This window comes from Roseovarius sp. 10, assembly GCF_033100315.1.
Taxonomy (GTDB): Bacteria; Pseudomonadota; Alphaproteobacteria; order Rhodobacterales; family Rhodobacteraceae; genus M30B80.
This window is the reverse complement of record NZ_JAWLVH010000004.1, coordinates 1-53,901: the sequence shown is the minus strand read 5'-3', so window position 1 is coordinate 53,901 and position 53,901 is coordinate 1. Positions and strand designations below refer to the sequence as shown.

General features: G+C 62.5%; 64 protein-coding genes (1 of these 64 only partly in view). 11 read left to right on the top strand and 53 right to left on the bottom strand.

Translation table 11 applies throughout. The features are described from left to right. From RYZ18_RS13330 to RYZ18_RS13320, 3 genes are all read right to left on the bottom strand, one after another. Positions 1-385, bottom strand: partial view of an ABC transporter substrate-binding protein gene (locus tag RYZ18_RS13330; protein ID WP_317657367.1) — the 5' portion only. The gene continues 803 nt to the left of window position 1, outside the view; the window shows 385 of its 1,188 coding nt (coding positions 1-385); its start codon is at positions 383-385; its stop codon lies off the left edge, out of view. Between the two features lie 67 nt (positions 386-452). After that, positions 453-1,070 carry a CDP-alcohol phosphatidyltransferase family protein gene (locus RYZ18_RS13325; RefSeq protein WP_317657366.1) on the bottom strand — a complete coding sequence of 206 codons (618 nt, stop codon included), beginning with the start codon at positions 1,068-1,070 and terminating at the stop codon, positions 453-455. Further along, entirely contained in the window at positions 1,067-3,217 is a 2,151-nt protein-coding gene (locus tag RYZ18_RS13320) for an FAD-dependent oxidoreductase (protein WP_317657365.1), read from the bottom strand. The genes RYZ18_RS13325 and RYZ18_RS13320 overlap by 4 nt, the downstream gene beginning before the upstream one ends. Positions 3,218-3,419: 202 nt before the next feature. Between RYZ18_RS13320 and RYZ18_RS13315 the strand changes: the two genes are divergently transcribed. Next, positions 3,420-3,980 (top strand): peroxidase-related enzyme, encoded by a 561-nt coding sequence (locus RYZ18_RS13315; RefSeq protein ID WP_317657364.1) that lies wholly within the window; start codon positions 3,420-3,422, stop codon positions 3,978-3,980. On the opposite strand, the gene RYZ18_RS13310 is transcribed toward RYZ18_RS13315, so the two are convergent. Next, a complete protein-coding gene (locus tag RYZ18_RS13310) occupies positions 3,977-4,603 on the bottom strand; it encodes a TetR/AcrR family transcriptional regulator (protein WP_317657363.1) in 627 nt (208 codons plus the stop codon). The two genes, RYZ18_RS13315 and RYZ18_RS13310, sit on opposite strands and share 4 nt — an antisense overlap. An 86-nt stretch (positions 4,604-4,689) precedes the next feature. On the opposite strand from RYZ18_RS13310, the gene RYZ18_RS13305 reads away from it, so the two are divergent. Then, the gene (locus tag RYZ18_RS13305) at positions 4,690-5,256 is read left to right on the top strand and encodes a carboxymuconolactone decarboxylase family protein (protein WP_317657362.1); all 567 of its coding nucleotides are present in this window, start codon (positions 4,690-4,692) and stop codon (positions 5,254-5,256) included. A gap of 20 nt (positions 5,257-5,276) precedes the next feature. On the opposite strand, the gene RYZ18_RS13300 is transcribed toward RYZ18_RS13305, so the two are convergent. From RYZ18_RS13300 to RYZ18_RS13115, 38 genes are all read right to left on the bottom strand, one after another. Further along, the gene (locus RYZ18_RS13300) at positions 5,277-5,804 is read right to left on the bottom strand and encodes a hypothetical protein (protein ID WP_317657361.1); all 528 of its coding nucleotides are present in this window, start codon (positions 5,802-5,804) and stop codon (positions 5,277-5,279) included. 6 nt (positions 5,805-5,810) lie between these two features. Then, positions 5,811-6,827 carry a DUF3179 domain-containing protein gene (locus RYZ18_RS13295; protein WP_317657360.1) on the bottom strand — a complete coding sequence of 339 codons (1,017 nt, stop codon included), beginning with the start codon at positions 6,825-6,827 and terminating at the stop codon, positions 5,811-5,813. Between the two features lie 99 nt (positions 6,828-6,926). Then, complete coding sequence (locus RYZ18_RS13290) at positions 6,927-8,576, bottom strand: ABC transporter ATP-binding protein (protein ID WP_317657359.1); 1,650 nt, start codon at positions 8,574-8,576, stop codon at positions 6,927-6,929. A gap of 53 nt (positions 8,577-8,629) precedes the next feature. Next, complete coding sequence (locus tag RYZ18_RS13285; protein WP_317657358.1) at positions 8,630-9,535, bottom strand: ABC transporter permease; 906 nt, start codon at positions 9,533-9,535, stop codon at positions 8,630-8,632. After that, positions 9,535-10,509, bottom strand: coding sequence for an ABC transporter permease (locus RYZ18_RS13280; RefSeq protein WP_317657357.1), 975 nt, complete (start codon positions 10,507-10,509; stop codon positions 9,535-9,537). The genes RYZ18_RS13285 and RYZ18_RS13280 overlap by 1 nt, the downstream gene beginning before the upstream one ends. A gap of 19 nt (positions 10,510-10,528) precedes the next feature. Continuing rightward, positions 10,529-12,103: an ABC transporter substrate-binding protein gene (locus RYZ18_RS13275; RefSeq protein ID WP_317657356.1), complete on the bottom strand. Its 1,575-nt coding sequence runs from the start codon at positions 12,101-12,103 to the stop codon at positions 10,529-10,531. Between the two features lie 79 nt (positions 12,104-12,182). Then, positions 12,183-13,403 carry a radical SAM/SPASM domain-containing protein gene (locus RYZ18_RS13270; RefSeq protein WP_317657355.1) on the bottom strand — a complete coding sequence of 407 codons (1,221 nt, stop codon included), beginning with the start codon at positions 13,401-13,403 and terminating at the stop codon, positions 12,183-12,185. Next, positions 13,403-14,038: a hypothetical protein gene (locus RYZ18_RS13265; RefSeq protein ID WP_317657354.1), complete on the bottom strand. Its 636-nt coding sequence runs from the start codon at positions 14,036-14,038 to the stop codon at positions 13,403-13,405. Before RYZ18_RS13265 ends, RYZ18_RS13270 begins: the two co-directional genes overlap by 1 nt. Then, positions 14,038-14,331, bottom strand: a complete 294-nt coding sequence (locus RYZ18_RS13260; RefSeq protein WP_317657353.1) for a hypothetical protein — start codon at positions 14,329-14,331, stop codon at positions 14,038-14,040. The genes RYZ18_RS13265 and RYZ18_RS13260 overlap by 1 nt, the downstream gene beginning before the upstream one ends. Next, positions 14,321-15,061, bottom strand: a complete 741-nt coding sequence (locus tag RYZ18_RS13255) for a hypothetical protein (protein WP_317657352.1) — start codon at positions 15,059-15,061, stop codon at positions 14,321-14,323. Before RYZ18_RS13255 ends, RYZ18_RS13260 begins: the two co-directional genes overlap by 11 nt. Beyond that, complete coding sequence (locus RYZ18_RS13250; RefSeq protein WP_317657351.1) at positions 15,061-15,966, bottom strand: hypothetical protein; 906 nt, start codon at positions 15,964-15,966, stop codon at positions 15,061-15,063. The genes RYZ18_RS13255 and RYZ18_RS13250 overlap by 1 nt, the downstream gene beginning before the upstream one ends. Further along, on the bottom strand, positions 15,963-16,355 hold the full coding sequence (locus RYZ18_RS13245) for a tail fiber domain-containing protein (RefSeq protein WP_317657350.1): 393 nt from the start codon (positions 16,353-16,355) through the stop codon (positions 15,963-15,965). The genes RYZ18_RS13250 and RYZ18_RS13245 overlap by 4 nt, the downstream gene beginning before the upstream one ends. Positions 16,356-17,152: 797 nt before the next feature. Continuing rightward, positions 17,153-18,397, bottom strand: a complete 1,245-nt coding sequence (locus RYZ18_RS13240) for a head decoration protein (RefSeq protein WP_317657349.1) — start codon at positions 18,395-18,397, stop codon at positions 17,153-17,155. Beyond that, positions 18,397-18,603, bottom strand: a complete 207-nt coding sequence (locus RYZ18_RS13235) for a hypothetical protein (protein WP_089888665.1) — start codon at positions 18,601-18,603, stop codon at positions 18,397-18,399. Before RYZ18_RS13235 ends, RYZ18_RS13240 begins: the two co-directional genes overlap by 1 nt. After that, positions 18,600-18,953: a hypothetical protein gene (locus RYZ18_RS13230; protein ID WP_317657348.1), complete on the bottom strand. Its 354-nt coding sequence runs from the start codon at positions 18,951-18,953 to the stop codon at positions 18,600-18,602. The genes RYZ18_RS13235 and RYZ18_RS13230 overlap by 4 nt, the downstream gene beginning before the upstream one ends. Before the next feature lie 135 nt (positions 18,954-19,088). Next, positions 19,089-19,346: a hypothetical protein gene (locus RYZ18_RS13225; RefSeq protein WP_317657347.1), complete on the bottom strand. Its 258-nt coding sequence runs from the start codon at positions 19,344-19,346 to the stop codon at positions 19,089-19,091. Then, positions 19,343-19,561: a hypothetical protein gene (locus RYZ18_RS13220; RefSeq protein WP_317657346.1), complete on the bottom strand. Its 219-nt coding sequence runs from the start codon at positions 19,559-19,561 to the stop codon at positions 19,343-19,345. The genes RYZ18_RS13225 and RYZ18_RS13220 overlap by 4 nt, the downstream gene beginning before the upstream one ends. Beyond that, positions 19,558-20,490, bottom strand: coding sequence for a TIGR02594 family protein (locus tag RYZ18_RS13215; RefSeq protein ID WP_317657345.1), 933 nt, complete (start codon positions 20,488-20,490; stop codon positions 19,558-19,560). The genes RYZ18_RS13220 and RYZ18_RS13215 overlap by 4 nt, the downstream gene beginning before the upstream one ends. A 73-nt stretch (positions 20,491-20,563) precedes the next feature. Then, positions 20,564-20,875 (bottom strand): phage holin family protein, encoded by a 312-nt coding sequence (locus RYZ18_RS13210; protein ID WP_048599768.1) that lies wholly within the window; start codon positions 20,873-20,875, stop codon positions 20,564-20,566. Beyond that, positions 20,872-21,528, bottom strand: a complete 657-nt coding sequence (locus RYZ18_RS13205) for a tail fiber domain-containing protein (protein ID WP_317657344.1) — start codon at positions 21,526-21,528, stop codon at positions 20,872-20,874. Before RYZ18_RS13205 ends, RYZ18_RS13210 begins: the two co-directional genes overlap by 4 nt. After that, positions 21,528-24,074, bottom strand: coding sequence for a phage tail protein (locus RYZ18_RS13200; protein ID WP_292264658.1), 2,547 nt, complete (start codon positions 24,072-24,074; stop codon positions 21,528-21,530). Before RYZ18_RS13200 ends, RYZ18_RS13205 begins: the two co-directional genes overlap by 1 nt. Before the next feature lie 15 nt (positions 24,075-24,089). Beyond that, entirely contained in the window at positions 24,090-24,497 is a 408-nt protein-coding gene (locus RYZ18_RS13195; RefSeq protein ID WP_317657343.1) for a DUF6950 family protein, read from the bottom strand. A gap of 2 nt (positions 24,498-24,499) precedes the next feature. Next, positions 24,500-25,060, bottom strand: a complete 561-nt coding sequence (locus tag RYZ18_RS13190; RefSeq protein WP_317657342.1) for a hypothetical protein — start codon at positions 25,058-25,060, stop codon at positions 24,500-24,502. Continuing rightward, positions 25,060-25,647, bottom strand: coding sequence for a hypothetical protein (locus RYZ18_RS13185; RefSeq protein WP_317657341.1), 588 nt, complete (start codon positions 25,645-25,647; stop codon positions 25,060-25,062). Before RYZ18_RS13185 ends, RYZ18_RS13190 begins: the two co-directional genes overlap by 1 nt. A 1-nt stretch (position 25,648) precedes the next feature. Beyond that, on the bottom strand, positions 25,649-28,090 hold the full coding sequence (locus RYZ18_RS13180; RefSeq protein WP_317657340.1) for a phage tail tape measure C-terminal domain-containing protein: 2,442 nt from the start codon (positions 28,088-28,090) through the stop codon (positions 25,649-25,651). Between the two features lie 48 nt (positions 28,091-28,138). Further along, positions 28,139-28,345 (bottom strand): hypothetical protein, encoded by a 207-nt coding sequence (locus RYZ18_RS13175; RefSeq protein ID WP_317657339.1) that lies wholly within the window; start codon positions 28,343-28,345, stop codon positions 28,139-28,141. Positions 28,346-28,470: 125 nt separating this feature from the next. Further along, positions 28,471-28,842, bottom strand: a complete 372-nt coding sequence (locus RYZ18_RS13170; protein WP_317657338.1) for a hypothetical protein — start codon at positions 28,840-28,842, stop codon at positions 28,471-28,473. A gap of 2 nt (positions 28,843-28,844) precedes the next feature. Further along, complete coding sequence (locus RYZ18_RS13165; protein WP_317657337.1) at positions 28,845-29,786, bottom strand: phage tail tube protein; 942 nt, start codon at positions 29,784-29,786, stop codon at positions 28,845-28,847. 25 nt (positions 29,787-29,811) lie between these two features. Beyond that, positions 29,812-30,237, bottom strand: a complete 426-nt coding sequence (locus tag RYZ18_RS13160) for an acyl-CoA transferase (protein ID WP_317657336.1) — start codon at positions 30,235-30,237, stop codon at positions 29,812-29,814. 390 nt (positions 30,238-30,627) lie between these two features. Next, complete coding sequence (locus tag RYZ18_RS13155) at positions 30,628-31,260, bottom strand: DUF6441 family protein (protein ID WP_317657335.1); 633 nt, start codon at positions 31,258-31,260, stop codon at positions 30,628-30,630. Continuing rightward, positions 31,257-31,568, bottom strand: coding sequence for a hypothetical protein (locus RYZ18_RS13150; RefSeq protein ID WP_292068651.1), 312 nt, complete (start codon positions 31,566-31,568; stop codon positions 31,257-31,259). Before RYZ18_RS13150 ends, RYZ18_RS13155 begins: the two co-directional genes overlap by 4 nt. Positions 31,569-31,580: 12 nt before the next feature. Next, positions 31,581-32,603 (bottom strand): major capsid protein, encoded by a 1,023-nt coding sequence (locus RYZ18_RS13145; protein ID WP_317657334.1) that lies wholly within the window; start codon positions 32,601-32,603, stop codon positions 31,581-31,583. Positions 32,604-32,643: 40 nt separating this feature from the next. Beyond that, on the bottom strand, positions 32,644-33,024 hold the full coding sequence (locus RYZ18_RS13140) for a head decoration protein (protein ID WP_317657333.1): 381 nt from the start codon (positions 33,022-33,024) through the stop codon (positions 32,644-32,646). A gap of 97 nt (positions 33,025-33,121) precedes the next feature. Beyond that, positions 33,122-34,543, bottom strand: a complete 1,422-nt coding sequence (locus RYZ18_RS13135; protein ID WP_317657332.1) for a S49 family peptidase — start codon at positions 34,541-34,543, stop codon at positions 33,122-33,124. Further along, positions 34,543-36,039 (bottom strand): phage portal protein, encoded by a 1,497-nt coding sequence (locus tag RYZ18_RS13130; protein WP_317657331.1) that lies wholly within the window; start codon positions 36,037-36,039, stop codon positions 34,543-34,545. The genes RYZ18_RS13135 and RYZ18_RS13130 overlap by 1 nt, the downstream gene beginning before the upstream one ends. Then, positions 36,039-36,248: a phage head-tail joining protein gene (locus tag RYZ18_RS13125; RefSeq protein WP_058243550.1), complete on the bottom strand. Its 210-nt coding sequence runs from the start codon at positions 36,246-36,248 to the stop codon at positions 36,039-36,041. Before RYZ18_RS13125 ends, RYZ18_RS13130 begins: the two co-directional genes overlap by 1 nt. A 3-nt stretch (positions 36,249-36,251) precedes the next feature. Then, entirely contained in the window at positions 36,252-38,291 is a 2,040-nt protein-coding gene (locus tag RYZ18_RS13120; RefSeq protein WP_317657330.1) for a phage terminase large subunit family protein, read from the bottom strand. Further along, positions 38,239-38,793: a hypothetical protein gene (locus tag RYZ18_RS13115; protein ID WP_317657329.1), complete on the bottom strand. Its 555-nt coding sequence runs from the start codon at positions 38,791-38,793 to the stop codon at positions 38,239-38,241. Before RYZ18_RS13115 ends, RYZ18_RS13120 begins: the two co-directional genes overlap by 53 nt. Positions 38,794-38,914: 121 nt before the next feature. Between RYZ18_RS13115 and RYZ18_RS13110 the strand changes: the two genes are divergently transcribed. The 5 genes from RYZ18_RS13110 to RYZ18_RS13090 all read left to right on the top strand — a co-directional run bounded on the left by RYZ18_RS13110 (position 38,915) and on the right by RYZ18_RS13090 (position 40,898). After that, positions 38,915-39,097 carry a hypothetical protein gene (locus tag RYZ18_RS13110; protein ID WP_317657328.1) on the top strand — a complete coding sequence of 61 codons (183 nt, stop codon included), beginning with the start codon at positions 38,915-38,917 and terminating at the stop codon, positions 39,095-39,097. Positions 39,098-39,107: 10 nt separating this feature from the next. Beyond that, positions 39,108-39,383 carry a hypothetical protein gene (locus RYZ18_RS13105; protein ID WP_317657327.1) on the top strand — a complete coding sequence of 92 codons (276 nt, stop codon included), beginning with the start codon at positions 39,108-39,110 and terminating at the stop codon, positions 39,381-39,383. 111 nt (positions 39,384-39,494) lie between these two features. Next, the gene (locus RYZ18_RS13100) at positions 39,495-39,836 is read left to right on the top strand and encodes a hypothetical protein (RefSeq protein ID WP_317657326.1); all 342 of its coding nucleotides are present in this window, start codon (positions 39,495-39,497) and stop codon (positions 39,834-39,836) included. A 55-nt stretch (positions 39,837-39,891) separates the two neighbouring features. Continuing rightward, the gene (locus RYZ18_RS13095) at positions 39,892-40,293 is read left to right on the top strand and encodes a hypothetical protein (protein WP_317657325.1); all 402 of its coding nucleotides are present in this window, start codon (positions 39,892-39,894) and stop codon (positions 40,291-40,293) included. A 35-nt stretch (positions 40,294-40,328) separates the two neighbouring features. Then, positions 40,329-40,898, top strand: a complete 570-nt coding sequence (locus RYZ18_RS13090) for a DUF3489 domain-containing protein (protein WP_317657324.1) — start codon at positions 40,329-40,331, stop codon at positions 40,896-40,898. A 205-nt stretch (positions 40,899-41,103) separates the two neighbouring features. On the opposite strand, the gene RYZ18_RS13085 is transcribed toward RYZ18_RS13090, so the two are convergent. The 8 genes from RYZ18_RS13085 to RYZ18_RS13050 all read right to left on the bottom strand — a co-directional run bounded on the left by RYZ18_RS13085 (position 41,104) and on the right by RYZ18_RS13050 (position 46,973). Beyond that, positions 41,104-42,366, bottom strand: a complete 1,263-nt coding sequence (locus RYZ18_RS13085; RefSeq protein ID WP_317657323.1) for a site-specific DNA-methyltransferase — start codon at positions 42,364-42,366, stop codon at positions 41,104-41,106. Positions 42,367-42,798: 432 nt separating this feature from the next. Further along, the gene (locus RYZ18_RS13080) at positions 42,799-43,554 is read right to left on the bottom strand and encodes a DUF6602 domain-containing protein (protein ID WP_317657322.1); all 756 of its coding nucleotides are present in this window, start codon (positions 43,552-43,554) and stop codon (positions 42,799-42,801) included. Beyond that, on the bottom strand, positions 43,551-44,303 hold the full coding sequence (locus RYZ18_RS13075; RefSeq protein ID WP_317657321.1) for a hypothetical protein: 753 nt from the start codon (positions 44,301-44,303) through the stop codon (positions 43,551-43,553). The genes RYZ18_RS13080 and RYZ18_RS13075 overlap by 4 nt, the downstream gene beginning before the upstream one ends. 91 nt (positions 44,304-44,394) lie before the next feature. After that, positions 44,395-45,069 carry a hypothetical protein gene (locus RYZ18_RS13070; protein ID WP_317657320.1) on the bottom strand — a complete coding sequence of 225 codons (675 nt, stop codon included), beginning with the start codon at positions 45,067-45,069 and terminating at the stop codon, positions 44,395-44,397. Next, positions 45,066-46,076: a helix-turn-helix domain-containing protein gene (locus RYZ18_RS13065; RefSeq protein WP_317657319.1), complete on the bottom strand. Its 1,011-nt coding sequence runs from the start codon at positions 46,074-46,076 to the stop codon at positions 45,066-45,068. Before RYZ18_RS13065 ends, RYZ18_RS13070 begins: the two co-directional genes overlap by 4 nt. After that, on the bottom strand, positions 46,073-46,468 hold the full coding sequence (locus tag RYZ18_RS13060; protein WP_317657318.1) for a VRR-NUC domain-containing protein: 396 nt from the start codon (positions 46,466-46,468) through the stop codon (positions 46,073-46,075). Before RYZ18_RS13060 ends, RYZ18_RS13065 begins: the two co-directional genes overlap by 4 nt. Further along, on the bottom strand, positions 46,465-46,728 hold the full coding sequence (locus RYZ18_RS13055; RefSeq protein ID WP_317657317.1) for a hypothetical protein: 264 nt from the start codon (positions 46,726-46,728) through the stop codon (positions 46,465-46,467). The genes RYZ18_RS13060 and RYZ18_RS13055 overlap by 4 nt, the downstream gene beginning before the upstream one ends. Continuing rightward, positions 46,725-46,973: a transcriptional regulator gene (locus tag RYZ18_RS13050; RefSeq protein WP_292068683.1), complete on the bottom strand. Its 249-nt coding sequence runs from the start codon at positions 46,971-46,973 to the stop codon at positions 46,725-46,727. Before RYZ18_RS13050 ends, RYZ18_RS13055 begins: the two co-directional genes overlap by 4 nt. 591 nt (positions 46,974-47,564) lie before the next feature. On the opposite strand from RYZ18_RS13050, the gene RYZ18_RS13045 reads away from it, so the two are divergent. Beyond that, positions 47,565-48,830 (top strand): site-specific integrase, encoded by a 1,266-nt coding sequence (locus RYZ18_RS13045; protein ID WP_317657368.1) that lies wholly within the window; start codon positions 47,565-47,567, stop codon positions 48,828-48,830. 12 nt (positions 48,831-48,842) lie between these two features. On the opposite strand, the gene RYZ18_RS13040 is transcribed toward RYZ18_RS13045, so the two are convergent. Continuing rightward, a complete protein-coding gene (locus RYZ18_RS13040; RefSeq protein WP_317657316.1) occupies positions 48,843-49,439 on the bottom strand; it encodes a hypothetical protein in 597 nt (198 codons plus the stop codon). A gap of 237 nt (positions 49,440-49,676) precedes the next feature. Here RYZ18_RS13040 and RYZ18_RS13035 point away from each other — a divergent pair, with 237 nt between their 5' ends. Then, positions 49,677-50,669, top strand: a complete 993-nt coding sequence (locus RYZ18_RS13035) for a WYL domain-containing protein (RefSeq protein WP_317657315.1) — start codon at positions 49,677-49,679, stop codon at positions 50,667-50,669. Between the two features lie 432 nt (positions 50,670-51,101). On the opposite strand, the gene RYZ18_RS13030 is transcribed toward RYZ18_RS13035, so the two are convergent. Together RYZ18_RS13030 and RYZ18_RS13025 are read right to left on the bottom strand one after the other, a co-directional pair. Then, positions 51,102-51,803, bottom strand: a complete 702-nt coding sequence (locus tag RYZ18_RS13030) for a haloacid dehalogenase type II (RefSeq protein WP_090030684.1) — start codon at positions 51,801-51,803, stop codon at positions 51,102-51,104. Positions 51,804-52,128: 325 nt separating this feature from the next. Next, entirely contained in the window at positions 52,129-52,722 is a 594-nt protein-coding gene (locus RYZ18_RS13025; RefSeq protein WP_317657314.1) for a helix-turn-helix domain-containing protein, read from the bottom strand. Between the two features lie 116 nt (positions 52,723-52,838). On the opposite strand from RYZ18_RS13025, the gene RYZ18_RS13020 reads away from it, so the two are divergent. After that, complete coding sequence (locus tag RYZ18_RS13020) at positions 52,839-53,408, top strand: carboxymuconolactone decarboxylase family protein (protein ID WP_317657313.1); 570 nt, start codon at positions 52,839-52,841, stop codon at positions 53,406-53,408. Positions 53,409-53,611: 203 nt separating this feature from the next. Next, positions 53,612-53,887, top strand: a complete 276-nt coding sequence (locus tag RYZ18_RS13015) for a hypothetical protein (protein WP_317657312.1) — start codon at positions 53,612-53,614, stop codon at positions 53,885-53,887. Positions 53,888-53,901: the final 14 nt, after the last annotated feature.

Genomic DNA, 53,901 nt, shown 5'->3' with positions numbered 1-53,901 from the left:
TGAGGTCGAGGTATTGTGCGTTCGGCAGATCGGCAACGAAGGGGCCGAACAGCAGGCCCTGCTCCTTCATCGCAAGGAAGTTCGGGCCGTTGATCCAGATAAGATCGACGGAACCATCCGTATCCCGGCCCGCCGCCCGCTCCGAGATCACCCGCGTCACGGCCTCTGCCGTATCGCTGAGGCGCACATGCTCGACACTGACGCCATAGAGGTCTTCGGTCTGTTCCCCGACCCATGCGACGAAGGCGTTGGTCCGATCGTCACCGCCCCAAGCGTTCCAGTAGACGGTCTGGCCACGGGCTGCGTCGAGCGTGTCCTGCCAGTCGGCAAGGGCGGGCGTGGATAGAAAGGCTGCAAGGGCAGACAAAATCAGTCGAAATCGCATCAAGTTTCCTCGTGGAGCATGGTTCTGTAAATGGACACTTGGCGGACCCTGTTGTTACAGGGTCTTGTTAATATTTCTCACGCCCCAGCATGACCCATCCCTGGTACCAGCGCGTGGCCGTCGTCACCGCGCAGGCCGCCGAAAACCCGTAGGCCAGGATTGGGAAAAAGTGAGGCATCAGGCACATCGCCGCGAACAGGGCGATCGTTTCCGCACCCTCTGTCAATCCGCCCAGGTAGTAGATGCCTTTCGATGGGTAGGCGTCAGTGGACAGGCCGCGCCTCGAGGCCACGGCGGCAAACGCCAGAAAAGAAGATCCGGTGCCCACGAAAGCCGCGATCAGGATCGCTGCCGGGAGGGCGTTCTGCTGTGGGTCGGACAGCGCGAATCCGACGGGCACGAGAGCGTAGAAGACGAAATCGAGCGCAATGTCGAGAAACGCGCCGCGATCCGTCGGGCCGGCGAGCCTGGCTACCGCACCATCGAGCCCGTCCATCACGCGGTTGAGTCCGATCAACACCAGCGCAAGCCCGAAATGGCCGACCGCGAGAGCGGGAATGCACAGGACACCGATCAGAAAACCCGCCAGCGTCACATGATCTGCTTTGACACCAAGCGCCATCAGGCGCTGTGCCGGCGTCAGCAGCAACATGCGCTGCAAGGGCAGGTTACGGGCGTCGATCATCCGCGCCGCCATGCATGGAAACGCGCGAGCAACGACAGCGCGCGTGGGCTGACATGGGCGCGCCGCCATTCGCCGGCCGCATATTTGTTCGCCTCCGCCAATGTCGGGTAGATGTGGATGGTCCCGAGTATCTTGTTCAACCCAAGGCCATGTTTCATCGCCAGGACGAACTCCGCGATCAGGTCGCCCGCGTGTTCCCCGACGATGGTGACCCCAAGAATCCGGTCCTTGCCGGGCACTGTCAGTACCTTGACGAAGCCATGCGCGGATCCATCGGCGATTGCCCGATCCAGATCGTCGATGCCGTAGCGCGTGACCTCATGCGGCACGTTCTTTTCCTTCGCCTCGGCTTCCGAGAGGCCGACGCGGGCAACTTCCGGATCAGTGAAGGTCGCCCAGGGGATCACACGGTAATCAGCCTTGAACCGTTTGAAGTCGCCGAAGAGCGCGTTGACGGCGGCGAACCAGGCCTGATGCCCGGCTGTATGGGTGAATTGATAGGGACCCGCTACATCCCCCGCCGCAAGAATGTTGGGATAAAGCGTTTCGAGATATTCGTTGGTCTCGACCACGCGACCGGTCTTGATGCCCAACTCCTCCAGCCCAAAGCCCTTGAGCCGTGGCGCGCGGCCCACGGCGGCGATCATTTCGTCAAAGCCAATCCGGTGCTTTTCGCCTTCGTGTTCCACCTCGATCCACTTCTCGCCGTCGGTGACGCCGCAGGACAGCGCCTTGTGCCCGGTCAGGACCTTGACGCCATCCGCCTCGAGCGAAGTCTTCACCAGGGCGGACACGTCCTCGTCCTCGCGGATCATGATTCGGGGTGCCATCTCGATCTGCGTGACTGAGGAGCTGAGCCGGGCGAAGCTTTGCGCCAGTTCCGAACCTATCGGCCCGCCGCCAAGCACTACCAGCCGCTTCGGCGCGGTGTCGCGGTCCTTGAGTCGGTCCCAGAGCGTGTCCGAGGTCAGGTAGCCCACCTCGTCGATGCCCGGCAGCGGTGGCACGAAGGGCGCGGCGCCCGTGGCGATGATGATCGCCCGGGTGGTCAGGCGCTGCACACCGCCGTCGTTCAGTTTGACCTCGACTGTCCAAGGGTCGATCAGCCGCGCGTAGCCTTGCAAGACCTCGACCCCGAGATCCGTGTAGCGCTCGACGCTGTCATGCGGTTCAATGTCCGCAATCACCTGATGGACGCGTCCCATGACCTTGGCGAAAGGGATCTGCGGTTTGACCGGCTCCAGCCCGTAGTGATCGGCCTTGCGCATCTGGTAGGCAAGCTTCGCGCTCTTGATCAGCGCCTTGGATGGGACGCAGCCGTAGTTCAGGCAGTCACCCCCCATCTTGTGGCCCTCGACCAGTGTCACCTTCGCTTTGGTTGCAGCGGCGATATAGGCCGAGACCAGGCCGGCTGCGCCCCCTCCGATGACGATGAGGTTGCGGTCGAACCGAGAGGGTTTCTTCCAACGTGCATAGACTTGGCGGCGCCTCAGGACATTCAGAACCATGCGTGCAATCCAGGGGAAAAGGCCCAGCAGGGCGAAGGAGAACAGAAGCGGGGGCGAAACAATGCCGGACAGGGTTTCGATCCCGGCAAGCTGTGTACCGGCATTCACATAGACGGCGGTCCCGGCGAGCATCCCTGCCTGACTGACAAGATAGAACGTCGGTGCTCTGATCGGTGTCAGGCCCATGAGCAGGTTGACCGCGAAGAAGGGAACGATCGGGATCAGCCGAAGTGTGAAGAGATAGAAGGCACCGTCCCTTGCGAAACCCTCGTCGAGCGTTTGCGATTTCGTGCCGAGCCGCTGTTGTACCCAGTCCCTGAGAAGATAACGCGCGGCCAGGAAGGCGAGCGTCGCGCCGAGCGACGAGGCGAAGGAGACGATCAGCACACCCTGCCAGAAACCGAACAGGGCCCCGGCGGCGAGGGTCATCCAGGTCGCAACCGGCAACGACAAGGCCGTGACAAGAACGTAGGCGCCGAAAAAGCCGACGGCGACAAGAACCGCGTTCGAGGCCCGCCACTCTGCCAGGGCGGCAACGTAAGCGCGTATCGTATCGAGATCGATCTGCTGATGCCTCAGGACCATAAAGGCCGAGATTGTCGCGGCCAAGAATGCAAGCAGGATGACGATTTTCTTCAAGGCAAGGCCCTCCGGATGGTCGGTGCCACCGAGGGGTGACTGCGCTCATGCCACGAACTATCTGAAATACAGAACGAGTTGTCTAAAAAAATGGTTTCACGTAATCAAAGGTCTGTGAGCATGCAGGCTGAGCCGTCGTCGGGTCCTCGCCAAGCCCGAACCGACGTTCCAAAACATGGCACGTGCAAAATGAGGAGAACACATGTCGCATTTTCCATCCATCCCGAACCTCGAGCTCTTGGGGCTCTTTCGGAAATTCCCGGAACGAGGGATCCTACCGCTGCTGGAATACCACGACGCGATCCTGCGGAACGACAGCGAGCTGACCGTGGGCGAACGCGAACTGATCGCGGCCTATGTGTCGTCCCTGAACGACTGTCACTACTGTTTTTCAGCCCATCGCGACAACGCGAAGGCATGGGGGATCCCGGCCGACCTGTTCGGCGACGTCCGGGTCGACCTCGACCATCCGGAATTGCCGGCACGAATGAAGCCCGTCCTGGCCTTCGTCCGTCGCCTGACTGTCGATCCAGCCGGGACGGGGCAAGCCGATGCGCAGGCGGTCTATGACGCCGGGTTCAGTGAAGAAGGCCTGTTCGACGTGATCTCGGTGACGGCGCTTTACAACTTCATGAACCGAATTCTCGAAGGGGCGGGCATCAAGCGACATGTGCGCGTCATGGACATGACCGACGAGATGCGGCGAAAGTATCGCTACACGCATCTGTGGAAGACGATCTCGAAGGGGGCGGTCGAGGGTTAGGCAAGACCCTGGACGCCGCTGCGGACGGCAACACCAGCAATGGCAAGCAGGTCCGGCGCTTTGGCCCCCGACCGCGCCCTGAGCATGATGCCCCGGGCGACCGCAGCCAGCATGCCGGCGAGGGCACGCGTCTCGTCGGACGTCTTGTCGTCGGTCCCGTGGTCGAGCCGCCGCGCAATTCTGTCTTCGAGCGCACCGAAGCGACGGTCGAGTTCCTCGCGGAAGGTCTCGTTCGCTCCCGCGACTTCGGCCAGGACGCAGGAAATCAGACACCCGGGCGTCGCCGCGTCCCGCGTCGCAAGCGCAACCACCTCGCCGAAGAATGTGGTCAGATCGGTTTCAAGCGTGCCCTTGGGACCAAGAGCATCGGCGACGGGCCCGATCCGGGTCTCGACGTAATGGGCGATGGCGGCAAGGAACAACCCCTCCTTGCCTCCGAAGTCCTGATAGAGGCTGGCGCGCGGCATACCTGTTTCGCGACAGAGCCGATCCACGGAGGCCGCGTCGTAGCCTTCCGCCCAGAAGACGCGCATCGCCGCGTCGAGGGCTTGCTCGCGCTTTACGACCCTAGGCCGGCCGCGTGGTCGCGGCGCTTCGGAGTGGGCTTCCATGATCTCACCCATATTTGAACCGTTCATTCCAATAATAGCTTGTGGATGGCTCTACCGCAATATACAGAACAGTCATTCTGTAAATATGGGAGAGACAAATGACCCGTGAACCCCTGCTGAAGATGTCCCCGACCACCCTCGACGTGGCTGACGGAGAAGCGAAAGAGTTGCTGTCCGGCGCGAAGGCCCGGTTGGGATTTCTGCCCAACATGTACACCTACATGGCGAACCTGCCGGGCGTGCTTGACGGGTACCTCAGCACCTACGAGGCATTCCGCGAGACGGCGGGGTTTACCCCGGCTGAGCAGGAAACGGTGTTTCTCACCATCAGCCGCGTAAATGGCTGTACCTATTGCACGGCGGCCCATTCGATGATCGCCGACAAGAAATCCGGCGTGCCCGCCGACAGCCTTGCCGCGCTTCGGAATGGGGGCGACCTGCCCGACGCAAAGCTCGACGCCGTGGCCAAGTTCACCGAAGCAATGGTCGTGTCGCGCGGCAATCCGGGCAAGGAGGCGGTCGATGCCTTCCTGGCCGCCGGATACGGCGAAAAGCAGGTCCTGGGTGTCGTGCTGGCCATCGCCTGCAAGACCTTTTCGAACTACGTCAATCACCTCGCCGCAACCCCGGTCGATGACGTGTTCGCCCCTTACAAGGTGGAGTGAAATCCGCGCATCCCGCGTATTCAAAAGGGCGGGATGCGCCGCCGCCGCCATCGAGAGAGGATCCCATCAATCGAAAGCGGCCCCGCCCCGTGGATCGCAACCGGAAGCAGGACGAGTGACCAGAGAACCATCTGATCGGGCCCTGGGTCGAACGGACTGGAATCGAACAAGCGGCCCGTCGTGAACAAATGCCCTGCAACGGCGGACGCTGCCCAGATGTGTGCAACCAGGAGAGCTGCCGACAGCCGCCCGAACAACCCTGCCGCCACCATGACGGGCAGGATCAGTTCGGACAGGGTCATCGACCAGACAAAGACATGCTGTCCGAGGTTCGGCTCGTCGCCGTTCGCCATCAGCTCAGGCAGAAAAGCGTAATAGGCGCCAAGGCTCAGCGGCCACACGCCTGCTGGAGGGCCGACCGACAGCGAGAGGCCTCCCACTTTGGTCAGACCACCGATCACGAACCAGGGCAGGAGAACGGCGGCAAAGCCAGCGCGCGCCAGTGTGACCGTGAGGGCGGGTGTCAGAAAGCGAATGAATCCCGGCACGCGGCGTCAGTTCCCTAGCATCCATCGGCCATCGGGATGGAAGGCGTGAAACGCGAAGGCAAAGGGAATGTCATGAACCACGTCTCGGCCTTGAACGTCGCGGACGCGGACATTTCCCACCTCGCGGCCACGACCGAGATCGCCCGTATCGAGCGCCGAGGCTTGCCCCTCTTCCCAGGTGAGCGTTACGCCGGCCTCGGCGATGCGGCCCTCTTCGCGCAGTCGCGTCAGCGGCCAGGCCCGGTCGCCGACACGGACCACCCGTTCAAGCGGCGGGATGCCATGGGGCGGATCCTCGCCGGAATAGAGGAAGGGTCGTGTCGTGTCGTAGTTGCGGTAGGGGTTCGTGCCGTAGGCGCGGCGCCAGTTGGGCTCATCCAGTACAAGCCCGTCGGGGTGCGCGGTGCGGAACGCCGACCAGCTTTCCATCCATGCCGGAAGCTGCGTCAGTTCTCGTCCCGTCATCTCGCCCGCAATGCCCTCTCCGAGCGCCTGTTGCCACCAGCTCTCGGTCTGGTGGTCATACATGATCATGTCCGAGTGGCGCAGTAGGCCCGACACACCGAAGGTCAGCGTGCGCCCGTCGAGACGGCCGTCGAACACCATGCCCGTGTTGCAGAGCGGGCAGAAGGTGACGGCGACGGGACGGCCGTCCACGACGTCGTTCACGATCTCGTGCCACATCAGGTATCGGATGGGATAGGCGCGGGCCGGGCCGTTGTCGGGCACATAGGTCATGACCGGTTCGCGATCATCGAGGCGTGTCTCTTCAGACGCACGAATGAAGCTGGGATCGAGGATCGCCGGAATGCCGTCGCGCGGGGGCCCGCCCGAGATGACCTCGCCAAGGTCAACGGCCACCCGCGAGAAATCCGTATTGGGCCAGGCGCGCTCGAACCGGTCAGACTGGGCGAGAGCGACGGAAACGGCGAGGATTAGCGCAACGGGCGCAATTGCGATGGCCCGCAGAATTTGTCGGCACAGGCCAAGCGGCAAGACCCGGCAGGAAGGATGGTCTGTCATTCGCTATGTCTCCCTGTTCATCGGTTTCTTGCGTGAGACGACCTTTGAATGTGGGCGATCGTTACACCGCTCAGGAATTTGTGATCAGTCCCTTGCGGATCAGGCGGCGGAAGCGTCGAAGCTTACTGTCGGGGTCTGTGCCAGCAGGTCACGGGAATAGGCAGCCTTCGGTGCGGTAAAGAACGCCTCCGACGGGCCGGTTTCCACCATCCGGCCATCCTTGAGGACGGCGATATCGTCCGACATCTGGCGGACGACGGCGAGGTTGTGGCTGATGAAGAGCGTCGTCAGTCCGAACCGCGCCTGCAGGTCCTTCAGCAGGTTCAGGATCTGCGCCTGAATCGACACGTCGAGGGCGCTTGTCGGTTCGTCGCAGAGCAGAAGTCCGGGGCGCGACAGGAGTGCGCGCGCCACAGCGATGCGCTGACGCTGGCCGCCCGAGAACTGGTGCGGGTAACGGTCGGCCGCGGCGGAGTCGAGCCCGACCAGGGCAAGCATCGCGCGTGCGATGCGCTCGCGTTTTGACCCGTCGCGCTCCAGACCGTAGAGCCAGAGCGGTTCGGTCAGGATATCGAGCACGCGGTGACGCGAATTGAGGCTGGAATACGGGTCCTGGAACACCATCTGCACGAGGCGGCGCGACGGGTGATCCCGGCGGCGGTCGCGCATCGGCGGAAGGACATCTCCGTCGAGCCTCATCTCGCCTGCAAAAGGCTGGACCAGCGCGGCAATGACCTTGGCGATCGTCGATTTCCCCGACCCGCTTTCGCCGACAAGTCCCATAACCGTACCGGGACGCACCGACAGCGAGACGTCGTCGAGGGCCGTGAAATCGTCACGCGGGCCGAAAAACCCGCGCCGCTCACCCCGGAACCGCACCGTGATCCCGGACAGATCCAGCGCCGGGCCAAGACCGCCGACGCTTCCTGCCATGAGCCAGTCCTCCGCCTCGCGGGCAGACGCAGCTTCTGTGGCGGTTTCCGGTTCACCGGCCACGCGCGGGAGGCGAAAGCGGTCGAGTCGCCGGTCGAGCGGCGGCACGGCGGCCATCAGCGCCTTGGTATAGGGGTGCTCGGGGCTGCCCAGAACCCGGCGTGTCGGACCTTGCTCCATCACCTTTCCGCCACGCAGAACCGTGACCCGGTCTGCGACCTGCGCGATCACTCCGATATCGTGTGTAATGAGGATGAAACCGACGCCGCGCGTCTTGGCCAGGCGCCGAATCAGGTCCAGCACCTGCGCCTGCACCGCGACATCGAGCGCAGTGGTCGGTTCGTCCGCAATGATGAGTTCCGGGTTGGTGCACAGCGCCAGCGCGATCACCACCCGCTGCCGCATCCCGCCGGAGAACTGGTGCGGATAGGCGCGGATGCGCGTCACCGCATTGGCGATGCCGATCTCGTCGAGCAGGGAAACGGCCCTGTCGCGGGCCTCCTCCATGCCGATGTCCTCGTGGGCCAGGATCGTTTCGATCAGTTGGGCCTCGATGGTCATCAGTGGGTTGAGGCTGGTCTGAGGGTCCTGGAAGATCATGGAGATCCGTTTGCCACGCAGACGATGCGTCTCGGCCGGGGTCAGGCTGCGCAAATCCGTGTCGCCGAGTGTCAGCGTGCCGGTTGCGATTTCCCCGGCGGCGGGAAGGAGCCCCATGATCGCCGCGCCGATGGTCGACTTTCCGGCGCCGGACTCGCCGACCAGCCCGTGGATTTCGCCCTTCGCGACATCGAGCGAGACGTCCTCGACCGCCATGGTCGCCCCATGGCGATGACGGAAGCGCACGGAAAGGTCCTCGACCCGCAGCATCAGCGCAGGCTCGGGTTGAAGAGGTCGCGCAGGAAGTCCCCGAGCAGGTTGATCGCGACGACAAGGACGACGAGGAAGACGGTCGGAATCCAGAGGATCCACCATTCGCCGGACAGAAGATACTGCATTCCGATGCGGATGAGCGTCCCAAGCGAGGGTGAATCCGCGGGCAACCCGACACCGAGGAAGGAGAGTGTCGCCTCGAGCAGAATCGCGGAGGCGAGATCGACGGTGGCGATCACAAGGAGCGGCCCGACGATGTTGGGCAGGATGTGGCGAAACATGATCCGCAAGGGATGCTGGCCCATCATGATCGCCGCCTGAACATAATCCTTGTTGCGCTCGACAAAGACCGACGCACGGGCGGTGCGCGCGAAGTTGACCCAGAGCGACAGGGCGATGGCCAAAGTGATGACCGCGATGCGCAGGTCGTCATGAAGGTCGCGGGGCAGGATCCCGCGCGAAATCCCGTCGATCAGGAGCGCGGTGAGGATCGCCGGCAGCGCAAGCTGCACGTCGGCGATCCGCATCACGACCGCGTCGAAGCGCCCGCCGAAATATCCCGCCGCGAGCCCCAACCCGACGCCCAGCACCAGCGCCACCGCCATCGCCATCGCGGCGATCGACAGCGAGAGCCGCGCGCCGTAAAGGATCGAGGAGAGCATGTCGCGTCCCTGATCGTCGGTCCCGAGAACGAAACGCGGATCGCCGTCTGCCTCCCATAAGGGGGGAAGCAGACCGTCTATCAATGAGAAGGACGCAAGGTCGTAGGGGTTCGTTGGCGCGATCCACGGTGCGAACAGCGCCCCCGCGACGATCAGGACGGTCGCGATGGCGGCGCAGATCGCAGCCGGGCTGCGCGAGAACAGCCAGACCCCCTCGGATTTCATCAACCGTGCCAGCATCAGACACTCTCCCGGACGCGCAGACGCGGGTCGATGACGACATAGAGCAGATCGACCAGAAGATTGATGAGGACGAAGAAGAAGGCGATCACAACGAGGTAGACGCTCATCACGGGGATATCGACGAAGCGGATCGACTCCAGGAACAGAAGGCCCATGCCAGGCCACTGAAACACGCTTTCGGTCACGATGGAGAATGCAATCACGCCTCCGAACTGCAGGCCGATGATGGTGATGACCGGGATCATGGTGTTCGAGAGCGCGTGACGGTAGCGGATGCTGCGCCAAGGCACCCCGCGCGCGATGGCGAAGCGGATGTGGTCGGTGCGCATCACCTCCATCATTTGCGCGCGCACCAGCCGCATGGTGAGCGTCAGCTGGAACAGTCCTAGCGTGAGCGCAGGCAGCACGAGCGCGCGCCAGCCATCCGCGGTGAAGAGTGACGAGCGCCACCAGCCGATCTCGACCGTGCCGCCGCGCCCGTAGGTCGGCAGCCAGCCGAGCTGCACGCCGAACAGAAAGATCAGCAGGATCCCGATCACGAAGGTCGGGATCGACACGCCGATCAGCGTGCCGATCAGGATCGACTGACTGACCAGCCCGCGTGGGCGGAGCGCGGTGTAGATGCCTGCCGGGATGCCGACGATGAGCGAGATCAGCAGTGCAACAGTGCCCAGTTCCAGAGTGGCGGGCAGACGGGTCAGCAGCATCTCGCCAATGGGCTCTCGCGTGCGGAAGGAAAAACCGAAATCGCCCCGCAGCATGTCCCCGGTGAACCGCGCGAACTGCACGAAGAACGGGTCGTTGAGACCCAGCTCCTCGCGCAGACGCTCCTGGTCCTCGAGCGATGTCTCGACCCCGGTCATCTGGCTGATGGGGTCGCCGACGAACTTGAAGAGCGAGAAGGCCAGAAAGGCGACGGCCAGCATCACGAAAACGGACTGAACCAGCCGCTTCAGGACGTAGCCGACCATCGCCTTCCCCCTTCCGGTCTCAGTTGATCGTGACCCAGCGGAGCATGAAGAAGTTGTCGGGGCGCTGCACCACCTCGATGCTGCCCTTCATCGCCCAGATCAGCGGCTCGGTATAAAGCGGGACATAGGCGACGTCTTCCTGAAGGATGCCCGCAACCTCGTCCAGCATGGCCTGACGGGCGGCTTCGTCGATCTCCTGCTGGATCGGCTCGAGCAGCTCGTCGATGCGCGCGCTGGAATAGCCGCCGAAGTTCCAGGTGCCCAGTCGCTCGGTCGGGGTGTGGGCGAGGAAACGGATCGGGTGTTCGGCGTCGAAGGTGCCCGGCGACCAGCCCAGCAGGTACATGTCGAAATTGTCGGCGCGCAACTCGTCCCAATAGCCGCGCACCGGCATGGCGTTCACGTTCGCCGTGATCCCGACGCGGGCCAGCATCGAGGCGACCGCCCGGCAAACCGCCTCGTCGCTGATGTAACGATCGTTGGTGCACATCAAGCCGAAAGAGAAGCCGTCCGCGTATCCCGCGTCCGCCAGAAGCGCCTGCGCAGCCTCTGGGTCGTAGGCCGGACGTTCGGCATGTTCGGCGGACCATCCGGACAGGCCTTCGGGGAGCAGCTGGCTCGCCGGTTCGGCCGCGCCGCGCATGATGACGCGATTGATTGTGTCAACGTCGATCGCCTGTGCCACGGCGAGGCGCACCCGCGGGTCGAGGAACGGATTGGCGTCCGTGGTTTCATCGGAATATTTGAGCGCCTCGTGGTCATGGCCGAAGCCCAGCATGATCACACGTGTTTCAAGTCCGGCCAGAACCCTGAATCCATCGCGCGTTTCGACCTGCTCGACATCCTGCAGCGGGATCGGCGAAATGAAGTCGATCTCGCCTGAAAGCAGCGCCGCAAGGCCCGTCGCCGGGTTGCCGATCGGAGTCCAGATCGCCTCTGTCACATTGTGTTCGGCCGTGTCCCACCAGGCCTCGTTCGGAACGAGGCGCGTCTCGATCCCCGGATCGCGCGATGCGAGCACGAAGGGGCCGGTGCCATTGGCGTTGCGCGTCGCATGGTTCTCGGCATCGCGGGCCGGCAGGTCTGCTCCGTTGGCGGTGGCCCAGCCGGAGTCGAGGATCATGAAGTTGGCGATCGATCCCGGGAACAGCGGATTTGGTGCGGAAGTCAAGAAATCTACCGTGTAGTCGTCGACGCGAACAACTTCGGTTACGGGCGCGAACCATGACCGGACATCGGAGGCCTCCGACGCGGCGCGCTGGTACGAGAAGATCACGTCGTCGGCATCGAACGCAGCGCCGTCATGGAACGTGACGCCTTCGCGCAGCGTGAATCGCCACCCCGCCCCATCTGGCAGGGCCTCCCAAGACGTGGCAAGCGACGGCTCGACGCTCATGTCCGGGCCGCGCCGGACCAGACCCTCGTAGACGTTGTTGAGGAAGGACAGCACCGGCGCGGCGTTGACCGCATGAGGATCCATCGTCTGCGGATCCGTGGTGCCGGCCCAACGGAAGGTTTCGGCTGAAGCCGAGGAGGCCGATGAAAGTGCTGCGGCAAGCAGGAAAACGGAAGCCGAAAAGGCATGATTTAACATTGTGAGCCTCATGTATTTTACTTTGCGTAGATGATTTTACGAATTTTGCGCAAGAAAATAAAGAAGAATCGTTCTGAAATCATACTTCACGGGTTTCCCTCACCACCATCCCCGTCAAATGCCAGACTGCCGCCATCAGGATCCCCATATTGAATGCAAACTCGTTGGCGCAGCTCTGCTTGAAGAACTCCCCCTCGAGGAACATGCAGGATCCCTTGCAGAGCTGAACGACGGGGCATGACATGCACTCGTCCCGGAATGCAAAGTGCGTCGCGGTATCGAGCGCGATGGCGTCAAAGTCGGCGACATGACCGATCTTGTGCACGCCCTTCGCACCGGTGTTCTGGCAGGTCATGACGTTCCCGCGCAGGTCGACGGCGATGGCGTCCGGGCTGTCCATGCCGCATTTCTGGCCGAGGGCCTCAATCGGCCGCCGGCGCTGGATCGAGGCATAAAATTCGTTGATGCGCTCCCCGAGACCGAAGGCGTTCGGGTCCTCAACTAGTGCTTCGAAGATCGAGCGGGTCAGGCTGTTCAACTCGGCCGGCTCGAACCGCCCTGTCCCGATGGCGGTCGCGGCGTCATAGACATTCACGACGCCCTCGAGACCGACGAAGATGTCCGGCCCGACCTTCTCGGCGAACCATGCCTTGAGGGCCCGAAGGTCATGATGCTGGCGCGTTAGCACAGCATTGAACCCGGTCTTTTCGGGGCGCTCGGCCAACAGGGTTTGGATCCAGTGGCCCTTGTCAGGATCGTCGAACGGATCCGGCCCGCGCAGATGCTGCCCTGGCCCATCATGCGATATCGTGATTTCAACGTCGTGTTTGGCGATGAAGTCGAGCTTTTCGCGGGAGAGGATCGAACCGTTCGTCACGATCGAGAACCGCGCCGCCGGAAAGCGCTCTGCCAGCGCCGGGATCAGCCGCTTGATTTTGGCCCAGTAGAGGAAAGGCTCCCCGCCCCAGAGCTCGATCTTTTCCGGGGCGTCGGTAATCCAGCCGTCGAGCTGGGTCAGGAAGTGCTCGACATCGGCCAGCTTCGAGACCGTCGCGTCAGCGATCTGGAATGCTTGGCTGCAATAGCTGCAGGCATAGTTGCATGAGAGCCCGAGTTGGATTTTCAGCACGCGCGGTGCGCGAGATTTTCCGAGGGGCTTATCTTTGGCCACGCGGGCGACCGGTGCAAAAATCCCCGGCTCGATCGGCAGCGGCAGCCCCTCGCATTCCGATGTGTGCGGGTTGTAGCGTACGTGGTGGCGGCTGCCGTCACGCGCTTCCAGTGTCAGATCAAACCACATCAGTCGAACAGCCTTTCTTCAATCGCCGTTGGCAGGTTGACCCGGAAGTTCGCAACGACCTGCACATGGGGCGTGCTCCCCTCATAGGGGTGCTGGTTGTGGGGGATATGGGAGGGGAAGAAGACCGAGAGCCCCGGCCGCGGATTGACAGAGAAACCATGGCGGCTCTCATAAGGCAGCCGCCCCTCATCGAAATATCGCGACGGATCCTCGATCACGAAGCGCGGGGTGCCCACGCTGTTCACCGGCTGGCCCACCCCGCCACCGATCAGGAAGTGCACGCAGGTGAGATCCCCCTCGCGGCTGTCCTTGTGGGTTGAGATGAAGCCACCGGGCTCGATGACGAGGGCACGGTTTTCGCAGTGGTCGAGGTCGAGGTATTTGGCCCAAGGGCCGAGGACAGCGCGCGCGCAGGCGAAGAGATGGACTTTCAAGGTCTGACCTGCGTCGCTTTTCTCCAAAATGCCGCGCGTGCGGCGCTTTGCTGCGTTGGCCATCGACCCGTTGCCGGCGGCCTCAATTGCGGCGATGGCCTCGTCGGCCAGTTGCCGGTTCACCGCCCAGTCGACTGGCGTTTCGAAAAACGTGACCCGCGTCGGCCAGAGATCGATACTCGTGCTTCGGATTTCCATCATCAGCACCGGCAGTTGCAGTTGCAGTTGAAGAATTGGCGGTTCGCCGTGATGGTGACCGCCCCGGTGCTACCGCCGCCCGAGAGCGAGCCGACATAGCAGTTCGACGTGCAGGCACCGCCCCCGCAGTTCTGATAGAGGATGCCGCCGAGGCTCTGCCCGGACGTGGGCGTCGTGTTGCTGACCGAGACGGCGGTAATGTCGCCCGTGCCGATCGCAGGCTTGTTGGCGATGCGCGACCAGTCCACGTTTCCGCTATCATCGATCACGATGGTCGTTCCGACCTTATAGGCCATGGCTGCCTCCTTGCGCCTGATGGGCCAGGATTTCGGTGAGCCCGGCCTTGCAATGGGAATTCGGAAGATCGAGGGCGCAGAGGACCGGGATGCACATCCGCTCCTCGCCCTCGAAGTATGTGCTGTCGTGGGGCACATGCCCTTCGAAGACCAGCATCGAGCCCGTCCTTGGCTCGACCGCATACCAGCCGCCGACATAGGCGTCCGGGTTCTGGCAGGGCCAAAGCCGCTTGCCGACATTCGCGGGATCGTAAAACCTTACCGCCCCGCGATGCAGCGAGGTCTTGGGACAATCGGCGTCCAACACGACCCGCGGGTAATAGGTGCAGACGATGTCGGTCTGGATATGGGTGTGGGCATTGATGCCGACGTTCTCGCGCGACGCGCGCCGCTGCCAGAAGGTGTCCGACATCATGGCGATTTCGCCTGCGTGCTCGTACCCATAGGCCAACTGCAGGTATTCGCGCACCCCGGCCGCCACCATCTGCGCCAGCACGGCGATCGCTGGGTCCTGCCGGTCCATGAGGAAGTTGTGACGCAGATGCCCGAGATGGTTGGTCTGGTCGCCCACATTGCGCTCGTCGCCCTCTTCCCGAATGCGGTTCGCTAGCGCATCCACGGCCGCCAACGCGTGGAGGCGGTCATTGAAGCCCTCGGGCATGTCCCAGTGCTTGTGCATGACGAAGGCGGGATAGATCAGCTGGAACTCGGTCGTGGTCGCGATTTCCATCAGACCACCTCCAACACGATCTTGCCGATCGCGGTGTAATGCTCGGTGTTGATCTTGACCGCGATCTGGTCGCCTGGGCTGAGCCCCAGGGCTTCGACGGCAAAGCTGCCGACCCCGTTCGCATCCGTCATCAGACGCCGCTTCGGCAGATAACCGGCGTCACTCTCGAGCTTAAGCGCCAACTCATGGGCGCAGGGCGCGCCATCTCCATTCCAGCGCAGCGCGATCGGCACATAAGCGCGCCCTCCCGCGGTCACAGTCACCGTCTCGGTCGCCACGGCGTGGAAGTAGAACTGCTTGAACCACTGCCCGTCATTCGGGATCGTCGCGTCATCGATCCGGCCAGCAACGGTGGTGCCGTTCAGCAGGATCGGGTCCTGATCGCAAAGGATCTCAATCCGGGCCGAGGATAGCGGCCCCTTGATCGGCATGAAGATCACCAGCGCATTCGAGGCCTGCATGCGCGCACGGTGCCGAAACGACAGGTCGACCTTCTCGCGCGCCGATTGGGCGAAACGATTGCGCCAGGGCTGCGGAAACCCCGCATTGTCGGTCATGATGTCGATCAGAGCGTGATCGGTGATCTCGTCGTGACCCCGCATACCGTCTGGAAAGACGTAGGAGCGTCCCTTGTAAATCCCGCCATGTGGGCAGCCCGGCAGGTCCGGAACGAAGATCCCGTTGCCGCGCAGATCGACGAAGCCCGCGCCATCAGCATAATCATAGGGCGTCGCAAGTTCAGCTGCGAGATCAGCCCAAGCCATGACACCAACGCCGTCCCTCATTCCGTCTTCGGCATCGCACGGAATGAAGACCGCAATCCCCGCATAGCTCTCTTGCACATCGACGGCGTAATGCAACCGCGAGCCTGTGTTGTAGATGACATGCAGCCCGGTCTCGATCATGACGCGCTCCTTTTCAGCTGGTCGACCTCCTGAGCGAGGTCCTTGATGGCCTCCACGAGGAGGCCCACGAGATTGCCGTAAGCGAGGCGCAGCACGCCCTCCGTCTCGACCACGGCCTCCGGCGAAACCGCCTGCACGTCCTGTGCGATGAGGCCCATCTGCCGCGTGTCACTACCTGTCATTGTGAAGGTGACGCCGTTGAGCGCTTGTACCTTGGCGAGCGCATCTGCGATGGGCGCGATGTCAGATTTGAGACGCGCATCTGAGGAGGAGACAAAGTTCGGCGCTGTCACCGTGCCTGAGAACGTCGCTCCCGACAGGCGGGCAAAGGCGCTGGCGTGGCTGCCATCCAGCAGGTCGGCATCAATTCCAGAGCCAGAGCCATCCACTGTCACCAGTTTGGCACGTACCTGCGCGGCCGTGTCGGGAGATCCATCGGCCCCCGCGGGGCCTTGTGGACCCGTAGGCCCGGTGGCACCCGTGGGACCCGCAGGTCCCTGGGGTCCTGTCGGGCCAGTGGCGCCAGTATCACCCTTGGCTCCCGTCGCACCGGTTGCCCCCGTCGCACCGGTTGCGCCTTTCAGATTTACGTAAGCACCCCAGGTCGATCCGTTGAAAAAACGCAGACTGGTGCCGGACCATTGATGCGCTGGTGTCGGTCCTGTGGCGCCCGTCGGACCCTGAGGACCTGTTGCGCCTGTGTCACCTTTTGGGCCTGTTGCCCCGGTCGGCCCTGCCGGACCTTGCGGTCCAGTTGGGCCGGTGTCGCCCTGAGGGCCAGTTGCACCGGTTGCCCCTGTGGCACCAGTTTCCCCCTTGAGATTGACATAAGCGCCCCAGGCGGTGCCGGTATAGAACCGAAGGCTTGTACCAGACCATTGATGGGCCGGTGTTGGGCCCGTGGCACCTGTTGGGCCTTGCGGTCCCGTTGCACCGGTATCCCCCTTGGTCCCTGCAGGTCCGGTTGCGCCCTGGGGCCCAGTCGCACCTTGAGGCCCGGTTGGGCCAGCGGGCCCTTGCGGTCCTGTTTGCCCCAGTTCGACGACCGTTTCCGATCCCGAGATGCGTTTGAGGAAGAGCTTTCCGTCGGTAACATTGACGGCGAGTTCTCCGGCAGCGAGTTGCGCCGTGCTGGGCACCCGGCCAGCCACGGTGGTGCGTTTGACCAAAACGGTGTTTGCCATGGTCAAAAGGTCCCGCCATCAAGAATGATCCCGTTGATCGACCCACCCGTGATCGCGACACTGCTTGCGGCTTGCGTGGCGATGGAGCCCAGCCCGAGGTTCGAGCGCGACGTTGCCTTGTTCGGGAGGTCAGACAGGTTCGATGCGGCAGAGAGCTTGCCTGCAAGAGCGTTGGTTACGGTTGTTGCAAAGTTCGGATCGTCCCCGAGAGCCGCCGCCAATTCGTTCAGCGTGTCCATCGCGCCTGGGGCCGCATCGATCAACGCGCCGATCGCAGCAGCCACAAAGGCGGTCGTCGCGACCTGCGTCGTGTTGGTGCCCGTAACTGCCGTCGGTGCAGTCGGCGTGCCGGTCAGAGCCGGCGATGCCAATGCAGCTTTGGCATCGAGCGCGTTCTGAAGACCTGTAACTTGAGAGATCGCGTGGCTGTGGGTCGAGGGCGGAAAGCTGGTGGGCTTGCCGGTGATCCCGGCCCAGGGCGCGGCATCGGCTACCTCCGCCGCATCGACCTTGCCGTCGCCATCGGTGTCATAGGTTGCGGCCAGCATATCGCCGGGGCCGAAGTCGACGATGGCCTGCTGCACGAAGGCTGTCGTTGCCACCTGCGTGGTGTTTGTGCCCGAAGCCGCCGTGGGCGCGGTCGGCGTGCCTGTCAGCGCGGGCGAGGCAAGCGGTGCCTTAGCGTCGAGTGCTGCCTGCAGCCCGTCAACATTTGCAATCACATGGGCATGGCTGTCATCGGTCACAGCGGCCGTGATGGTGACATTGGCCGAGCCGTCGAAGCTCACGGATCCGGAGAGATCGCCCGCGAGTGCAATGGTGCGGGCGGTGGAAAGCTTGCTCGCCGAGGCCGCATTCGCAGTCGCGCCGAGCTTGGCATCGAGCGCGCCCTGCAGACCGGTGACATCAGCAATGGCGTGGCTGTGGCTGAGCGCGGCTTTCGTGGCCAGTCCAGCATCCAGTTGCGACTTGCGCACGAGGTCAGTGGCGGCACTGGCATCTTGGCTGGACTTCGGCACGAGCGAGAAGGTCTTGGCCCCACCAATAGTCTGGGTGCCAGTGAGCGCAACAAACCCACCGCTACCTGCGACAGGGACGATGGAAGTCGCAATGCCAGACCCGTCGTCGCCCTTGCCGACATACACCGTGTTGTCGACCTCGTTATGGGCAAGCTCACCGGATTTCAGTGCAGCGGGCGCGCCCGCCACGCCCGAGACGCGGCGTTTCAGCTGGATCGTATTGGCCATCAGAAAAATCCTCCATTGATGGGGGCGTCGGTGGGCAGGATCGTGATGCCCGGATCACCTTGATCGCCCTTGTCGCCCTGTGGGCCGGTCGCCCCCTGCGGGCCTGGCTGGCCGCCAAGCCGAATACGGAATGGCCCGTTTACAACACGCACCTTGATCGGCGCGGTGATGGTGATCGGGCCTGTTTGCCGGATCGCTTCACTCATGGGCTCAGCCCTCGCGTCACCGGCAACATCACGGGGATTTCGAGAAGGAAGCCCAAGTGCAGGTCTGGCTCGAGATCAGTGCGCACCAAATCCAGCACCACGCGCCCAGGCGAGAGCCCTGCGGTTTGGGAAGGCGTCAAAGACAGTTCCAACACAGTTCCTGTGATGTGCTGTATCCCGCCATCAGCGCTAGACAGCTCTGCAAGCAGCGTCGGGTCACTGGGTTTGAGGCGCAGATGGCCGGCATAGCTTGCACCGTCTGCAAAAACCGGTGCCTCGGCTTCAATCTGCAGCCGCCAAGCGTAGCCGATGAGAATGGCCGGGCCCTCGCTTAAAGTAGCGATTGTCATGGCTGCCACCCGCAGAGCCGCGCGCCTACCTCGTTATGGGCGACGATCTGCGCCAGAGTGTCATCGCTCAGAACGTCCTGACGCGAAGGGCGAATAGGCTCGGCCCAATCGCAATCGTCCCGCAAACCCCGCGGGTCAATCGCGCATCCAGCGATCAGCCCGACGCTCAAGATCGGCACGATCAGTGTTTTGAAGGTCATGACGGATTTCCTTGGACGTTTGCAGTGCGCGAACACGGGCATCGGCGCGGCGGATGGCTAGGTCGGCCTCTGCGGCGTGCTTGCCCTGCCGGAGCAGGATCCAGACGGCGATGCACACCGCGGCGATGAGCGCGCCCCAATAGGCGAAGCGCCGACCAAGGCCCGCGAACAGCATGGTCAGGATGGCACTCATGCGGGTGCCCCCGGAGAGAGGGCCAAGCAGCGCGTATCGAGCAGCAGTACGGTTTGCCCGCGCGCATCGGCGCTGGCCCGCACGTGTTCATGCGTACGGACAGCGGCATCTTCGCAGGCGATAAAGTCGGGAAAGCGAACTGAGCTGATCCCACTGCCGCAGTCAGGCAGGCTGTCGCCTGCGATGCAGGAGACAACGATCAAGACCCAGGTCATGGCGTTTTCCCCGAGCGATAGTCGTCAATCCGGGCCTCCTTGGCGCGCAGCGCGTAGATGATGACGCCGACGAACACGGCCGCGCCGATCCATGGCAGGGCATTGGAGAGCCAGCTTTCTAGCCCGACCAAGGTGAACACGCGCCCGGCCATATCGCGGGCCTGTTCGGCCTCCATGAGTGCAGGTGCGACCTGGCTGCCGATCGATCCCGCCGCGCCAATGACACCGAGACCGATCTGCGCATTGGACGCTGTTACGATCCGGCTTTCTGCAGGCGCGCCGGATGCACGCACAGGAGCGATTTCGCGAGGGGCGGCATTCTCCAGAGCTTTGGTCAGCGCCGCGTCGATGATCGGCAAAAGCGGCAGGCTGTTGTCATCGCGAAAGGCCAGGATGGCAGCGCGGGTGCGCGGCCCGATCTTTCCATCGATCTGACCCACCTCGTGATAGCCGAGCTCCTTCAGACGTCCTTGCACCGCCTCGACTGACATCGTCACGACAGGCGCGACATTGCCCGCGCGCCGTATCCCGAGGAGCTTTGAGACCGGGTAGCGCTTCACATTGACGGCGTCGTTCTGATTGCCACCAAGGCCCCAGACCCATTGTCCCTCGATCCGGTCGATGAAGAACACATGGCCCTGCCAGCTGGACGAGCCGCGGGGGATCACGCCGATATCGCCTTGCTGGGCGTCCACCACCTCGATGGGGACGCCCCACTCGAGGTAAGACCGTGCCGTCAGCTTGCGGGTCGAGCGTATCCCGGCCCGCTCGAGGCAGTGTCCGACGAAGGCTGCGCACCAGGCCACAGAGTCATGCTCGACCCAGTCGTGACCGACCGAGTCATACATCTCCATGATGACGGGATTGTCGGCGGGGCCCGGCCCCTCGGTCGTGCCGATGTAGCTGCGGGCGATATCGAACGGCGTCATGGTTGTCTCCCATGCAAAGCAAAACGCCGCCCCAGATGGGACGGCGAATAGGATTTTGTGAGTGGTGGGCGTGTTACTTTTTACGGCAGAGCCAGGCGGCCAGCAGTGCTTCCGCCCCACGTGGGCCAAGATAAGCGAGGGTTGCGACGAACCCGGTCGAGACGGGCTGCGAGAGGCCGATATAGCGTGCTGCTGCCTCCCCGATCAGCGCCATGCCGACGGCGACGGGGATTTCCCAGAGGAGTTCCTTGCCGAAAAAGCGGCGGTTGCCGAGCTTTACCTCCCCCGAATGCCACATCAGCCGTCCGGTAAAGGCACCGATCAGCGTGGTCACGGCCCCACCGAAGAACGAGTTGATCATGTCGATGAACCCACCGTCATTCATGGGCGTGCCTCCTCGAGCGCCGCCACCCGGGCGGCCAGTTCCTTGACGGCCTCGATCAAGAGGCCGGTGATATTGCCGTAAGCGACGGAGAGCTGGCCCGCCTCATTGTCGCGGACCACCTCGGGCAGCACAGTCTCGACCTCCTGGGCGATGACGCCGATCTGGCGGCTGCCATCCATGGTGAAGCGCACCCCGCGCAAGGCGCTGACCAAGGCCAGCGCGTCGACGATGGTCTCCACATCGGATTTCAGCCTGATATCAGACGAGGAGACGAAGTTCGGGGCCGTGACGACGCCGGTGAAGGTCGCGCCAGCGAGCGCAGCCTTCGCCGCGATCGCCGCGTCGTAATCCGCCGCCGACTTGGTCGCCATGGTCCCGAGCCCGAGGTTCGTGCGTGCCACGGCGGTGTTCGCGAGCCCCGCCAGATTGCCGGCCGCATCGAGAAGCGCGTCCCAGCCCGTGTTCGTGGCGTTCCGGCGACGCAGAACCGGCGGAGAGACCGAGGTATCGACCCAGAGCATGCCAGCCGTGGTTGCCGTTGGCGCCAAGGCCCCCGCACTCGTCGATTGCAGGGCCGCGATCACCTCATTGATGCGCGCCCGAACGGCCGCGCCCGCGTCGTTGGCGATCACGAAGCTGGATGTCTGGGGCATTACGCGACCTTATCGGCATAGAGCCGCAATTGGCTGACGATGGGCGTGTAGGACGCATCCTTCGTCGTGAGAAACGCCCGCGCCTCTACCGCGCGGGCTTCGATTTCGTGGTTGTCGAGACGACCCCAGGGGCCCCAGTTGGGCGATGCGGCCGGATCGTCGTCGGTCTCGCGGATCTCGAAGAGCACGTCGATTTCTGCACCGGCCGATCCGTCAAAGTCGGCCCATGTGTCCATCAGCGCGGTGCGGGCATCGATGCGGTCATTCAACGCGAGTGCCGCCACGCCGATTTCCGAGCGCAGTCGCACGCGCTTCACGGCGCCAAGATCAAGACCGGCGGCAAAGGCGTATTGGCCGTCCATCGTGCTGACCTGCGTCACACCATTCGCGGTCGCCGTGGCGAGCGTCAGGTTCGAACCCGTAACCTGTAGCCCTGATTTCGGGCCGACGAAGCCGGGATCAGCCTGCAGGAAGTCCAAAGTCGAGAAGGCAAGCACCTGCGCGCCCTTGGTTGAGACCCTGGTTTCAGGACCGGCACGGCCGCCGCTGTCCTCGGCGCGCACCAGGTAGGTGCCAGGTTTCAGAGGCACGACGGCGATGGCTTCGCTGCCGGAGACCCGGTCCATCGAATAGCTGTCGGACCAGGTGGCCGTCGCTTCCTTGGAATGCCGGATGACGATGTTGCCGCCCACGCGAACATCGGGATCGGCCGAGCGGGTCCATTTCAGGATCGCAAGGCCGCCGGCCGTTTGGAGCGTCACATTCTCGAGCTGTGCTGGCGGGGCAGTTAGCCCGAGGATCTCTGCCTCGGTCCGTTGCCAAGGCGAAGAAACGCCCAGAACCGAGATCGCTTTTACCCGGAAAGCCCAAGCCCCCGGCGCGATGTCGCGAATTTCAAGCGCAGTTCCGTCGGTGCGGCCATAGTCGATCCAGTCGGCCCCGCCAGAAAGTTTGCCCTGCAGCTGATAGGCCGCGACAAACCCGGAAGGTGCCGCCTCCCAACTGATTTTCGCGAGCACCTTCAGCCCCCCGCCGTCCCGCGTCACATAGAGGTCCTCGGTGACCTGCGGTGCGCCGGGTGCCGGGATGTCGTAAGCATTGGGCAGCGCCGTCCGTGGGGCAGCTGCGTAGATCTGCTGCTCGGACGCCGACCAGTCATAGACCAATGGCGAGGTCTCGCGCAGGACCAGTTCCGGCAGGAGCAGTGCGCCATCGCCCGAGGCCGTCAAATCGAGGCTCACCCCATGCACCTCGAAGGGTTTGGCGGCAAAGCCCCAGCGGGCGTAGGACAGCGTCACCACATCTCCGACGGTGGCCGCCCAAGCCGAAAGCTTGCCCGAGAGCCGCACCGTCATCTGCCGTCGCGCGCGTTCAAGTTCGATCTTTGCAAGCCGCTGCGCCATCGAGGCAGAGATCGTGAAGGGCAGCGAGATATCGCGCCATTTCCGCTCACCGCCGTCCTCTGCGAGGTAAACATCCGAGGCGTAAGCCGGGAAGTCATCCGGCTGCCAATCGTTCTCGGGGCTGACGAACTGTCCGCGCACGCCGTTGAAGTTCGACGACATCGTGACGCGTGTCGCCAAGGTCAGCCCGCCTTCGCGGACATGGTCCGAGGTCAGCGCGACATCCGGCGCGCGCCACGCCCCCGCGTGGATACGCCAGGCCCCGCCCGAGAAGGCGCAGCGCCCGGCGAAGGACGACAGCATCCCCTCGATGATCGTCTTCGGGACCTCCGAGAGGGTGATCACCCCATTGCAGGCGTAACGCGGTTCGAACCCGCCACCCGCGAGTGGGACGGTCTCGTCACAGATATTGGCGGCTTCCACGAGGGACATCTCGTCGATCCCGTCTGGCTGGCCGATGCGCGCGCCAATGCCCCAGGTCGTGTTGGCCATATAGTCGGCAAGGCAGAGGGCGGGGTTCTCGGAATAGCCTGCGGTTTGCGTCCGCGGGTCCCAGATATCGTCCTTGCCCTCCAGATCCACCGTGATGTTTGGGATCCCGCCCGGGAAGGCATCCTGATCATAGGTGAGGCGCAGCCGGATCGCAGCACAGCCCCGCAGCCGATGGTTTTCCGTCCATTTGTCGGGCAGCGCGGATTTCAGGCCCGCGAAGGCGGTCTGGTTGGCGGCGCCCAGTTTCTTTTCGACAACGACCTTTCCGGCCCAGCGCCCCTGCGCGGTCCCGGCGGCATTCACCGCCACTTCGCCTTCAAAATAGATGGCCCCGATCGATTTGACCCGATGCGTGGCCAGCACGATCACCAGATCGAGGAACTTGTTGTCCGACCCCGAGGAGTGCAGGAAGACGATGACCCCGCCCTTGCGGGTGCGGCCATAGACGAGATCGCGCGGCACCACGGGCTCGCGGATCGTCACCGTCCGCGGCTGCATCGTCGTCTGCGGTTTCGGCATCAGGGCCTGCGCCGCATAAGACAGAAGCAGCGTCCCGCCGATCCGCAAGAGTGCCGCGCCAATTCCGCCTGCAGCCAGTACGCCGCTGATCGCCCCCGCGATCGCGGTGACGGCTGTCACGATGAAGGGCATGAATTGGGTCCGTATTTAGATGGGCCAGGCAAGCCGGCAAGAGGTGAGCGGTACGGTCACGAGGCCCTCCGGCGCCATGCCAACGGCCGAGGCCCCGTTGCAAATGCCAAACCCAAGGCCGGTATCGGCCAGTACGATGTCGCCGCGTTGCGCAAGCAGAACGGCTTGGCGTGGTTCTCCCAAAAGGGAGCTGCCCATCTCCTCGAGCGAGGCCCAGCCCAGGCGGCGCATCACACGCTCGCCGCCGAGCGCGGTGGTGTAGCGCCCGCGCCAGAGGGCCGCGATGTCCTCACCGCCGGTCAGTATCATGCGGACCTCAAAAGCGAAGGTCGGGCAGTCATGAACGCCCCAAACGAAGGGCTTTGCCCGTGCCGTATCGATGGCTGCGGCCAGTAGGCGATCCCAGTGATCAACGCGGGTCATGTCTATCCACGCCCCCAGGTGATTTCGCGATCCTGGATCGCGGTCACATATTCGAAGCCAAGGTCGCCCGGGAACAGCACCTGTTGGCTTTCATGGGTGTAGCGCCAGGTCCGCGCCACGGTCAGGTCGATCAGACGGTTTTCATAGCTGATGGTGATCGTGCAGGTGTCGGCGTCATCCTTGATTTCCGGGATATCGAGCCTGCCTGAGAAGGCCTGAACCGGATCGGCGATGATGCCGCCATCCTCAGTTAGAAGCCCCAGCCAGATCCGGCCCGGCAGGCCCTGACGCGCTTCATCGATGGCCATCTGCACGAGGTCCAGCGGCAGGCCGGAAAGCGAGACGGCGGTGCCGCCGGCCACGACCTCCCCGGTTTCATCGAGCGAGCCGAGGCCCAGAAGCGACCCAGCCCCGGCCCAGCTTTGACCGTTCCAATTCACCTCTCCCAGCCCTGACCAGATCCGGACCCAGCCCGTCGCAAACTCGCCCTCGAAGAAGATGACCGGTCTGAGGCTTTGATCAGCCAGCGCAGTGGCGAAGGCGAGGGTCAAATCGCGGCTCATTAGACTGCCTCCCGCGCTGAGATTGTAAATCGGTGCTGATCCGCCCGGCCGATGACTGAGGGAACCGGTGACGTCAGCCGCAAAAGAACCGACGGGGCATCAAGGCCGAGCAGCGTTCCGACCGGCACGGAGGCCCGGAGCGGCGGCACGAAGGCGAGCATCGCCTCACTGCCGATGGGCGTCACATCCGCCGTCAGCTGATAAAGCCGGGTGGTGGCATCCGAACCCAGCTGTAAGAAATCCCCCGCGCGAAGCCCAAGTCCCCAACCGGCCGTGCGAAGGGTGGATGCCCCAGCGACCTGCGCCTCGGTGACATAGGGATTGCCCGCTGCCACCGGCAGCTCGATCGAAGGATCGGGGAAGAGGAACCGACCCCGCAATCCACCAAGGGCCGTAAAAAATGCCGATAACCGTCGGGCCTTCGCCCCCTGTGTCACCGCCATTTCGATCTGGTATTCCCACCAGGAGGCACCCCAGTCCTGGATTTGGGACGTGCCGGTGAATGGCGAACGGGCCTCGGCGACCGACGTGACCAGCCGCCGCTCGAGCGAGGTGACGAGCGTCAGCGGCAAAACAGGAATGGCCATTTCAGATCACCTGACCCCGGCGTCGGCCATCGGCCACGCTTTCCTTGGCAATGCGGGCGATTTCCGGAATGGCCGCGCGAAGGCGCGCGTCGATCTGCTCGGCCACGCCCATCTGTGCCCCACGCGCGTCGATGTTCACGGTGACGCCCGCGCCAGTGCTGCCGCCCCGACCATAGTTCGCCGCTTCTCGCCGGTTCAGCACCCGCTCTCCCCGCTGCAGGATCGTCGGGACCTCGTCGGGGCGGAGACCCGCCCAACCGCCGGAATGCATCCGGGGCGCCGCCGCGAACGCCAGCGCTGGTACCGAGCGAGTGTGTCCCGATAACCCTACGATGCCGCCCGCATGCGAAACGGCCGCCGCGACGGACCCGCCGCCGAAGATGCCCGAGAGCGCCGAGGCGATGGGCCCCAGCACCGCGCGCTTGAAGGACAGGACCGCAAGGTCCGCCAAGATTGAGCGCACGAGGCCCTTGAAGTCGAACTTGCCGGTCTCGACGAAGCTTCGGAATGCGCTTTCCGCGCCACTGAAAGCGCCGGTCAATGTCTCGCCGAGGCCTTTGCCCCAGTTCAGAGCATCCGTGGCATAGGCCTGAAGGGACTCCGAGACTGCACGCCACCCAGTGGCGATCCGATCCCCAGCGCTCCCGGCTACACCACCAGCTCGGCCCATAGCATCTGACAGCCGATCTGCTGAGACAGTCGCCTCATCCAGCGCGGCTGCGCCTTCTTCGCCGGTGCCGGCAACGGCGTCACGCAGCGCACCCCAGGAGGTGAGTGGTACCGTCGCGCCATTGGCGAGATCGGTCGCAGCCTGACGGTACGTGTTCGCGGTGGCCAGTGCCTCGGTCGCGATGGCGTCAAGGCCAAGGTCAGGGGCCGTGAGCGGGCTATCTTCGAAGGCTCGGCGAAAGGCATTTGCCGCTGCCGTTCCAGCATCTGCGGAGGCCCCGGCAAACGGGTTCGGGATGTCATCGAGACTGATTTCGCCGATCTGACCAAAGGTCGTCTCGATCCCGACCGCCGCCAGCGCATCGCGAATTCGACCCGTGAACGCGTCAATCCTGCGGATTGCGCCGTTCAGCATGGCTTCGATCCCGTCAAGCATGCGGTTTGCAGCCGAGAAGACCAGATCCCCGATCACATCCGGCAAGCGCGACCAAATCTCGCGCACGGCCAAAAGTGCGCCCTCAAACGTGTTGGCGGTGGTGTTGCCGAAGCTAACGACGCTCTCGATGGCGCCGGCCATGCCTGAAGCGGCATCAGCCTTCAGATCGTAGAACATGGCTGTGGCCGCGGCCCCAACGCTTGATGCCCCCATCTTGATCCGGTCCCAGACCTCGACTGCGACGTCCTTCAAGAGGGCCATGGCTTCGCCAAAGCCGCCTGCACTGGAGGCCAACCGGGTGAACCAATAAACCAGCTCGCCCGCGCCGACGATCAGGACGCCAATGCCGGTGCGGATCAAGGCGCCTCTGAGCACCACCAGCGTAGTGGCGAGCCCGCGCACTGACAGCGCCGCGGCAGCCATCGCCGCGACCCAGCGTCCAGCGAGGAAGGTGGCAAATGTCCCCGTGTAGATGGCCAGCCGATCAAGGTTGGCCAGCACAGCATCAAAGGCCCGGCTGATCGGGCTGGTGCTGGACGCAAGGGTGACAAACGCATTGGCCACTGCCTCCAGAGACGGGGCGAGCGCCACGGCGATCCGGTTGCGCACGCCAGTAAACACCTGGCCGATGCTGACCAGCGCCAATTCCGACCGGCGCATAGCGGCGATGGCATCTGCATCAAGCACCGCCCCAAGCGCCTGCGCCTGCGCCCCGAGCCGGGTCATCTCTGCCCCGCCGTTTTGCAGCAGAGGGATCAGCCGCGTGGCATCCGAGGCCATCGCCTCGAGATAAAACGTCATCTCCTGTTGGCTGACACCCGCCCTCTCGAGGCTGTCGACATAGAGTTGCAGCGCCTCAGGCCCGGATAGCCGTGCAAACTGATCGGCCGTCACGCCAACGCGCAGCGCGATGTTCTCGAAGAAATCCGCCATCGGGCCGCCGCCGGTTTGCAGGAAGTCGCCCACCCGGTCGTTCACGTCCTTCAGAATATCCGCGAGTTTTTCCTGCTCGATGCCCACTGTGGCCGAAGCAGCCGACCAACGCTGGAAGACCTCCGGGGTCGCATTAGCCACCTGGCTGAGTTGGCCGATTTCGTTGGCCGCAGCCACAGTCGAGCGGGTCATCGCGACAACGGCACCGGCCAAGGCAGTAGCCGCAGCAGTCGCCGCGATCCGGGCCCGGCGGGCAAAAGCCGCCATGCGTGCGTTGGCTTGTTCCATCTCGCGCGAGAGACGCCCCAAGCCGCGCGCACCGGCCTCTCCGACGCCTTCCAACTCGGCACGAACCTGGCGCCCGCCCGTCGCGGAAAGCCGGACGGATACACGTTTCTCTGCCATGGAAGACGTCCTCAAAAGCGTCAGACCTCGTTCCAAATGGAAACGAGGTCAGGTCAGGCCTGATCCGGCCTGCATGGTTTCACTGATCTTGCGCACCATCACCGCCTCGATGGGCGGCAGCAGTTCCGCGATGATTAGGGGCGAGAGCCCGAGGGCCGCCCCGAGTTGGAGGGCTGCGCCCATGTCCCAGCCGAGGACAGCGCCGCCGCTCATGCCGCCAGCAACGCGCACCTGTCCGCCAAGGCGCTGGACCAAATCCCAGGCTCTCCAACCCTCGAGGGTCAGCGGTTTATGCAAACTGCGCGGGCATTCCGCGCACATAAAGGTGCACGCCGCGCAATACTCACCGCCCCCGCCGAACTCCCAGTCGGCGAGAGCGGTCAGGCGTTTTTTTCCGCATCCAGAATGAGCGCGCCAGCGATATATTTCGTCTGAAAGGCCTCGAAGATCGGCCAGAGTTCCAGAAGAGCGTCGATGCCGTCAGGCGTGATGGGCAGCGGTTTTCCGTCTTCGTCTCCGACGCCCTCCCAATCCTTCACGACGATGCGCCCGACAGCCTTGGCCACGATGCGCGCGAGGTCATCGTTGGAGGCGCTCCCGTCAGCATCACTGGCATCACCGGCGGCCGCGACGATCGTCGGATCGCTGCGGGCGCCCAGCATGATGGCGGTGGTCAGGGGCTCGACCAGCAAGCGGACGCCATGGCCGAGATCAAGCCAGCGCGGTTCATTCGACAGGTTCAGGCGCAGCATGGTTAGTAAACCTCGCGGTCGTTGGTCAGGGTGACGGTGCACATCCGGCCTTCAACGGGATCGCTGGCGGCTTGCCAGTCGAAGGTGGCCTGCACGCCTTGCGGGCCCGAAATCTCGATCCGGGGGCGTGGAAGGTAAACAGCGTGGGCGGTAACGGTCAGATTCTCGCCCGTTGGCAGCGTGTAGGAGAACTCCAACTCGCAGGCCTCGCCATTGATCGCTTGCGTTACCAACGTCTGGTCAGCGAAGCGCACGACGACATTGCCGGTCAGTGCCGCAATTGAGGGATCCGCACCGTCGATCTTGCCATCCGCGCGGATCGTTTCAATCCGGTCGAGATTGTTGGCATAGGTAAGGTCGGCAGAGACAACGTTACCGATATTGGCCCCGTTCCGCGTGATGGCTCCGTTGAAATGCCCGAAACGTTTCAGCGCGATCGTGGCTGGTGTGCCCGCCGCAGTGCTCGTGGTGATCGCTTCACCCTGTGCCACGATGCTGGCCGTCGCGGTTAGCAGTCCAGAGCGCGCCATCTGCCAGTTCAGGGTGTCCACCATGCAGCCGGAATACATCGCATAGCGCGGCACCTCAGGCATGCCGGTCTCGACTGAGAAGCTGGGCAGCGCCCAGTTTCCGGAGCGGAACTCATGCGTGTAGGGGGCATCGGCACCCGTTGTGGTGGGCGCGCCAAAAGCAGCCTTCAGCCAAAAGCCAAACGCCTCGGCATCGATCGGGATGACCACATCGCCATCCGCTGTCACCGCATCCTTGATGGGAGCCTGCGGATCCCGACCGTACCCCAGCAGTTCTGAGGTCTGCAGCGGTTGCTCTGCTCCCAGCGTCGTGCTGGCAAAGGGCATCTTGGTGTAGCCGCTCAAAGGCGGCGTGCCATAGGTCGTTTCGAACGCCAGCGCCATTTGCGCCCGCGCGCCTTGGGCTCGTGCCATGGTGTTTCTCCTTGAATTGGTCTGGTCAGCCCAGCGCGTCACTGGTCGCGTAGTGAAGGGTGATCGGAATGATCCCGGCTTTCAGAGAGGCGGCCCCCTCGACCGGTAGATCGACAGGTTCAGCAGCATCCGGCTCGACCCAGTCGCATAGACCCCGCAAAGTACGGTCCGCGGCGATCACAGCGCCGACCTGCGCGACAAGCGCATCGAAAAGGGCGTCCCGATCCGTTGTTGATTGCACGATCATCTCGAGTTCAGCGCGATGCTGGAAATGGTAGGTCAGCGGCGACAACGTCACGCCTGGCTCTCCCGGGGTGCCGTCGCGCAGGATCATCAGCCCTGCGGGCGGGATGCGTTCTGGGAGAACCTCCCCGCGGAGAACTGGCACATGCGGGATCGTCCTGAGCAGGTCCGCCAGGGCGGTCAGGATGGTTTCGCGGGTGGTGGGCATTGTTGAGTTCTGCCTTGTTGACCTTTAGATTTAGCGGAAACTCGCAAAAGGGCGGGAATGCGATGACTCGAAAGCCAAGCCACGGTTGGAGTACTGCTCAACAAGGCGGATATCGGAACGGCAGTACGGTTCGGACTGTCTATAAGAAACCGCCGCCTGTTGATCAGGCGCTAACGGTTCTCCAAGCGGCGGGCTACGGATACGATGTAAACTCGCTCTGTCAGAACCCAAAATGCCTGAGGAAAACAAAGCACAGTGCTGCAAACCTGGCTGCAGACTATGCCAAGCTTTCGAACCTAACGCTTGAGCAGATAGGCGCCCAAACCCCATGCAAGCACTGCAATTCCGAAAAGAGCTTGCTGCTCTTCTATTCTAAGCCGTGATTGACGATCAGGGCTTCTTCGCCTCCATCCAATTCGCCAAAATCAGCCCCGGTATCGCTGCCTGCGCTCGTTCTGCGTCCCGCGCCAGCGACAGCCTTTTGGCGAGTTTCACCTGCGGCACCAAGAGGAAAATCGGCACCGTACTCTGTCCACGCCCAGTCTTGGATCGAGAGGCCACGCCCAGCCCGCGACTGTTCAACCGCCCGTCGGCCACGAGCAGGCTTGGACCGCCCCGCCGATAGACAAAGCGCAGGCGCAGACCGCGCCGCCTTTCCCATTCGCCGGGCGTGAGCGCCTTGCCGCGCGTGCCCTTACCGGCCGCTGGCGTTGGGATCGCAAGCCAGAACCCGTCTTTCGACCTGATCAAGGGTCCCGTGTCATGCGCCCCGATGATCTGAGGAGCATTCGACCAGACCAGTGCGGCCGCCTCGAGGCTTTCGCCCGCAGCGGGATAGGTCTTCGACCTGATCGTGTTGGCAAGCCGCTGTCCGAGGCGGGCGCGCGTGATTTGGGCGCGCCAGTCGGATTTGAGACCAGCGCCTGCAACGCGCATGGCCGTGGTCACGGCCTTTTCGCCAGCGAGGATTTCAGCGCGCATGGCGTTGACGATGTCGCCCGTGACGGAGAGGTCGAGTTTCACGCGGGCGTCGCCTCGATGGTCCAGATCAGCCTCTCGCGATCGCGGATCGGTTCGCCCTGGATCAGGAAGGTTTCATCACCGATGAGGATCTGCTCGTCAGGGCGGGGCGCAGGCAGTTCCGAGACGCGCACATCAAAGCGCATAGTCTCTGAGACCAGGCGCGCGGCCCCGAACGTGGTCACATCATCATTGCGACGCATGATGATGCGGATGCGGGTGAACTGCCCTTCGCTGTCGCGATGCCAAGCCTCATGGGCGAGGTTCGGATCAGCGAAGAGCAGATCGAGGGCCACGGCAAAGGCCGTCATGTCTCAGCGGCCTCAGTTCGAGCTGAAGATCCGGATCGCCAGCCGTGGGCGCTTGTTCACCGGCAGGATTGATGCCTCGGTCATCAGGTCGATCCAGCGGCCTTTGGTGTCCATCATCTGCCGCGCGTAAAGCGGCAGACCGACGGTGTTGGCCGTCTCGAGCAAGTTGGCCGGCCCGCCATAGGTGGTGAAAGTATCGAAGGTGCCAAGCGGGAAGGCGATGCCTTCGCCCGCGGGGATCAGCCGTTCTGAGGTGCCGTTCGAGAGGGTGACCGAGCCGTTGTATTCCTCAAAAAGAATGCCTGCGAACGGGAAGGCGCGGCGCATATCCTCGCGCAAGGGCTGACCGCCGGTGGCCGAGAAGAATTTGTAGGCCTCCTCGGTCTTGGGGTGGCTGATCAGCTTGTCGAAGAACTCCGAGCTGACCAGCGCGTGCGCCGTGGTCATGGTCTCGCCGAGCAGGTTGTCCTCGATCCCGCGCAGCACGGTGCGAACCTTGCCCTGCACGTTGGTGCCAGCCGTGCCAAAGACGAAGTCGACCGAGATCATCTCCAGCCCGAACTCGGTGAAGTAGTTGTAGAGCGTCGTGCCCGCGCCATCCTTCACGATGCCCCGGAGCGCATTCATCTCCATGTATTCGCGGGTCTGCGCATGCTTGCGGCGCATCAGCGTCAGCTTGCGGTTCATCACCTCGACCAGCGGGTCTGCCGCATCCGACAGGCCCAGCGCGGGCATGCCCTGGATATCGGCGGGCAGAATCACATCGTCATGCGGGATCCAGGGCAGGGCGAAGCTGCGCATGGAGCGCTGCTCGCGGGTGCCGACAGTGGCCGGCGCGCCCAGCGGCACCGAGGGCAGCAGGCTCAAGACGCCCTCGCGCTGTTCGATGACAACCGAGCGTTGCGTCACGCCCTCGAAGCGGAAGAGGCCGATCTGGCCGAGGCGGGTGTAGAGATTGGGCAGGATGTTGATGGCCTGCGTCATCTCGGCGAGCGAATAGCCGCCCGCGTCAAACGGGTTGCGCGTGATAGTCATGGGGAACTCCGGGAATGAGGGGAGGAATCTTGCGGCCGGATCAGGCGGCGTCGCGTGGGATGATGCCGAGCGCGGTCAACTGGGCGTGTTTGGCCGCCGTCTTGGCTGCGTCATCGACACTGGCGTCGAAGACGAGCGCCGCTTTCGAGACGATGACAGGACCGCGCAGTACGACGATGCCGGTCGCATCCGCCGCTGTCGCGTCAACATCGTAAAGAAGAACTGCTGCCGCGTTCTGCGCGCCGTCAGTGCCAGTGGCGGTGCTGAGTTTCATCTTGCCGCTCGCTGTGATGCGGCCGAGCACAGCGCCAACGGGGTAGCTGGTGCCGGCCAGCAGCGTGACGGTCTCGCGGGTGAAGTTGGGGTTCAGCTCGTATTTGAGGACATCGCCCATGGTGGGCGGTTGGGTCAGCACGGACATGGGCAATCTCCGAAGATGTGGGGGGCAAAAAGAAATCCCCCGCCGGGGAGGAACGGCGGGGGATTAGGTGGGCGGTGCAGATTTCAGGGAGAGCAGTTCAGCCCCTGCTGCCCGCCGAGGCAGCCTTCTTCGCGGCAACCACGATGGGGCTTTCCGTAGATTTGGGCAGAACTGGGGATGGTGGGGCCGCAACGATGTCGCGGGCATCCGCTGCGGCGGAGGCGCGTTGAAGGACCAGTTTGCGGAGGGCTTCTGGCGCAGTGCCATCGCGGAGCGCTTTCGCAGCATCGATCGCGATGCCGAGTCGGCCCGCTTGCGCCGCGATCTCGGCGATCTCCGCTGCCGCCTCGCGAAGCTGCGCCGACAATTCCGCCAGATTGCTGGGTGGCGCAGCCGCCGGGGCGGGCAAAGGCGCGGCAGCTGCCACGGGCGCGGGGTCTTCTTCCTGCACGCTTTGTTCAGCTTCCTGCTCACCTTGTTCAGTCGCGCTCTCCAGCACGGTGTTCTCGGCATCGCTGATTTCCGTGTTTGCCTCAGTGGCGTCAGTTGTGGCGCTCATGGCGGCCTCCTTTGCTCGGGGATGACTGGCGCGGAGCAGCCGCGCGGTAGGTGATGGGGCAGACAGGCTTTCGCGAAAGCGAGCAAAGCCACGGGTGAGGTCGATCACCTCATCGGCCAGGCCTGCGGCGACGGCATCGACCCCGCGATAGGTCGCGGCTTCGGTCGCCAGCGCCGCATCTTGGCTCAGACGCCCAGCGCGCCCTGCGGCGACGGTCTCAGTAAAGAGGAACCGCAGGACATCGATCTCGCGCTGGATGTCGTCGCGCACGTTTTCGGGCAGCGGCTCATACGGATTGCCGTCGACCTTGTGCTGGCCCGAGTGGATCAGCGTGACGCGCACGCCGTCCTGATCGAGCTGGCCGCTCAGATCGGCATGCATCACCACCACGCCGATACTGCCCACGGAACCCGTGCGCGGCAGAAGGATGCGGTCCGCCTGGGAGGCCAGTGCGTAGCCTGCCGAGAAGGCATGTTCGGCGACGAACGCCCAGACGGGCTTGCGGCTGCGAATGGCACGAATGCGATCTGCGAGGTCAAAAACCCCGGCAACTTCGCCGCCAAAGCTATCGATTTCCAATGCGATGCCGCGGACTGCCGGATCCCCGGCTGCAGCCTCAAACTGAGCCGCGATCCCCTCATAGCTGGTCTGACCCGAGGACTGGCCTATCCAGCCCCCGCGATGGATCAGCACGCCGGCAATCTCAATCACGGCGATGCCGTCCACGACCGGGTAGGGCGCATCGCCGTGTTGCTGTAGGCGCTCGGTGAGGTTCTCGGCCAGAATGCTGGCGCGCGCGGGAAGATATGCGGCGCCATCTGAGGCCCCGTCGCTCTCCACCATCTCGATGCGCCGCCCGAGAATGCGCGGTCCGAGGCCAGATAGAAAAGCCATGGCCTTGGTGGGTTCAACCAGCAGCGGCGTATTAAACGCGCGCGCGGCAATTCGGGCGTGGAGCATCAGGGCTGGTCCTCGTCAGGGCGCGGGCGGTCTTCCGCGTCATCGGTCTCATTGTTTGGCTCGGTCTCATCATCCTCGATCGGAACTGACTGGACGCCTTGCGCGGGCGATCCCGGCCGGCGGAAATCAAGGCCCAGCGCGCGCTCGCGTTCTCGCTCAGCGGCGATTTCGCGGTCGACCTGCTCGGCGTCATAGCCGCGCTCAGCGATGGCCTGTGTGCGGGATTTCAGCCCCGCCTCGATCTGCGCGATCTCGGCATTGGCGTCCTTCAGCGGATCGACCCAGTCCCATTTCGTGGGGAGCCAGTCGGCGGCAAGCATGCGTGGGCGCTCGGCTTCATAGCCGGGCAAGGCCAGCGCGCCGGAGAGCACCGCAAGATCGAGCCACCGTGCATAGACCGGGCGGCAAAGCTGATAGACCATCACTGAGTGCTGCCATGCTGAAACCCGACGGCGGAACTCGATCAGCGCCAGGCGCGAGTTCGAGAAGTTCCCCTTCACCATGTCATTGGCGAGATATGGATAGGGGATGCCCAGCGCGGCCGAGATTTGCAGGAGCGTCCTGTACTGGAATGGCTCATAGGTCGCCCCGCTGTCGGCAGGCTGGCCGACCGTCACATCCTCGCCGGGATCCAGTCGCACGATTTGACCGGGGCTGATCTCGACGCCTGCGGGCATCTCCTCATCGTCCAAGGGGGCGAGCGGGTTCTCCGGGGCGGGTGAGGTCACGAACATCGCGTACATCGCCGCGACCTTCTTCCGGTCGAGCTCGGCATCATCGTACTGGTCAAGCAGGAAGAGCTTGACGATCGCCGGGGCCAGTTTCGAGACGCCGCGCAGCTGGCCGCCTTCCACCGGGTCGATGACGTGGATGACCTCCGAGGCGGGCACTCTGACAATCTCTCCAGAGAGCCCCGGATCGGTGCTGTCGCTCGGATGGCGACGGAAGAAGTGATAGGCCACACGGCGCCCGATCCGGTCAAACTCGATGCCCTGCCGGATGGCATTACCGTTGCGCGCCACGCCCGTTTCATGAAGCGGCAGCATTTCCGACGGCAGCATCTGTAACTGGAGCGGCACTGTCAGGCCATCCTCCACCCGCCGTGGCCGGATGCGAACAAAGACTTCGCCTGCCAGGTACACCTCACGCGCCGCGCGGCGCTGTAGCCCATAGAAATCCGTCAGCCCCTCGGCATCCGCTTCGTCGGTCCAGGCAAGCCAAAGACGCTGCAGCTCTTCCTTGCGCGTGGCATCGGCAAGTTTCGAGATCGGCTTGATGCCATCGCCGACGGTGTTGGCTGCCCAGCTTTCGACTGCGTTCACGGCATAGCCATTGTTGCGCACGAGCCAGCGGGCACGGGCGGTGATGTCGGGCCCGGAGGCCGCAATCAAGGCATTCACATGCGCGCGTGTCGCTTGGAACCCACGCAGGCGGCGATGATGCTGGCCAGCATCGAAGCCACCTATGAAGGCCCCAAGGCGCTGTCGCCAGTTCATCAGAGATCCTTCACGGCATTTGGGCGCAACACGCGCCCAGCGCCGCGTTCGAGTTTCGCGATGCGCCGTTCGACATCACCTATGGCCGCGGCAAGCTCGGCGTCGGTGCCATAATTCACCGTCTTGCCGTCATAGCTGACCGAGCGCGTGCCGCTGTAGCGCGCAGCCAAGAGCGCGCTGTGCCGGAGTTTTAGCTCTTCGATGGTCATTGGTCATTCCATGTATTTGGGCGTGCTGATCTTCCAGCCACGCCGCCGGGGCGTTGCGATCCGCCCCGCCTGCGGTTCTGTTTGTTTTTCGATCTCAGCGTGCTGGGTCGTGGGTACCGTTTCCACGCCGGCCTGCTTCTCCAGCTGTCGCCACATCCGTTCGTCGAAGCGGTCGGCGCCCAGAATCCAGGCGGCGGCCCGCGCATAGACCCGTGTGTCGAGCGCCTCGTTCCGCTCGCGCATCTTCTGCCATTCCTGGCGGGCGTAACCGCGCCGATCGCGGATCGTGACCAGTTGTTCGGCCACGAGCTGCTTCAGCCATTCGCTGTCTGTCCAATCGGGCAAGTGGATCATGCCCGCCGGGTTCGGTGCGCCCAGCGTGCGATCCTCATCGGAGGGTCGTTCGATCCGTAGGTAGCGATAGGTCTCCGCTTTGAAGGTGGCCGTGGCCACCGTCCAGAGCCGTGCCCCGCGCTTGAGCTTCCGCCCATTCACGGTCGCATCGACGAAGGTCGGACCCGAGACAGGCGTGGCCCGGTTGAATCCTTCCAGACCTTTGACAGGTGCCACCTGTGCAATGCCCTGCGCCCGTGCCCAAGCATAGACGGCGGAGGTTTCATAGCCGGTATCGATTGCGAGTTTCGCAATCGGCATGACCGCGCCCTGTTCATGCACCCAGGTCTGACCGAGCAGCTCAGTCAGTGCCTTCCAGCAGGTAGGATCACCAGGACCGCCCGGAATGACGATGTGATCGACCAGCCAGCTTTCCAGACCTCGGCCCCAAGCCCAGACATCGACCTCGATGCGGTCCTTCTGCACATCGGCCCCCGCGGTCAGGAACAGACCACCCATCGGGATCTGCGCCGCATAAGCCTCACGCCGATCCGCCAGCCGCTGCCATTCCGGCGCGTCCCCGCTTTCGACCCAGGTCTCACCCAGAAGGGTGTTCCGCGCCGCGCGCAGCATTTCGTCCGAGCCCTGGGCCGCCAGCCAGTCTCGTGCAATCTGCTCCCAGCTTTTCCAGCCGATCGGCGAATAAAGCGCCGAGAGGTGGAACCCGATCGCATTGGGGTCTGCACTGGTCGCTGTCGCCCGCCATTCCCCTCGCGCCAGCATGTCCGTCTTGTGGTGCTCGGCGATCGGGCGCTCGCAGCCCTCGCAGGCATAGGCCGCGGTTTCCGGCCGGCCCTTGTCCCAGCGCAGGCGCTCGAACTGCAGCCATTGCATATGGCCGCAATGAGGACACGGCACGAAATACCGCCGCTGGTCGCTGGCCTCGAACTCGCGCTCGATGCGCGAGAGCCCCCGTATCGTGGGCGTCGAGACCATGAACACCTTACGCCGATGCGCGAAGGTCGTGGTGCGCGCCTCGGCCAACGTGACCGGATCGCCTTCCTCGTCGGCCGAGGCCGGATAAGCATCGACCTCATCCAAAAACACATAGCGTGCGGGCATCGAGCGCAGGCCAGTGGCCGAGTTCGCACCGGTCAGCACCAGAATGCCGCCTGGGAACTCCTTCGAAAGCATCGAGTTGCCAGCATCGCGCGAACGGGCAGGTTGTACGCGCTCCTTCAGCGCCGGGCTGTCCTCAATCAGCGGATCTATCCGCCCCCGCGATGTGCGCTTGGCCATCTCCACGGTGGGCAGTACCGCCAGCATCGGGCCTGGTGCGTGGTGGATCACAAAGCCGATCCAGTTGTTGCCAGCTTCCGTCGCGCCGACCTGGGCAGCCTTCATGAAGCTGATCCGCTGCGCCGGGTTGTTTGGCGACAGCGCATCCATAATGGCGCGCAAATAGGGCGTTCGGGCCGTTCGATATTGCCCCGGTTCAGCCGAGGCCCGCGAGGATAGTTTCCTGTGCTTATCCGCCCATTTGGATACGGTCAGGTCAGGGTCGGGCCGCATCCCACGGCGCCAAGCGCGCAGGATATCCTCGGCGCCGTCAAAGGCGAGAGCGAGGCCCTCGGTCAGATCAGATGTGTTCTCCTCATCATTCAAGCGAGACCCTGAGGTCGGCCAGGGCGTCGAGCTGCTCTCGGACATGGGTTTCCAGCACCCTCTGCAAGATCGCAGTCTCGATCGTCACCGCCTTGCCGGATGCCTTCTCCATGTCTGCGGACAATTGTGCGGCCATGAGCGCCGCCACGCGTGTGGGCCAGGTGACCCAAAGATCCCGCTCTTGGCGGGCCAGACGAAACACCAGAGTCTCGGCCCGCGCGCGATCCACCAACACGCCCTTTTTCTTTTGGATCGAGAGCTGACGCTCCTGAGCCTGATAGACGGTTAGCGCCGTCCGGGCCTTAATGTAGGACGTGCTGTCGCCGGGGCCGGAGACTGCCGGACCGTCACCAGCTGCACCAAACCCACCACGTGAGCGCATCTGTTGATCCGGATCGGTCGCTGAACCGCGCCGCGCATCGGACGCCACGGCATTGATAGACCCGTCTGCGAAAAGCACCAGACGCCCGGTCTTGCGGGCCTTCTGTACGGCCCCGCGGGAGATCCCAGCATGCTCGGCATAGGCGCGTTCAGACATACCTTCCATGGCGCTTGAATTGACCTCAAAGCATTGAAAATAAACAGAAACATCTGCCTATTTGAGTTGATTACACTTCCGCTTAGAGCGATTCTCACATCAAGCAAATTGCCTGATTGGAGAAACGCAGATGACCCTTGCCACCCGCTACAACGCAGAAGCCAAACGCCTGATGCCGCACATGGCAGACGATCTCGCGGTTGACCCCGCGATCGACAACGCCGGCCACATCGACGAGATCGTGTTCCGCCGCAGCGAATACCTGGGCGGTATGGCGGCGGTTCTCCTCGCGCTGATTGCGCAGCAGAAGTGAGGGCGATCCTATGAGCACCCGCGCACAGATCGCCATCCAGACCGGGCCCGAAGAATGGGCGCATGTATACGTCCATTACGATGGTTACCCCGAGCACATGCTTCCCGCGCTAGCCGTGTGGGCGCCTGAGGATATCCTTGCCGCACGGGAAATCCGGCAGGTCAGCGCCGAGGCGCTGGATTGTTTCAACCCGCCTCGGCCGCCCCGGTTCCTCTCGCGGCCGACCTGTGAATTGTCCCATCTCTACCTCTGGCAGGACGGGCATTGGATCAATGCGACGGATTAAGCGCAGTGATCAGATAGCAATTATAGTGCTCTGATTTTGCTACGTTAATCGGCTCTTCAGAGCGATTGTGATTGCACCAAAACGATGCAACTCACCTGAAAGGCCCACGCCATGACCACCTCGACCCTGATCGCCAACTTCCGCGCCGCCGCTGAAGAGATCGAAGCGCGCCTCGCGCCCAGCGCCTGCACCATGATCGCCTCGCACAACTGGATCGTCATCGACGACTTTGGACCACTGGCCTTCACGCTGACGCCTGAAGGCAGCAAGCATCGCGCCACCTGCACGGGCCATGGCCGCGCGCACAAGGTCAACCGCTTCACGAAGGCAGATGCCGAGCATCTCGCCCAAGCCTGCAACGCCCGTGCAGCCTTCTGGGCCGACGCCGCGCGCGAGGAAGCCGCCACGCTCCGCCGCCACATTGCCACGCTCGAAGCCCTCACCGCCGCCTGATCGCACACCGGCGGGGCCAAGCGCCCCGCCAACATCCATGACAAGGATCCCCAACATGACCAAGCACCCCATCCTGCTAAGCCGCAATGAGGATTACGGTTTCTTCCGCACCCTGACTGTTTGCCCGCAGCGCGACCGCCGCAGCTCGGAGGTCTGGAGCCTTGCTTCTCGCCTGATCGCTGAAGCTATCCACGCCGACAGCGAGGACGAGATGATCGGCATCCGCGACTTTCTCGACAGTCGCATGGGCCGCCACTTCGCCGACGATGTCGTTGGCAACATGACCGGCTGCAACATCTGGCTCGAAGCCGCCATCGCCTCCGCAATCCGCCGCTGGCAAGACTGGCGCATCGATCGCAAGACCGAACGTGAGCACGGCATCCCTGCTGGGCTGCCTTATCTGACTGGCTGGGTGCAGCACTTCGCAGTCACTGCCGCGATGGATGATGCCCACTGACCTGTTTCACGACACTTTTTGAAAAGGAGCAAACGATGCCCAAACTCACCGATACACAAACCATTATACTCACCCGCGCCGCATCCCGCCCCGGCAACTTGGCCATGCCTCTGCCCGACGGGCTTGCTGGCGCTGCGGCCAAGATGACCGTCACCAAGATGATCGAGCGCGGCTGGCTTGAAGAGGTTGATGCCAATCTCCGTCGTCGCGAACCGCTCTGGCGTGAGACCGGTGATGGTCATGGCACGACCCTGATCGCAACTGAGGCTGGACTTGATGCCATCGGCATTGATCCAGTTGTCGCGAGCACGGTCAGCAATATCCGCAAGGCTCGGCCAGCGGCCAAATCTAAGGAAGTGGCCGCAGACGCAAGCGCAGGCCCTAAGCTGGTCTCTATCCGGCAAGGCACCAAGCAAGCGCTCTTGATTGAGATGCTGCAGCGCCCCGAAGGTGCCTCGATCACCGAGATCGTTGAGGCGACATCTTGGCAAGCACATACGGCGAGAGGTGCAATCTCTGGGGCGCTCAAGAAGAAGCTCGGCCTAGCAATCACTTCCGAGAAACACCCCGAGCGCGGCACTGTTTACAAATTGGACGCGGCCTGATTCCGCCAGTCATCGCCAGCGTTCGAAAAGCCGGCGCAGCGCATAGCTGCGCAGAAGCGAGATCATGACGAATATTGCTCCGATCGCGAGGTTATCCCGGAAAGGGATCTGAAGCCCAAACCATGGGAACACCACGATCTGCGTCAGCACGGCCAGCGCATAGCATTGGTGATCGCCTCGATCAGCGATTGGCGTCGTGACTGCATCACGCTGCCAGGCGCTTGGACTTGAGGCTGGCGAAACTCTCCCCGCTGTCTGTCAGAACTGCCTCCTCGCCGGTGAAGGCTTGCCAGCGTTCGATAGCGACATCGACGTAAACCGGGTTCAGCTCTACCCCGTAGCAAATGCGCCCGGTGGTCTCAGCCGCGATCAGCGTGGTGCCCGATCCCATGAACGGTTCATAGACTGCTTGGCCGGGGCTGGAGTTGTTAAGGATCGGGCGGCGCATACATTCGACCGGTTTTTGCGTGCCGTGTACGGTTTCGGCATCTTGGTCCTTGTTTGCGATTTGCCAGAGCGTTGTCTGCTTGCGATCGCCGGCCCAATGGCCCTTGCCCTTGGCACGCACTGCATACCAGCAGGGCTCATGCTGCCAGTGATAGTCGCCGCGGCTGAGTACCAGCCGATCCTTTGCCCAGATGATCTGGGAGCGGATGGCGAAACCGGCGGCAATTAGACTGTCGGCCACAGTCGCTGCATGAAGCGCGCCATGCCAGATATAGGCCACATCGCCGGGAAAGAGGGACCAGGCCTCGCGCCAATCAGCGCGGTCGTCGTTCAGGACCTTGCCTGTGCGTTTCGTCTTGGCCGCGCCCGCTTGGTTGCGCCAAGACGGGTCGTATTCCACGCCGTAGGGTGGGTCAGTCACCATCAGCAACGGTTTGACGCTGCCCAGTAGGCGCCCGACCACATCGGCGCTGGTGCTGTCACCGCAGATCAGCCGATGCGACCCAAGCTGCCAAAGGTCGCCTGCCACCGACACCGGGTTAACCGGCGGCTCCGGGATATCATCCTCGCCCTCAACGGCCCCATCGTCGCTCACCGTCTCTGGATCCTGCAGCAGGGCATCCAGATCCTCATCTGAGAAGCCCAGCAGATCGAGGTCGAAGTCTTCCGCCAAGAGCCCTGCGATCTCGTCGCGCAGCATCGCCTCGTCCCATTCGCCAAGCTCGGTCAGCTTGTTATCGGCAATGCGATAGGCGCGCCGTTCCGCTTCATCTAGATGGCCAAGCCGGATGACAGGGGCCTCGGTCAGGCCCAGCGCGCCGGCTGCCAGCACGCGCCCATGGCCGGCAATCAACTCGCCGTCGTCGGCCACCAGGCACGGGACGGTCCAGCCGAACTTCGCCATGCTGGCCGCAATCTTCGCAACCTGGGCCTCGCCATGGATCTTCGCGTTCTTGGCATAAGGGCGCAGCTTCTCGATCGGCCAGAGCTCGATCTGGCGCGGTGCAAAGACAAGATCCATGGGGCGGGACGCTCACTGGCTGCAGGCAAGGCATGCTGAAGCCAGCTCCAAATGCATGGGCGTGTCAGCGATCGCGGTGCCAGAAAAACAAAAGCGCCCACGAGGGTCTCCTCCGGGCGCAAATCTTCGATGTTTCTTTGATAGGTCAAGGGGGCTAGAAATGTCAATCCGTTTTCTGTTTTGAATCAATGGCTTCTTAAAGGGGTGGTGGATTCCACGAAAGGTGGCTTCCTTGGATTCCTCGGTGGAATCCACCTGAAAGGGCTCTGGGATGCGTAACCCTTTGATAATGAGTCAGGTTTTTGCGCGTTGCCCGCGTGCTGGCTTCCAGGTGGATTCCCCGGTGAAAAGGCCAGACGCTAGGAAACTTGCGCGCTGCGCCCCCCCGTATACGCAAAGGGCCAAGGAGGAACCATGGGAGGGGGGATCAGCCTAGAGATCTCGTTCGAAAGCCTTCAGGTAAGCCGCATAATTAATAGCTGGCACGGTTCCTATCCGTTGCAGTCTGTGTAGGAGCCGCATGAAAAATGAAGCAAGAGCAAATTCAGGTTCACCCCTGATGATGTTAATAGTGTTGTTGTCATAGATTGCTTCAAAGGCGCCGGCCGTGGGGACGCAACCGATGTCTAGACGCTCTTCCGTTTCAGTACTTCTAAGGCAATCGGAAAAAGTTTTTCCGAAGGGATTCTTCCAGCCAGACTCGGTCGCAAGCAAGCCTCCAAGTATTGGTGTGACGCCACGCGGTTGATGTTCTCCCCCGGCATGAACGATGGGGGCACTGGTGCGCTTCAATCTCCTTACGGACGCAACTTTCTTGCACGCATATGCTACATTGGCACGGTCAAGTACCTGTTTGACTTCAAAGACTGCATAGACGCCCTCAGCTGGAATGATTTTCTGTCCGTCAACGTTGTAAAGTTCCGGGGTGTATTGCCTATCATACAAAACTATATCGATCTGCTCACTCAGATGGCCTTGTGCATCTATGACAAAAGCAGCCTCCGCCTGATATCGGTGAGGAAGATGATCTTGGAGCATTTTGAGCCAGTTTGCTTCCGCTCCGTTACCTTTTGCAACGGGGTGTTTTAGGACTGATCTGTTAGAAGCCAGCCCAGAGCTTAAACGGGCTTGTAGGCCGGAGTAGGTGCTATGCAATGCTGTTGCATAAGTATCGTCAGTTTTGCTCACCAGATAATATCTTTCCAATATTTTTTGCCAATGCTGGCATTTGCCATTGCCGCGACTGCGTTTTTTTCTTCCTTTGTCATGTCATCGGAAATGATATTGTTCGTGTTGGCTGGGTCAATTACCCGCGTAGTCGGGAGTGATTTTCCGATGTGGCTTAGCGCGCTGATCACGTTCGCAGAAAGGTTGTTGGTTGATTTTCCTTTCAGCGCATCCAGAACCATAAGTTCTAAAAAGAACGATGGGAAATCGAGGTTATGCAGGTTGCGCCAAATTTTGATGGCACGGATCTCGTTTTGTCGACCTGACTTCGAAATGGTATCAATGTGCAGCTTAATGTTGGTCTGGGTCCAGCCATCTGTCTTTCGCCTGTAGAGGCTATGATAGTTCTGGTATCCTGACTGAATTTTTCCCGGAACAAGGTCAAGCTTCATCCCAGAGTGTGTGATGCCGATCGATACATTTTGTCGTACGGGAGACCAAGCTTTTCGTTGCGATAAGGAAAAGAGGCTTTCGTAGATTTCCTTTAAAGATTGCCTGGTGTCAGATTTCAGGGAGATGAAAAGGTCAACATCGGCCGAGAGTTTGTTGCCCGTTCCTTTTGCGAACGAACCTGAATAAAAGAGGTTCGCAAGTTGAGTTCCAGCCCAAGAACGAATTAGGGGGGCCACGGCATCTGCAGTTCGTTTTGCGGCTACAGAATTAACGGCATATTTTTGTAGAATGGAAGCTACATATTGATCCTCCGTCATGACTGTTTGATCATCTTTGTACTGTCATTTTCCGTCTTGGACATGATTGCATACTCCGGGAACGATACCGTCTGGTCCAAAACTGCGTCAATCACCTTGGCTTCCAGGGAGTGCTTAGGGGTAATTCTGAGCTCAGTTGAAGATCTCGTAGCATACCCCCGATGGTCAAGCCATTTTGCACCCAGTTCAGTGCTTTTCGCCAATCCGAATAAGCTTGCCGCGCGGCGATAATTTGCTCCGGGTGCGGTCGGTACGTGACTGGACATGCCCGTACCTCCACGGTCCGCCACTTCCCGCGCGATAGCACGCGCTCAGTGCCAACCACCACAGTCGTCGCATGATCTCCATGGCGGTTGCGCTTCATCTCGACCGGCACGCAGCGCGGCACAGCCCCTGGCATCCAGTCGGGCGTCAGCCCAGCTCGGGCGAGTTCGGCCACACGAATGGCCATTCGCTTGCCGCCGAGGTTGTCGGGTATCCCAGCCACGGTGGCAGCGATCACTTCGGCATCCTCGTGCGTGTAGGTGCCCACCTTGTACTGCCCGCCGTCGATTTTGCAGCCCAGCGCCGCGCGCTGCATGAGGACGTATTCGAGACCGAAGCCGAATCCTTGACCACGCTCAGGGTCGGGTGGCTCGGGTAACTCCAGCTCGGCATGCTCAACGCGAAACGCCCATTCCAGCGCCTGCTGGACGGACATGACGCGCTTTGCTCGCCCATGGCTGTTACGCGGTGAACGGCTGTGCAGATTACGATCGTGTTTCATCGGATACCTCGTTCACGCAGGCGCTCGACCGTCACGAGGCCCCGGGCCAGCATGGCATCGCGCATTGAGTTGGAGATCGCGCTAACGGGCAGGTAGCGATCGGAGTTGACCATCTCGGCGTAGAAGACAGGCAGGTCGGTGACTGGCCTGTTCTCGGACTTCGATGACTTTCGTGCCTTGCGCCGCCCCCGGGACCTTTCGTCTGCCTTGCGCTGGGCGGCGCGCTGCATGATGCGATCCAGGCCCTTGGGCCCATCTGGCGGCTCGGTGTGTTCCTGGCGGGAAGCTTCCGCAGCCTCAAGGATCTCGGCGTCGGTTAGGCCAAGGTTCGTTTGCCAGCGCCGAACATGCTCTCGGGGTGGCCAACCCTGCCACCAGCCAGGGAGAGGCCCGTCAGGATCGAAGCCCAGCGCCGCCAGCAGCAACCCGAAAAACTCTTCATCGACGATTTCGCGCGCTTGCGCGTCCTCCTCCTCCTTTACTGGTTCCTTTACTGGTTCTCTTACAAGGTTACTGTCCGGATTTCGGACACGGGAATCGGCATTTTCCGGACACGGGTCGGGGTCAAAATCGGACACGGCTCCGTGTGTGGATTTCGGACACAGGTGCGGGTTATCCACAGCGTTATCCTTAGAAATGGCTGTGATTTCCGAATCCTCAGCTTCGCCTGTGTGGGTCGCATCGAAGCCGTGTCCGGTTTTCGGACCCGGGACCGCGCGATCTTGGGTAAAACCCGGCTCGAAGGCCAAGATGTAGCGGGTCGGCATCTGTCGCTTGGTGCTTGGGTTCAGCCGCTGCACGCGGCGGATCAGCCCAGCGCTCTCGAGGAGCGTGAGGTGGTCATTCAGCGTTGAACGGCTGATTTCGCAGTCATGGGCGAGCTGCTCTTGGGATGGAAAACAGCCGAAGTCCGGGTTGAACCGGTCGCAGAGATGCCAGAGGACGATTTTGGTGGTGGGCTTGAGCCCGCGCTGCTGGATCGCCCAGTTGGTTGCAGCATGACTCATGGTGTGATCCTCCCAGTTGGAGAGGCAACACGCGTCGTGAACCCGTGGTCTGCCAGTGCACTCAGCGCGTCATCAAGCGATCGTACCAGCGCCCAACCGAAGCCTTGCGCTAGCACCGCGTCGCGAAATGCCTCCTGCGCTGGGCTGAGCCGTCCCTTGAGGGATTTCAGCTCGAGGAACAGCACGCGGCCACCGCAGAGGATGATAAGGTCGGCAAATCCGGGATGGACGCCCATGCCGACAAGTATTGCCTGCCGCTTGGCTCCACGCGGGCCGGCTTCGGTCACCTCATTGGCGCAGTGATGGATGATGGCGCCTTTGGGGAGGGCAAAGCGCAGCGCGGTCACGACTGCGCGCTGTAGATCCGCCTCGGGTGTACCGCGTCGCTTCATGAGCGGCCCTCCCGATCTGGCGCGGGCAGCCGCTCAGGCGTTTTGGCATCGAGCACGACAAGCAGGATGCGTGCATCCTCGCGCTCCTCTGGGGTTTCACCATGCTGGACCAGCACATTGCAGGCGAGACGAACGAGATAGTCGGAATGGTGAACCATATCAGCGATGACCATGCGCGCTTCGCGCCGACGCTCCTCGATCCACTCCTGGCGGACACAGTCCCGTGCGCTGGGCTCACGGAAGGGAAGGGGGAGGCTCATCGGCGCGACCCCGCACGACGTGGCGCAGGGGCTTCCTGCAGCAACAACCATTCCTGAACGGCATCTCGGCGGTAATAGATCTTCCGACCGGCGCGCACGCAGGGCGGGCCAAAACGGATCTTCTCCCAGCGGTGCAGGGTTTCAACGGTGACCCCAAGCTCAAGGGCGAGGTCGAGGCGGCTGATCCAACCGCTCATCAGGCGCTGAGGGCTACTGGATCGGGGGGCAGTTCCAATGTCTGGCATCTGGGTTCTCCTGAGTTTGGCCCGACACGGGCAGAGTTCAGGTGTTTAGAAGCGCAGAGCGGAAAGGGTGGCGGGAAGGCAAAGACCGGCGGTGATGCGCCAAATGGCTGCCGGTCATTGATATCATTGAGGTTTCGCGGTTTTGGCGTCGGTCGAGTTTGCGGCACAGGATGGTGCAGAACCCTCGCGAATTGACAGATGCAGAGTCGTGTCGACCCAAAATCGGCCAATTTACAAGATTCCGCCTTGTTTCAGCGGGTTTCACGGGCGTTCAAAGGTATTCGCCCAACCGGCAAGGGGTCCGAACCCTTGCCGGTCATTGATTTTAAACGGAATTTACAAAATCAGGGCTTGGTCTGGGAGCGAAATGGCCTGAGGAGCACGCTTTAGGCGGCGAAACATACTCTGCTGGCCGGTAGATTCGCCCAGCGCGATGAACGCTCCCGGGTAATTTCTCCCATGTTTTCAATGACCGGCAGAGTTTTGCCGCATCACCGCCGGTCACCGCCTATGTGCCGGCCAAATCCTCATGCTTCGCTTGATAAGCCTGCGCATCTACGCCTGTGTCATGCGCATGAAGGAGGTATGAATATGGTCAACCGATTGCGATTAAATGATAAAACCGTGCGTGAGCAGATCCCGGAAGAGGATCGGGCCTATCAGGTGTTCGATACCGAGATACGGGGGCTGTCAATTCGTGTGATGCCCTCGGGCGAGCGGTCCTTCGTGATGGATTACCGCTTTGCGGGCCGCCAGCGCCGCATGGCGATCGGGCGTTGGCCTGAGTGGAGCGTCACTGCGGCCCGGGAGCGGGCCCGTGAACTGCGCCGTCTGATCGACGAAGGCACAGATCCGATGGAGGAGCGCGATACGCTACGGGAGGCGCCTCGCTTCAATGACATGATCGAGCGGTATTTGATCGAGCATGCCTCAACGTTGACGCCCCTTAGCGCGTCTGATCATAAATCCTTCCTGACCAAGCTCGTCGCACCGCATTGGGGCAACAAGCTGGTAACCGAAATCACGCCGCACGATGTGACAAAGCTTTTGAACCTGATTGCAGAGGGCAGGGCCCGGCCCTCAAAAGCGAAGCCGAACAATCGCGCGCGCAAGCTGCAGGGGCGCAAGCCCACGCCTGTGCGAGCCAACCGCGTTGGTGAAGTGCTGCGCAAGATGTTCAACCTGGCGATCCAATGGGGCTGGCGCACGGACAATCCGGCCGCTGGGTTCAAGAAACGTGTCGAGACCGCGCGGGAGCGCTTCCTCTCCCATGAAGAAATCGGCAGGCTTGCCGAGGTGCTGGATGCGGCCGAAGATCAGCGGGCCGCGGGCCTCATCCGCATCTGCATGCTGACTGGGGCGCGCGTGGGGGAGGTGCGTCAGGCGCAGTTCGAGCAGTTCAATCTAGAGCTTGGGATCTGGTCAAAGCCTGCAGCGACCACGAAGCAGCGCAAGATCCACCGGGTGCCGATCTCCGCTGACGTTGCGGCGATCGTGCGTCAGCGGGCGCTCGTTGTGCCTAAGGGCAATCCGTGGCTCTTTCCTGGCGATGTGCCGGGCCAGCCCGTCAAGGAAATCCGCCGATTTTGGGTAAAGGTGCAACGCGAGGCGGACCTGCCGGATGTGCGCATCCATGATCTGCGCCATACATTTGCCTCGCTCTTGGTCAGCGGCGGCGCCTCGTTGGAAATGATCGGGAAGCTTCTGGGTCACAGTCAGATGCAGACGACTCTGCGTTATGCGCATTTGATGGACTCGCCCCTGCGTGCGGGTGTCGACGCTGTGGCCGGCATGTTCCGGCCACGGCCGAAGATTGTGCATGACGCGGATGCCGAGAAAGAGACCAAGCGTGCCTGAAATCGGGTCCGCTTACTTCTCGCCGCGGAGCGCGCGCCAGAAGGGCCGCAGGCGGCGCCGAATGGTGCTCTCGTCGGGGATTTCTCCGTTCTCGGCCACATCGGCGAACCAGTCCTGAAGGTAACCGATCAGTTCGGCCTGGGTCTCTGGAATGCCATGTTCGTGGACGCGTTTCAGAAGCGCCACATACATGCCTTCCCAGTCGTAGGGTGAAAGCGCACCTGTACCGCCACCGATACGGCGCAGAAGATCGTACTCGTCTTCGAACCGCAGAACGTCCTGGCCGCTGATCAAGAGATCGGCGATCGAGACTTCGACCCCATCGGCGGGTTCGGTGACATAGCACCAGTCTTGGGAATGCTCGGGCTTGATCCGTTGCAGCTTGATGACCGTGGGGCCGGTGCCCGCGCGGCGAAAGAGGGGTAGCATATCCATCGGCGAGATCGTGATCTTGCCCGAGACCTTCTCGTCGCCGCAGATTGCGAGAGAAACCCCTGTGACGATGTCCAGCTTGCCTTCGGTTGCCCAGCCTCCAATGTCGGCGATGGTGCAGCCCCATCGGGACGCGGTTTCATGCAGGGTGAAGAATGCTCTTTGAGGTAGTGCCATGCGGGCTCCAGTTCTGATGTCGAGGTAAGACAGCGGGCGGCCTCGCGTGTGGAAGAAGCCGCCCGATCGGCAGCGAGGCAGAAACTCCGGGGTGCAGGCCGCATGAAGCTGCACCCCCGCACTCACGATCATGCGGTGACTGCCAAATTCTCCAATCGATCGGCATCCTTAGGACGAATCGTCCTCACTCGGGTTATAACCCAGGCACTACGTCAAGAACTGTCGGGGATGCGCGCCATGTCGTTCCAAAAGGCACAAGACCTGTTGAAGCTTGCAGGCATGTCGGCCAGCCGGCACGGTGGTATCACCGTGAAGGAGGTCGCCGAAGCGTTCAGCGTGAATGAGCGGACCGCCCAGCGCATGATCGCTGCTCTGAAAGATGTCTTCCCAAGTATCTCGCATCAGACGGACAGCCAGCGCCGCCGACGGTGGAAGCTGCGCGACACCAGCATGCTCGGCATGCAAGGGCTCTACCGCCGGGAACTCGTCGCGCTCGAGGCCAGCATCACGCGGGCTGAGCGGGAGGGCGCGCATATGGAAGTGGAGGCGCTACGGTCCCTGCGGGACCGCTTGGTGGCAACCTTGCCGTCAGCGCAGGCCCGGAGCATGGAGGTGGATGCTGAGGCGATCCTCGAGGCCAAAGGCTATGCCTGCCGCCCAGGCCCAAAGGTCAAAACCTCTCCGGCTGTGCTGAACATCGTTTCGGCTGCCCTCAGAGGGCCGTTCCGGCTCATCATCCGATACCAGGGTGCGCAGGATGCCAAGCCGCGCAAGCGTGTGATCGAGCCCTATGGGATCCTGCTCGGCACGCGGCATTACTTGATTGCCCGTGATACCGCCAAAGATGCCAACCTGCGGCGCTTCCGCATGGATCGGATCCAGAGCGCCGAAATCACCAATGACTGGTTCGAGAAGGACAAGGACTTCGATCTTGAGGCCTATGCGGCGCGGTCATTCGGGTCGTTTCACTCAGACGACGATTTCAACCGGGTCGTGTGGCGGTTCAGCCCGGCCGCTGCGCCGACGGCCCGGGAGTTTGAGTTTCATCCAAAGCAAGAGATGACCGAGTTAGAGGATGGCGGGCTACTGGTCAGCTTTGAGGCCAGCGGGCTGGTTGAGATGGCCTGGCATCTCGCGAAATGGGGCAGGGAGGTCGAAGTGATTGAGCCGGTGGCGTTACGTGAGATGGCAGTCGCATACCGGAATGTTTCAGTTCGCGTGTTACCATGACGCGAGGTCCACCAGGGCGCGCGAAGGTGCTTTTGCGCCTGTCGATAGGGGCGGAATCCGGAAGTTCGCCGCACGTGCGAACGCGCCAAGAATTATCTGGCGAACCGGACATTAGCCCACCTTTCCAGATCGAAGGCAGGATGGTCGATGCGGAGGGCGGGATGAAAAAGTCTGAGGCATGGCCCCTGGGCCAAAGAAGTCCTCCTGCAGACAGAGTGACTTTGCGCATGCCTTCCCGGAGCGAGTTCCGACACCTCACTGACCGAGTTGGACAAGCCCACTCTTGCGATCTTCAGTTAAAGCATATTGGTTCATCTCGTCGGTCTGGAGAACATCGCGCGGACCGAAGCTACATTTTGGATGAGGGGTAACTCGTTTGTTGAGCCGAATCTTCCAATGGAATAGGCCGCAAGCGGTTAAGGCTTCAGGTGATTAGCCAATCACCCTATTTTCCGCGATGATCTGATCTGCCAAGTCGACAAGATCATCAGATGAGAAGTTGGGTATCGGCACTCCCGTTGCCTTGAGGATGTTGTTGTTCGGGCGGGCGATGAACGCTCCCTTGAAACCGACGGACTGCGCTCCGATCGTATCCCACAAATGGCAGGCGACCATGCACAGGCTCGTGGGCTCCATGTCCATATGTTCCGCAACCATCTTGTAGGTATCGGGATGTGGCTTGAATTTGCCGAGCTCGGCGACGCTAAAGTTTTGGTCGAAGAACTCTGCGATACCGGCCTTCTCCAATGGTGTCGGTGATGATGTTGGCGCTGAGTTTGTCAGAGTAACAAGAGTGAACCCGGCATCCCGCAATCTGCTCAGCGCGGGTTTTACGTCCGCGTGGGTCGGCATGGAGCCGATTAGTGATCCAAGTTCGGCGGTGTCCTCATCGGAAATTGTTACACTTTTGTTGTCGCCAACCATGCGCAAGACGCCACCAGCCAGCTCCCCGAACGGCGCATAGCGCCCAGAGAGTGTCATCGCCTGAGAATAGAGGATCAGTTCGGCAAACCACTCGCGCATGACCCCAGCCGTCCCGAATAGTCGTCTGAAAAGCGGTTCCAGCGTAGTGATGTCGAGCAGGGTTTCGTTGACGTCGAAGACAATGGCCGAGAGAGGATGGCGATCAGGCATGAGTGTCGTTCCTTTTTTGTTTAATCTAAACGAGTTGCATCAACTCAGCATGCTTGGGCTTCTCAACGAGGTAGTAGCTTTCGAAGGGTAGCTCGATGATGAGAGCCAAAAACAACGCAATGGTGAGACCCACGGGAAATTCAGTTACGAACACAGCCTTCCATGCCTGGCGAAAAGACAATGCCTGCGGCAGTCCCCGCAGCGATGGCCGGACGCGGCCATAACCGCCCGCCGTGATCTACTGCAACCAAACCGTCGTCGACCAGCAGAGGCAAAGGGTAGCCAAAAAAATACCCCGGAAACCGTTCAAGAGTTGGGTAGTAATTCAAACCCTCAGTCCCTCAAGGTCCCTGGCGATCTCTTTGGCGATCTTCTCGACCCGGTCGCCCGCATCGCTGCGCTGCGCATAGGCGCGCAGACCGAAGATGGCCGCCTGCAGCTGGGCGGCCAGCACCTCGGGGCCGCTGTCCGGGGCGATTTCACCGCTGTCGCGCGCCGCGCGGAACGCCTCCGCAAAGGTGGCCTCGGCCGCGCGCATCATCTCTTCGGCCAAATTGCGCAGCTCGGGCGCGTCATCCGGGGCTTCCAGCAGCGTCTTTACCAGCATGCAGGCGCGCGACGGCATCGCCTTCCGCGCGATCCCGCCCAAAAGACGCACATAGGCCGCAAGCCCGGCGATGGGTGTCTCGGCGCGGCGCATGATCTCATTAAGCCCCGCCCGTCCGTCGCGCGCATAGCGGTCGAGCGCTGCGCGAAACAGCGCTTCCTTCGAGCCGAACGCCGCGTAGATCGAGCCCGGCCTCATGTCGAGTGCACCTTCCAGATCCTTGAGCGAGGTGTTGTGAAAACCGCGCGCCCAGAACAGCTCCATCGCGGATTTCAGAACCTTATCCCGGTCATATGTCGCCTGTCGCCCCATGCACTGGCTCCGATCTCATTTGAGTGAACACTCAAAAATAACTTGAATGACCGCTCAAGTAAAGCTATTTAACCGGCGCAAACTTGAACGCTCACTCAAAAATGAAAGGAGCCTCTATGACCGACTTTACCATCCACTCCGCCGAGACCGCCCCCGAAGAGAGCCGCCCGCTGCTCGAGACTTCGCAAAAGACCTTTGGCCGCATCCCCGGCCTGCATGCCGTGATGGCCGAAGCGCCCGCGCTCCTCGAGGGCTACCAGCAACTGCACAAGCTGTTCGCCGAGAAGACCAGCTTCGACAAGGACGAGCTGACGGTCGTGTGGCAGAGCATCAATGTCGAACATGAATGCCATTACTGCGTGCCCGCCCATACCGGCATCGCCAAAAAGATGAAGGTCGACGACGCGATCACCAACGCGCTGCGCGACGAGACGCCGCTGCCGAATGACCGTCTCGAGGCGCTGCGCACCTTCAGCCTGGCGGTGGTGCGCGACCGCGGCAATGTCGATGCCGCGGCTGTCGATGCCTTCCTCGCCGCCGGCTTCACCAAGCGCCAGGTGCTCGAGGTGATCCTTGGCGTGTCGCAGAAGGTCATGTCGAACTACACCAACCACTTGGCCGAAACGCCGGTCGACGAGCCGATGAAGGCCTTCGCATGGGAAAAGGCGCGCAAAGACGCGGCCTGAAGTACGATCATTGGGCCGGCCGGCGATGCGATGCCAGCCGGCCCCTCGCGCCTCCGCGACCCCCGACCTTTCAACGCCCCCGGCAGGTCCCGACCGGCAGCGGACCGCGCCGCTTGTCCCGCCGCCACCCCGGAGAAACCGTAAGTCGCGGCGCCCGCCTGAGACGCGCCCAACAGCCTTCCAATAAAACCACGGAGATACACATGACCGATCGTTCCCCCCTGTTCCAGCCCGTCAAGCTTGGCGATCTCGAGCTTCCCAACCGCGTGCTGATGGCGCCCCTGACGCGCAACCGTTCCGAAGATGACGGCACCCCGGTCGCAATGGCCGAGACCTATTACGGCCAGCGCGCGTCGGCCGGCCTGATCCTCACCGAGGCGGCCCAGGTCTCGGCCAGGCTCCAGGGGCCGAGACCGATGCAGACCAAACCGCCGTCATGGAGCGTCTGCGCGCCAAGTGGAGCGGCTTCTACATCGTAAATGGCGGCTATGAC

Excerpts from the sequence above, each read along its gene's own strand:
- RYZ18_RS13135 (WP_317657332.1), bottom strand. The coding sequence starts at position 34,543 with ATGCTCCACGCCCGAATTGCCGCGCGCGCGTTTAATACGCCGCTGCTG.
- RYZ18_RS13095 (WP_317657325.1), top strand. The coding sequence starts at position 39,892 with ATGACCAAGCACCCCATCCTGCTAAGCCGCAATGAGGATTACGGTTTC.
- RYZ18_RS13315 (WP_317657364.1), top strand. The coding sequence starts at position 3,420 with ATGTCGCATTTTCCATCCATCCCGAACCTCGAGCTCTTGGGGCTCTTT.
- RYZ18_RS13195 (WP_317657343.1), bottom strand. The coding sequence starts at position 24,497 with ATGACCCGCGTTGATCACTGGGATCGCCTACTGGCCGCAGCCATCGAT.
- RYZ18_RS13025 (WP_317657314.1), bottom strand. The coding sequence starts at position 52,722 with ATGGGGCGACAGGCGACATATGACCGGGATAAGGTTCTGAAATCCGCG.
- RYZ18_RS13190 (WP_317657342.1), bottom strand. The coding sequence starts at position 25,060 with ATGAGCCGCGATTTGACCCTCGCCTTCGCCACTGCGCTGGCTGATCAA.
- RYZ18_RS13200 (WP_292264658.1), bottom strand. The coding sequence starts at position 24,074 with ATGCCCTTCATCGTGACAGCCGTCACCGCGATCGCGGGGGCGATCAGC.
- RYZ18_RS13110 (WP_317657328.1), top strand. The coding sequence starts at position 38,915 with ATGACCCTTGCCACCCGCTACAACGCAGAAGCCAAACGCCTGATGCCG.
- RYZ18_RS13225 (WP_317657347.1), bottom strand. The coding sequence starts at position 19,346 with ATGAGTGCCATCCTGACCATGCTGTTCGCGGGCCTTGGTCGGCGCTTC.
- RYZ18_RS13150 (WP_292068651.1), bottom strand. The coding sequence starts at position 31,568 with ATGACGGCCTTTGCCGTGGCCCTCGATCTGCTCTTCGCTGATCCGAAC.
- RYZ18_RS13050 (WP_292068683.1), bottom strand. The coding sequence starts at position 46,973 with ATGCCAGACATTGGAACTGCCCCCCGATCCAGTAGCCCTCAGCGCCTG.
- RYZ18_RS13270 (WP_317657355.1), bottom strand. The coding sequence starts at position 13,403 with ATGTGGTTTGATCTGACACTGGAAGCGCGTGACGGCAGCCGCCACCAC.
- RYZ18_RS13165 (WP_317657337.1), bottom strand. The coding sequence starts at position 29,786 with ATGGCACGAGCCCAAGGCGCGCGGGCGCAAATGGCGCTGGCGTTCGAA.
- RYZ18_RS13215 (WP_317657345.1), bottom strand. The coding sequence starts at position 20,490 with ATGACGCCGTTCGATATCGCCCGCAGCTACATCGGCACGACCGAGGGG.
- RYZ18_RS13210 (WP_048599768.1), bottom strand. The coding sequence starts at position 20,875 with ATGAATGACGGTGGGTTCATCGACATGATCAACTCGTTCTTCGGTGGG.
- RYZ18_RS13305 (WP_317657362.1), top strand. The coding sequence starts at position 4,690 with ATGACCCGTGAACCCCTGCTGAAGATGTCCCCGACCACCCTCGACGTG.
- RYZ18_RS13115 (WP_317657329.1), bottom strand. The coding sequence starts at position 38,793 with ATGGAAGGTATGTCTGAACGCGCCTATGCCGAGCATGCTGGGATCTCC.
- RYZ18_RS13090 (WP_317657324.1), top strand. The coding sequence starts at position 40,329 with ATGCCCAAACTCACCGATACACAAACCATTATACTCACCCGCGCCGCA.
- RYZ18_RS13295 (WP_317657360.1), bottom strand. The coding sequence starts at position 6,827 with ATGACAGACCATCCTTCCTGCCGGGTCTTGCCGCTTGGCCTGTGCCGA.
- RYZ18_RS13035 (WP_317657315.1), top strand. The coding sequence starts at position 49,677 with ATGTCGTTCCAAAAGGCACAAGACCTGTTGAAGCTTGCAGGCATGTCG.
- RYZ18_RS13185 (WP_317657341.1), bottom strand. The coding sequence starts at position 25,647 with ATGGCCATTCCTGTTTTGCCGCTGACGCTCGTCACCTCGCTCGAGCGG.
- RYZ18_RS13100 (WP_317657326.1), top strand. The coding sequence starts at position 39,495 with ATGACCACCTCGACCCTGATCGCCAACTTCCGCGCCGCCGCTGAAGAG.
- RYZ18_RS13055 (WP_317657317.1), bottom strand. The coding sequence starts at position 46,728 with ATGAGCCTCCCCCTTCCCTTCCGTGAGCCCAGCGCACGGGACTGTGTC.
- RYZ18_RS13105 (WP_317657327.1), top strand. The coding sequence starts at position 39,108 with ATGAGCACCCGCGCACAGATCGCCATCCAGACCGGGCCCGAAGAATGG.
- RYZ18_RS13310 (WP_317657363.1), bottom strand. The coding sequence starts at position 4,603 with ATGGGTGAGATCATGGAAGCCCACTCCGAAGCGCCGCGACCACGCGGC.
- RYZ18_RS13015 (WP_317657312.1), top strand. The coding sequence starts at position 53,612 with ATGACCGATCGTTCCCCCCTGTTCCAGCCCGTCAAGCTTGGCGATCTC.
- RYZ18_RS13170 (WP_317657338.1), bottom strand. The coding sequence starts at position 28,842 with ATGCTGCGCCTGAACCTGTCGAATGAACCGCGCTGGCTTGATCTCGGC.
- RYZ18_RS13240 (WP_317657349.1), bottom strand. The coding sequence starts at position 18,397 with ATGGCCAATACGATCCAGCTGAAACGCCGCGTCTCGGGCGTGGCGGGC.
- RYZ18_RS13230 (WP_317657348.1), bottom strand. The coding sequence starts at position 18,953 with ATGACAATCGCTACTTTAAGCGAGGGCCCGGCCATTCTCATCGGCTAC.
- RYZ18_RS13285 (WP_317657358.1), bottom strand. The coding sequence starts at position 9,535 with ATGCTGGCACGGTTGATGAAATCCGAGGGGGTCTGGCTGTTCTCGCGC.
- RYZ18_RS13065 (WP_317657319.1), bottom strand. The coding sequence starts at position 46,076 with ATGAGTCATGCTGCAACCAACTGGGCGATCCAGCAGCGCGGGCTCAAG.
- RYZ18_RS13180 (WP_317657340.1), bottom strand. The coding sequence starts at position 28,090 with ATGGCAGAGAAACGTGTATCCGTCCGGCTTTCCGCGACGGGCGGGCGC.
- RYZ18_RS13060 (WP_317657318.1), bottom strand. The coding sequence starts at position 46,468 with ATGAAGCGACGCGGTACACCCGAGGCGGATCTACAGCGCGCAGTCGTG.
- RYZ18_RS13125 (WP_058243550.1), bottom strand. The coding sequence starts at position 36,248 with ATGACCATCGAAGAGCTAAAACTCCGGCACAGCGCGCTCTTGGCTGCG.
- RYZ18_RS13075 (WP_317657321.1), bottom strand. The coding sequence starts at position 44,303 with ATGACGGAGGATCAATATGTAGCTTCCATTCTACAAAAATATGCCGTT.
- RYZ18_RS13235 (WP_089888665.1), bottom strand. The coding sequence starts at position 18,603 with ATGAGTGAAGCGATCCGGCAAACAGGCCCGATCACCATCACCGCGCCG.
- RYZ18_RS13085 (WP_317657323.1), bottom strand. The coding sequence starts at position 42,366 with ATGGATCTTGTCTTTGCACCGCGCCAGATCGAGCTCTGGCCGATCGAG.
- RYZ18_RS13030 (WP_090030684.1), bottom strand. The coding sequence starts at position 51,803 with ATGCCTGATCGCCATCCTCTCTCGGCCATTGTCTTCGACGTCAACGAA.
- RYZ18_RS13205 (WP_317657344.1), bottom strand. The coding sequence starts at position 21,528 with ATGCCCCAGACATCCAGCTTCGTGATCGCCAACGACGCGGGCGCGGCC.
- RYZ18_RS13275 (WP_317657356.1), bottom strand. The coding sequence starts at position 12,103 with ATGTTAAATCATGCCTTTTCGGCTTCCGTTTTCCTGCTTGCCGCAGCA.
- RYZ18_RS13070 (WP_317657320.1), bottom strand. The coding sequence starts at position 45,069 with ATGAAACACGATCGTAATCTGCACAGCCGTTCACCGCGTAACAGCCAT.
- RYZ18_RS13325 (WP_317657366.1), bottom strand. The coding sequence starts at position 1,070 with ATGATCGACGCCCGTAACCTGCCCTTGCAGCGCATGTTGCTGCTGACG.
- RYZ18_RS13130 (WP_317657331.1), bottom strand. The coding sequence starts at position 36,039 with ATGAACTGGCGACAGCGCCTTGGGGCCTTCATAGGTGGCTTCGATGCT.
- RYZ18_RS13140 (WP_317657333.1), bottom strand. The coding sequence starts at position 33,024 with ATGTCCGTGCTGACCCAACCGCCCACCATGGGCGATGTCCTCAAATAC.
- RYZ18_RS13280 (WP_317657357.1), bottom strand. The coding sequence starts at position 10,509 with ATGGTCGGCTACGTCCTGAAGCGGCTGGTTCAGTCCGTTTTCGTGATG.
- RYZ18_RS13290 (WP_317657359.1), bottom strand. The coding sequence starts at position 8,576 with ATGGCGGTCGAGGACGTCTCGCTCGATGTCGCGAAGGGCGAAATCCAC.
- RYZ18_RS13145 (WP_317657334.1), bottom strand. The coding sequence starts at position 32,603 with ATGACTATCACGCGCAACCCGTTTGACGCGGGCGGCTATTCGCTCGCC.
- RYZ18_RS13045 (WP_317657368.1), top strand. The coding sequence starts at position 47,565 with ATGGTCAACCGATTGCGATTAAATGATAAAACCGTGCGTGAGCAGATC.
- RYZ18_RS13160 (WP_317657336.1), bottom strand. The coding sequence starts at position 30,237 with ATGCCCACCACCCGCGAAACCATCCTGACCGCCCTGGCGGACCTGCTC.
- RYZ18_RS13120 (WP_317657330.1), bottom strand. The coding sequence starts at position 38,291 with ATGTCCGAGAGCAGCTCGACGCCCTGGCCGACCTCAGGGTCTCGCTTG.
- RYZ18_RS13220 (WP_317657346.1), bottom strand. The coding sequence starts at position 19,561 with ATGACCTGGGTCTTGATCGTTGTCTCCTGCATCGCAGGCGACAGCCTG.
- RYZ18_RS13040 (WP_317657316.1), bottom strand. The coding sequence starts at position 49,439 with ATGGCACTACCTCAAAGAGCATTCTTCACCCTGCATGAAACCGCGTCC.
- RYZ18_RS13255 (WP_317657352.1), bottom strand. The coding sequence starts at position 15,061 with ATGGAAATCGCGACCACGACCGAGTTCCAGCTGATCTATCCCGCCTTC.
- RYZ18_RS13020 (WP_317657313.1), top strand. The coding sequence starts at position 52,839 with ATGACCGACTTTACCATCCACTCCGCCGAGACCGCCCCCGAAGAGAGC.
- RYZ18_RS13265 (WP_317657354.1), bottom strand. The coding sequence starts at position 14,038 with ATGATGGAAATCCGAAGCACGAGTATCGATCTCTGGCCGACGCGGGTC.
- RYZ18_RS13250 (WP_317657351.1), bottom strand. The coding sequence starts at position 15,966 with ATGATCGAGACCGGGCTGCATGTCATCTACAACACAGGCTCGCGGTTG.
- RYZ18_RS13260 (WP_317657353.1), bottom strand. The coding sequence starts at position 14,331 with ATGGCCTATAAGGTCGGAACGACCATCGTGATCGATGATAGCGGAAAC.